The following is a 53,190-nucleotide window of genomic DNA, read 5'->3' on the forward strand; positions in this document are numbered from 1 at the left end:
CCGCTACGACAAGACCGCCGAGTCCTACCAGGCAGCCGTCACCCTCGCATCGCTCCTGATGTGGGCGTGACAATTGAAGACAACTCCTAGGACGCCTCGGGCACGACGGCGGTGGCGGTGATCTCCACCAGCTGGCCGGGGTAGCCGAGCACGGTCACACCGAGGAGCGTCGAGGAGTGCGGGCCGGCGCTCAGCCCGGACGCCTGGACGACCTCCCAGACGGCGGCGAGCACCGCCGGATCGGCGCTCACCACGTACACCTCGGTCGACACCACCAGCGGAAGATCACTGCCGATGGCGGCGAGTTGCTCCCGCAGATTTGCGATGACCTGCTCGGCCTGCCGTACGGGATCCCCCTCACCGACGATGCTGCCCTCCCCGTCCAGAGGGACCGACCCGGCGAGAAAGGCCAGGCGGGCGCCCGCCTCCACGACGGTGGCGTGCGAGTAGCGGGGCGGCGGGAAGAGGGAAGGGACGGTGACACGCTTGAGCAACGGGGGCTCCTGTCGTGGGCGTTCAGGGGAACGCGGGTACGGTTTCAGGCGGGCCGGTGGTCCGGTTCGCGGTTGACCGATGCTCCCCTGGGGAGGGGGGTGTGCGCACGCGAATTTCAGGAGCGGGGGCGGGGCGGGCTCGCATAGGCTGCGGAATCCCGCGTACCGCCCACCTAGGGTGCCGGTTGGGTACCGCCCACCCCGGGTGCCGGTTTGCAGTCCCTGTCGTTGTTCCGACGCACCCCTTTCCCGGGAGCCCTCCATGCCCGCCCCCTCCGATGACGACGACGCCTTTCTCGACCGTACGGCCGACCGGCTCGTGGGCCTGCCCGCCGTCCGGGCCGTGGCCCTGGGCGGCTCCCGGGCCCAGGGCACCCACCGCCCCGACAGCGACTGGGACCTGGCCGTCTACTACCGGGGCCCCTTCGACCCCGCCGACCTGCGCGCGATCGGCTGGGAAGGCGAGGTCTGCGAGATCGGCGCCTGGGGCGGCGGCGTCTTCAACGGCGGAGCCTGGCTGACCATCGACGGCCGCCGGGTGGACGTCCACTACCGCGACCTGGACGCCGTGGACCGCGTCACGGCGGAGGCGGAGACCGGCGACTTCCGGATCGAGCCCCTCCTCTTCCACCTGGCCGGCATCCCGACGTATCTGCTGCTGGCGGAACTGTCGGTCAACCGGGTCCTGCGGGGCACGCTGCCGCGTCCCGGCCCCTATCCGCAGGCACTGCGGCGGGCCGCGCGGGAACGCTGGTCCGGCACGGCCGCCGCGACCCTCGCCTATGCGAAGGCCGGTCATGCCCCGAGGGGCGCGGTCGCCCAGGTGGCCGGGGCGCTGGCGGTCGCGGCGACCCACACCGCCCATGCCGTGCTGGCGGGCCGCGGGGTGTGGGTGACGAACGAGAAGGGGCTGGTCGAACGAGCCGGGCTCGCGCACATCGATGCCGTCGTGGGGAATCTGACGGCCGATCCGGACGCGTTGGTGCGGGCGGTGGCGGAGGCCGAGGATCTCGTCAAGGAGGCGGTCGAGGGGCTTCCGTAGGGGCCGGTCCGTCAGGTCAGGGGCCTTTGTAGGGCCCGCCCCCCGCCCCGACATTTTGTAGGGCCCGCCCCCGCCCCGACATACCGTGACCCCATGACCCCCAGCGCCGATCTGCTGATCACCCCCTGCACCGTGCTCGTTCATGGCGTGGACGAGGAGGTGGGGTTCCGTGAGGACGCGGCGGTCGTGGTGCGGGGCGGGGTCGTCGACGCGGTCGTCGGTGCCGGGGAGGTGGCCGGGCTGGAGGCGCGGGAGGTGATCGACGGGCGGGGGCAGGTCGTGCTGCCGGGGCTGATCAACTGCCATACGCACGCGCCGATGGTCGCCCTGCGCGGGATCGCGGAGGATCTGCCGATCGAGGAGTGGTTCAACGGCGTCGTCTGGCCGGTGGAGGCCAACCTCACGGCGCGGGACGTGGCGCTCGGCGCGCGGCTCGCCTGCGCCGAGATGATCCGGGGCGGGGTGACCTGCTTCGCCGACCACTACTTCGAGATGGACGAGGTCGCCGCCGTGGTCGAGGAGTCCGGGATGCGGGCGCTGCTCGGCCAGGCGTACTTCTCGTCCCAGGGGGAGGAGGGGCGGGCCAGTTCGCTGGACTTCGCGCTCCGCAACCGGGGGCGCGCTGACGGTCGTATCACCACCGCTCTCGCGCCGCACGCCCCCTACACCGTCACCGACGCCGATCTCGCCGCCACCGCCGGACTCGCCCGCGCCCACGGCCTTCCCGTGCATCTGCACGCCGCCGAGAACCGCGAGCAGACCGAGGCGAGCATCGCACGCCATGGCCTCACCCCGGTGGAGGTGCTGGCGCGGGCCGGACTGCTGGACGGGGACGTGGATCTGCTCCTCGCCCATGGGACCGGCATCCTGGACCGGGACCTCCCCGTGCTGCGGCGGGCCGCCGGCCGGGTCGCCGTCGCCAGCGCGCCACGCGGCTATCTGAGGTTCGCCTGGCCCACCACGACCCCGGTCCGTGCCCTGCGCGAGATCGGCGTCCCGGTCGGACTCGCCACCGACGGGGCCGCCTCCAACAACTCCCTCGACGTCTGGGAGGCCATGACCCTCACCGCGCTCATCCAGAAGTCCACGACCGGCGATCCCCGCTGGCTGACCGCCCGTCAGGCACTGCACCACGCCACCGTGCAGAGCGCCCGCGCGGTGGGCCTCGCCGACACCATCGGGCGGATCGCGCCGGGGCGGCGGGCCGATCTCGTCCTGGTCGATCTCACCGGCCCGCACACCCAGCCCGTCCACGACCTCGCCGCCACCCTCGTCCACAGTGCCCGGTCCGCCGACGTGCGCACCACGATCGTGGACGGGAGGGTCCTGATGCGGGATCGGGAACTGATGACGCTTGATGTGCCGGGGGTGGTGCGGGAGTTGCGGGGGCGGCTGCCTGCGCTGCTCGCGGGTGGGGGGCGGCGGCCCATTCAGAGCTATGGGGTGTGAGGGGGCGAGTCCGGTGGGGGAGAGAGGGGAGGGGGAGGGGAGAGAGAGGGGCGGGAGAGGGGGAGGGGCGGGACAGCGCCCGCCTGGTGTCCTATGAAGGTCCGTGGTCCGTGGTCCGTGGTTCCGTCGCAAAAGTTTTGCCGCGCGCGATGAGTTCCGGTGAGTCCCTCAGTCAGCACCCCAACGGGACTGTTGCACAGGAGGACCCATGTCGCTTCCGGATGTCGTGTCGCGCGAAGAGTGGCGCAGGGCACGGCAGGAACTGCTCGCCAAGGAGAAGGCGGCGACCCGCGCGCGGGACGCGCTCAACGCGGAGCGGCGCGCGCTGCCCATGGTCGAGATCGACAAGGAGTATGTGTTCGAGGGCGGCAACGGCAAGGCCACCCTGCTGGACCTCTTTGAGGGCCGCGACCAACTCGTCGTCTACCACTTCATGTTCGCCCCGGAGTGGGAGAACGGCTGCCCCAGTTGCTCGTACTTCCTCGACCAGGTCGGCCACCAGGCCCATCTGCACGCCCGCCGCACCTCGTTCGCGGCTGTGTCCCGGGCGCCGTACACCCGGCTGCTGCCCTTCAAGGCCCGGATGGGCTGGACCTTGCCCTGGTACTCGTCCTGCGACAGTGACTTCAACCTCGACTTCGAGGCGACGCTGGAGCGGGACGGCGAACTGTCCGAGCAGCCCGGCCTCAGCTGCTTCCTGCGCGACCGGGACCGGATCTTCCACACCTACGCGACCCATGACCGCGGGCTCGACGGGCTCGGCCCGGCCACCAGCTTCCTCGACCTCACCGCGCTCGGCCGACAGGAGGCATGGGAGGCGCCTCGGGGCCGTGCCAGCGCGTACGGCCCTCTCGCGGGGAGCGCGCACAGCAAGTACCACGATGAGTATGAGGAGTGAGGGAGAGGGGTGAGGATTGGGGAGTGCCTGGGGTGTTCGGGGGGCTGACAGCGGCCGACGTCGGTTTCGCCTGCGGTCTGTCTGGCGGTCTACCGGTCTACCCATGCAGCCCGTGCAGCCCCCGGGCGGAGCCCTACGCGGTGACCGGGCGCGACCAGCTCGGCGTGGTCCCCGTCAGTCGGCACAGGGCCAGATACAGCGGGATCGGCGGGGTGTACGGCAGCGTGCTGTCGGGCCGGTGGATCAGCCTCGGCGCGTCCGTGACCAGCGCGCCCGCCGTGTACTGGGCCGGGGCCGGCCAGTCGAGGGCGTAGTCCGAGTCGGACGGGACCAGCCACCACCAGTGCGCCTCATCGGCGTAGACGCACCCCACGCGCGGCAGTCGGGGTATGACCAGCGGACCGAAGTCCGCGGGCACCGCCACCGCGTCGCAGCCCATCGGCGCGGTCATCCCGTCCGGTACGGACAGCTTGCGGGTGGTACCCGGCGCCGCCGAGCCCGGGGCCTGTGCCTCGCGACCCAGACGGACCAGCGTGTCCAGGTTGAGCACCTGTCCGCCGCAGGACGCGGTTCTCACGGCGTTCCCCTCTCCCCGTCCCGCTCGCGCGGCATCATGACCGGGCCGCCGTGCAGCGCCTCGGCCTCGTCGTCGCCCGAGCCGCCCTTGAGGGGGCCGGGCTTGGGGCGGGCACCCCAGCCGAGGTCGCCCTGCGGGCCGTCGATCTGCGGGCCATCGACCCATCGGGCGTCGACCCGCCGACCGTCAGCCTGGAGGCCGGAGTCCTGGCGGCCGGTGTCCCGGTGGTCGCCGCTCTGGTGGTCACCGTCCCGGCGGTCGTCGATCTGCCGGCCGTAGCCCTGGTCGTCGTCAACCCGGCGACCATCGCCCTGGAGGCCGCCACCCCGCCGACCGTCACCCTGTCGGCCTACACCCCGCGGTCCGTCGTCCTCCGGGCCCTCGGCCTGTCGCGGCAGTTCCGCCCAGACCAGCAGCCCGGGGCCGTGCTCCTGGGCGCCCCAGGCCCGGCACAGGGCGTCTATGAGGAGCAATCCCCTCCCGTGCTCCTCCTCCGGCCGCTGCGGCGACGGCTGGGGCTCACCCGGCGCGAAACCCTCGTCACGCACCGCTATCCGCACCAGATCCTCGCCGTCGTGCAGCTCGCAGACGACGACATCGCTCGCGGTGTGCACGATCGCGTTGGTGACCAGTTCGGAGACCACCAGGGCCGCCGTGTCGCACGTGTCCTCGCACACCGACCAGCCGGTCAGCCGGGCCCGGGTCAGCCTTCTGGCCTGCGCGGGAGAGCCCGGATGCGCGGCCAGCTCGAAGCGGAACCGGCGCTCGACGGCGGTCTCGGCGGGACCGGCCGGCGTAGCGGCGCCGTCGAGGCCGAAGGGGCCTGCGGCGGCGTCTGCTCCTAAGGGCGGGGACGGAATCACGCTTGCCACTATCGCCCCGCCGTGAACACTTGGCAAGTGTCACTCTGAAAATTGCAGAGTGCCGTATGACTCTCTGCACGGGCGTGGCACACTGCTCGCAACGGCATGTGGAGCGGCGTCATTTCGAAAGACGAAGGTCTGTTCGGACCTTCGAATGCATTTTCGAATGGCGCCGTGAAGCCTGTCAGCGAGCTTGTCAGGGTCTACCGGGCCTGTCTGACCTGCCGGAACCGCCTGCCGCCCGAAGGGGCCAGGTGATCCCGGTGGGCCGGAGCCGGTCCGCGTGGTCCCGAATTCAGTCCCGGTCCCGGTAAGTGCAGCAGTCGTATCAGTCGGTCGAGCCCTTCGAGTCGTCGGAACCGATCGAGTTCGTTGAGTTCTTTGAGTTCTTTGAGTCCAGCGCAGTCAGGCAGTCCAGCAAGGCCCTACGAGTCCGGTCGGTCAAGCCGGTCCGACGAGTTCGGTCGGTCAAGCCGGTCCGGTCGGTCCGGTCGGTCCGGCCAGTAGGTCCCGTCGGTCCCTTGAGCCCCGTGAGTCCTGTCAGTCCCGTCAGTCCCGTCAGTCCATGAGCCCTTCGAGATTCCTGTGTGGAGGTGGAGCGTGAGTGAGCCGCGGTCCGCGCCGACGGTCGGCCAGGTCGTCCTCGGCCGACGCCTGCTGGATCTGCGCGAGGGTGCCGGGATCAAGCGCGAGGAAGCCGCCAAGATCCTGCGCGTCGCGCCCGCCACGGTCCGCCGGATGGAGATGGCCGAGGTCGCGCTCAAGATCCCGTACCTCCAGCTGCTCCTGAAGGCGTACGGCGTCCCGGAGGACGAGGCGGACGCCTTCGTCCAGCTCGCCGAGGAGGCCAACAAGCCCGGCTGGTGGCAGCGGTTCCACGACATCCTGCCCGGCTGGTTCTCGATGTACGTCAGCCTGGAGGGCGCCGCCCGGCTCATCCGCAGCTACGACCCGCACTTCGTCCCCGGCCTGCTCCAGACCGAGGACTACGCGCGCGGGGTGCTCAAGGCGGGTGCCGTCGGCCAGACCCGGCCCGACGACATCGAACGCCATGTCGCCCTGCGCATGCAGCGCCAGAACCTCCTCACCCGCGAGGACGCGCCCCGGCTCTGGGTCGTCATGGACGAGACCGCGCTGCGGCGCTCCGTCGGCGGCCCCGAGGTGATGCGCGCGCAGATCGACCGGCTGCTGGAGGCGACCGAGCTGTCGAATCTGACGCTCCAGGTGATCTCCTTCGCCTCCGGACCGCACCCGGGGACCTACGGACCGTTCGTCCTCTTCCGATTCGCCATGCCCGAACTGCCGGACATGGTCTACAGCGAGTACCTGACCGGCGCCGTCTACCTGGACGCGCGCGCAGAGGTAGCCACCTACCTGGAGGTCATGGACCGCATGGCGGCACAGGCCGCCACTGCACAACGCACGAAGGAGATCCTCCGGGATCTCCGCAAGGAGCTGTGAATGGATGGCATCACGTCCCAGCCGAGGCCGTTGACCCGCACCGCGCGGATCTACAACGGCATGCCCGCGCATGAGCTGGGCAGCGAAGGCTGGCACAAGCCGTGGAGCGGCGGCAACGGGGGCAACTGCCTGGAGGCGATGAAGCTCGCCGACGGCCGGATCGCGGTCCGGCAGTCCACCGACCCCGACGGCCCGGCGCTGATCTACACCACCGATGAGATGACCGCGTTCATCGAGGGCGCGAAGGCGGGTGAGGCCGACTTCCTGGTCCGCTGAACGACGTTGCTGCTTTTCGAGCCACCCCCCAAATGACCACCCTCCACCCCCCCCAACGACCATCCCCATCCCGATCCCCATCCCCATCCCCTTTCCCGTTGACAGCCTCGCCCATTGACCACGTTTCCCATTGACCGCCATTCCCCATTGACCGCCGCTCCCCTCGACCCCCTTCGGCACCGCCCGTGATCGAGCCCCAACGCCCCTGAGAACCAGCGGCACTTGAGCACCTACCACGCTAAGTTGATTGCAGTCCGGCTCCACCCACCCGCACCAGACCGCCCCCCTCCTCCTCTCCTCCTCCCCCCGCACCCGTCCGACACTCACGGAGTGGCTCATGACCGGGCAGGACCCCATCGGCGCCATCGAGATCGACACCAGCAAGCCCCACCCGGCACGCATGTACGACTGGTACCTCGGCGGCAAGGACAACTACCCGGTCGACGAGGCCATGGGCCGTCAGATGCTGGCGCTGGACCCGCGGGTCCCGGTCATGGCGCGGGTGAACCGGGCGTTCATGCACCGCGCCACCCGCTGGCTCGCCCGGCAGGGCGTCCGGCAGTTCCTGGACATCGGCACCGGCATACCGACCGAGCCGAATCTGCACCAGGTCGCCCAGGAGATCGCGCCGGACGCCCGGATCGTCTACTGCGACAACGACCCGATCGTCCTCGCCCACGCCGCCGCGCTGCTGCGCAGCACACCGGAGGGTGTCACCGAGTACGTCCAGGCCGATGTGCGCGACCCGGCGCCCATCGCCGAGTCCGCCGCCAAGGTGCTGGACCTGAGCCGGCCGGTCGCCCTCTCCCTGGTCGCGCTGCTGCACTTCGTCCCCGACGAGGACGGTGCCCATGAACTGGTCGCCCGGCTCCTCGCCGAACTCCCCTCCGGCAGCTATCTGATGATGACCCACGCCTCCGCCGACTTCACCCCGGAAGAGTCCGCCGCCGCGACCGCGAAGCTCAAGGCCGCCGGTATCACCCTTGCCCTGCGCTCACGCACCGAGTTCGCCCGCTTCTTCAGCGGCCTGGAACTGGTCGATCCGGGTGTCGTGGTCGTCAACGAGTGGCGGCGGGAACTGGGTGAGCCGGTGCCCGGGGAGCATGACGGGATCATTCCCGGGTACGGGGCGGTGGCCCGTAAGCCGTAGGCGGCCGAGGCGTGGGCTGCGGGGCGCGGTGCGCCATGCCGGTGTCGGCCGAAGCGCAGTGCGCGCCATGCTGGTCTCGGACGATGGGTAGCGCGCCGAGCCGATGCTGGCCAAGGGGTGGCGCGCCGAGCCGGTGTCGGCCGAGGGGTACCGCGTAAGCCGTAGGCCGCCGAGTTGCAGCCCCACTGCCCCACTGCCCCCCGCCCCGCCCCCGCCCCATCTCACCCCGCCCTACCCCGGCGGCGGCAGCACCCCGCACAGCGCCTCCACCGCCGCCCCATAGGCATGCTCCGGCGGTGTCGCGTAGCCGACGACCAGGCCGTCCCTCGGCGGGGTCCGGGCCGCCGGATGGCGGAACGCGGAGAGGCCGTCCAGGGCCACCCCCTGCCAGACGGCCGCCTTGACCGCCGACGCCTCGGTGCCCGGCGGCAGCCGCAGCACGGCGTGCAGTCCCGCCGCCACGCCGGTCACCCCGATGTGCGGCGCCCGTTCGGCGAGCGCAGCGACCAGGCGGTCCCGCCGCCCCCGGTACCGCTGCCGCATCCGCCGCACATGACGGTCGTACGCGCCGCAGCGCAGGAAGTCCGCCAGGCTCAGCTGGTCCAGGACGCTCGCCCAAGCCTCCCGCTCGCCCTTGGCGGCCAGTACGTCCGCGACCAGCCCCTCCGGCAGCACCATCCAGCCCAGCCGCAGTGCGGGGGACAGGCTCTTGCTGACCGAGCCGATGTGGATCACATGCTCCGGGGCCAGGCCCTGAACCGCGCCGACGGGCTTGCGGTCGTAGCGGAACTCCCCGTCGTAGTCGTCCTCCAGCAGCAGCCCGCCCCGCGCGGAAACCAGGTCGACCACCGCCGCCCGGCGCGAGGCGTGCAGGGGGCCGCCCGTCGGGAACTGGTGGGCGGGCGTCAGCAGGACGGCCCGCTCGCGCCCCAGCTCCGCCACCCGCGCCCCGTCCTCGTCCAGCGGCAGCGGGACGGTCCGTACGCCCGCGGCGGCCAGCAGGTCACGGTGGAAGCCGAGGCCGTACTCCTCCACGGCGAGCGGGCCGCGCAGCACCCCGCTCGCCGCCAGCAGCCGCAGCGCGTGCGCGAACCCGGAGCAGACGACGATCCGCTCCGGCTCCGTCCGCACGCCCCGCGCGCGGGCCAGGTACTCGGTGAGCGCCTCCCGCAGTTCCCGGCGGCCCGCCGGGTCACCCGGCCCGAAGACCTCGTTGGGCGCCTGCTGGAGCGCCCTGCGGTACGACGCTCCCCAGGCCGCCCGGGGGAACGCCGACGCGTCCGGGGTGCCCTGCCTCAGATCGTGCGGCGGACGGAGCGGCCCTCGCGCGCGTGGAGCCCCCTTACGAGGCCCTTGTACGGCGTGTCGGGCGGGCCGTACGGCGTGTCCCCCTGTCCGTCGCGCCGCCCCCTCTCCGGTGCCTCGCGAGGGCTCGGAGAGTCCGAGGGCCACCCTGGTGCCCGATCCCTGCCGGGCGGTGAGCCAGCCCTCCGCGACCAGTTCCGCATACGCGTCCGCGACGGTGTTGCGGGCCACCCCGAGGTCGGCGGCGAGCGAACGGTACGGCGGCAGCCGGGTGCCCGGCGGCAACCGCCCGTCCCGTACGGCCTCGCGCAGCGCCCGGATCAGCGCCGCGCGCCGGCCGCCGGGGCCGGTCAGCTCCAGATGCAGATCGGCACCGATCCGCTCCGCCGAATTGACCCATGATTCCGCCATGAAATTGCACCCTACAGCCGGTCTTTCCAGTCCGTAGATTCATGGTCATGACGACGACGAACACGAACGTGAGCACGGTGAACGGCATGAACGGAACGAATGGAACGAACAGCATGAACGGCACGAGCGCGACCGGAGCCGGAGCCGGAGCCGGTGTCGGTGTCGGCGTCGGAGCCGGGATCGATGGGGCGATCGCCCGCGAACCCCGGATCGACTTCGCCAAGGCCGCCCCGAAGGTCTTCCGGGCGATCATCGGATTCGACGCCGCCGCCCGCGAGGGCCTCGACCCCACCCTGGTCGAGCTGATCCAGATCCGCGCCTCGCACCTCAACCACTGCGCCTACTGCCTGCACATGCACACCAACGACGCCCGCAAGGCCGGTGAGCACGAGGACCGGCTGCACATGGTCGCCGTCTGGCGCGAGGCCCGGCACTTCTTCACCGCCCGCGAGCAGGCCGCGCTCGCCCTGACCGAGGCGATCACCAGGGTCGCCGACGCCGGAGTCCCCGACGAGGTGTACGCGCAGGCCGCGGCCCAGTTCGACGAGACCGAGCTGGCCCATGTCATGGCGCTGATCCTGACCATCAACACCTGGAACCGCGTGGCCCTCGCGACCGGCAAGGTGGCAGGCACGGACGAGCGCCGCTGAGCGCGGGGCGGGCGGAGGGGACCTTGGAGCGACGCCTCCGGATGTCTCCGGACGTCCCCAGGCGTCCCCAGGCGTCCCCAGACGTCTCCGGATGTCTCCAGACGTCTCCGGACGTCACACGGTCATCGGCCGGTCGTACGGCGATATCGGTGCCGGAAGCGCCGAACTGCCCGTCAGCGCCCGGTCGACCGCCGCCGCCACCGCCCGCCCCTCCGCGATGGCCCACACGATCAGCGACTGCCCGCGCGCCGCGTCCCCGGCGGCGTACACCCCGGGGACGTTCGTCGCGAAGTCCCGGTCCCGGGCGATCGTGCCGCGCGGTTCCATGGCCAGCCCCAGCTGCGCCACGACGCCGTCCTCGCGGTCCGGCCCGGAGAAGCCGAGGGCGAGCAGCACCAGGTCGGCCGGCAGGGACCGTCCGGTGCCGGGGCGCGGGCGGCGCCCGGCGTCCACCTCGACCAGGTGCAGCGCCCGCACCCGGCCGGCCGCGTCCCCCGTGAACCGCAGCGTCGACGCGGCGAACAACCGTGCGTCCGCGTGCGCCGCCGGTGCCGTACCGAGCGCCCCGGCCTCCTCGTGCGCCGCCGACAGCCGGTAGATCTTCGGGTACGTCGGCCAGGGCTCGGCGTCCTCGTCGCGCGCGGCGCCGGGCTGGGCGTAGATGTCCAGCTGGGTCACGGACGCGGCCCCTTCCCGCACGGCCGTGCCCAGGCAGTCCGCGCCGGTGTCGCCACCGCCGACGATCACGACATGCTTTCCGGCGGCCGACAGCGGGGAGGTCTCCAGATCGCCCTCGCGGACCCGGTTGGACAGCGGCAGATACTCCATCGCCTGGTGGATGCCGGCCAGTTCGCGTCCCGGGACGTCCAGATCACGCCAGGCCGTGGCACCGGTGGCGAGGACGACGGCGTCGTAACGGGTCCGCAGCTCGTCCGCGCCGATGTCCCGGCCGACCGCCGTCGACGTACGGAACCTGGTCCCCTCGGCCCGCATCTGCGCCAGCCGCCGGTCCAGATGGCGCTTCTCCATCTTGAACTCGGGGATGCCGTAGCGCATCAGCCCGCCCGCCCGGTCGTCCTTCTCGTACACCGCCACCGTGTGCCCGGCCCGGGTGAGCTGCTGCGCGGCGGCCAGCCCGGTCGGGCCCGAGCCGATCACGGCGATCGTCCGGCCCGACAGCCGCTCGGGCGGGCGCGGCGGCGCGAGACCGTCCTCCCAGGCCCGATCCGCGATGGCGCACTCGACGTTCTTGATGGTGACGGCGGGCTGGTTGATCGCCAGCACACACCCCGCCTCGCACGGCGCCGGGCACAACCGGCCGGTGAACTCGGGGAAGTTGTTGGTCGCGTGCAGCCGGTCCGCCGCCGCGCGCCAGTCCTCCCGGGAGACCAGGTCGTTCCACTCGGGGATCAGATTCCCCAGCGGACAGGCGTCGTGGCAGAACGGCACCCCGCAGTCCATGCACCGGTCCGCCTGCTTGCTGACGATCGGCAGCAGCGCGCCCGGGACGTACACCTCGTCCCAGTCCCGCACCCGCTCCTCGACGGGCCGGCGCGGCCACTCCCGCCGGGGGGTGCTCATGAATCCCTTGGGGTCTGCCATGGGCGTCTTCCTTGGGGCGTCCGTCCGCCGGTCGGGTCCGGCCGGGTCCGGTGCGCGGCGCCGTTCCCGCGCGTCCGGTGCCGGGTCCCTCCCGGCCACCATACGACCATCGGCCACCGTGGACGACTCGCCGGTGAACGGGGGTTTCGGGCGGCCGGGGGAGGGGCGGCGACGGGGGAGGCGGCAGGGGCCGCCGGGGCCGCCGGGGCGCCGGGAGGGCGGGGCGATGAAGAGAGGGCGGGATCCGCCGTCGGCGGGCGGAGGTCGGGGGGCGTTGGTGGTCGATACCGGCCCCGGCGGGCGGAGGCGACCGGTACCGGAACGCCCCTCGGCGGGCGGAGGCGACCGGTACCGGTACGCCCTCGGCGGGCGGAGGTGGCCGACGCCGTCCGATGGTGGCCGATCGCGGCTGGCGCTGGTCCACGCCGACCGATGGCGGACGGTTCAGGCAATGGCCAGGACGTACGACACCGCCGCCGCGGCCGAGGCGACCGTCCGTATGTGGTTCCAGACCGTCCACTCCCGCAGATACGTCGACCAGTACGCCGACGCCTCCGCCGTCCCCGCGTCCAGCTTGGCCAGCGCCTCGTTGCGCGGCACGTTCGCCGCGATCGTCACCCCGAACGTGCCGAACAGATACAGCGCGCTGCCCAGCAGCAGTTCCACCGTGCCCTCCTCCGGCCACAGCACGAACGTCACCACCGCGATCACCACGCTCAGCACCGCCGTACCCGCGAACAGACTCATGAACGCCGGCCGCAGCGCCGTCACATTGATCGACTGCATCGCGGCGACCCCCTGCGCGGGCGGCAGCGCTCCCAGACCCCGCATCACAAAGGTCGAGAATCCGCAGAAGACCCCGGCCACCAGTCCCGTGCCGAGCACACCCAGCACGGCCAGCACGAAGTACGGTCCCTCGATCATGTCGACTCCCACATCCGCTCCTCTGCCCCACTGACGTACCGGTGAAGTACCGGGCCGATCGCCCGCCCCGGTGCCTCATCCATGCCCTTCAGTCAACGCCCTCCACGACCCCCGGACCATGGCCGAGCGGCGCGGGCCCATACGCGAGCGTCCACGGCCCCGGCGTGGACCCGGTTCACCGACCTCACCCGCCCGGCCGGGGGCCTCTCCTGGGACCCCGGTTCGCCCCGGCCCTCCGCTCGAAGGCCCCGCTCCGATCTGTCATGCCTCCCTGGTCCCTGGTCGCTGGTCGCTGGTCCCGATCCCTGGCCCCTGGTCCCCGATCCCTGGCCCCTGTTTCCCGGTCCCTGGTTCGGTAGAACCTCCCGGCCCAGCCCGTCACGCCTCCCGTCACGCCTCCCGTAACGCCTCTCGTCACACCTCCCGCCACGCCCTGAGCACCGCCTCCACCGTCGGCCCGATCCGCCGCCGCGCCTCCTGCCGCCCCACCCCGCTCATCAGCAGCCGGTCGTACGCCGTGTCCCCATGCCGGACGGAGGCCACGACCGCCGAGATCACCGCCCCCTCGGTCAGCGCCCGCCCGGCCGCGCTGCGACCGACCCGCCCGCTGCCGCGCACCGACGCATGCCCGGCGATCTCCCGCGCCCGTTCCTCGGAACAGCCCGGGAACAGCTGCCGGATCTCCCGCGCGAAGGCGTCCGCGAACCGCAGATCCTGCGCCGCGCGCCGTGCCGCGTCCCGCACCCGGCGCCGTCTGCGGACCTCCGCGTCGGCCAGACAGCGGGCCTCGGCGCGGGCCAGCGCGGCCTCCTCGACCAGGACGCCCTGCCGCTCGTAGCGCGCCTTGCGCCGGTTGAAGCGGACCACGACCACCGACAGCCCGCTCATCTCCCGCGACCGGCGGGTCAGCGCCGTTTCGCCGCGCGGCAGGAACACCAGATGACCGAGGTCGGCACAGGCCAGACAGCGGGGCGTGCCCTCCTCCAGCACCAGCATCGGCAGGGGCCCGCGCCCACATCTGGAACACCGCTTCCGCCGCAGCGGCTGCACCACGAGAAGCGATCCCCGCCCCACAGCCGCAGCCCCCTGTTCCTTTCCCCTCTCTCCCTCCGCCACTCGACCACCGTCGCCCAACTGACCGATCATGGCCGGGTGCGACTCGAAGCGATCACCTGGGACCGGCTCGGCGACGAACTCGCCGACCGGCTGCTCGACCTGGACCCCGCCGACGGCAGCCCCTGGCCCCGGATCGCCTTCGACGGCGCCCCGGCGGCCCGCCCCGGAGACCTCGCGGAACGGGTCCGGGAGGCCCTGCGGATCCGCGGCCGACCCGCGCTCGCCCTCGGCACCGAGGGCTTCCTGCGCCCCGCCTCGCTGCGTCTGGAGCACGGCCACCGGGATGTCGACGCCTATTACGACGGCTGGTTGGACACCGGCGCCCTGTGGCGCGAGGTGTTCGGCCCGCTCGAACCCGGCGGTGACGGCCGGGTCCTGCCCGATCTGCGCGACCCGGTCACCGACCGCGCCACCCGCAGCGACTACGTCCGGCTCCCGCCCGGCGGACTGCTGCTGCTCCACGGCCCCCTCCTGCTCCGCCACTGGTTCCCCTTCGACCTCACCGTCCACGTCCTGCTCTCCCCGGCCGCCCTGCGCCGCCGCACCCCCGAGGCCGACCACTGGACCCTCCCCGCCTTCGAGCGCTACACCGCCGAGACCGACCCCGCGAGCACCGCCGACGTCCTGATCCGCGCCGACGACCCGCGCCACCCGGCGTGGAACGGCCGGAACACCTGACTCGGCCCCCGCCTCGCACTTCTTGTCTTCCTCACCCCCACCCCCACCCCCCAGCCCCCTTTCCCTTCACCTTCACCTTCATCGAATCCGGCGAAACTCTTTTCAATGCGCATGCATCTACCTAGGCTGGGCCCATGGCCACTTCCACCACGCCCGTCACCTTCGCCGACTCCGTCCGCGCCCTCCTCGACGGCAAGAACTTCGGCGCCGTCGCCACCATCGGCCCCGACGGTGCCCCGCAGAACTCGGTCGTCTGGATCAAACGCGAGGGCGACACCATCCTGTTCTCCTCCCTCGACAACCGCCAGAAGGTCCGCAACCTGCGCCGCGACCCCCGCATCAGCGTCTCCGTCTACGACCTCGCCAACCCCTACGACTCCGTGGAGATCCGTGGCACCGCCGAGATCCTCCCCGACGAGGACAAGTGGCTCCCGCGCGAGCTGTCCCAGAAGTACCTGGGGGCCGCCCCGCCGGCGGAGGAGAACGACGGGGTCCGGGTGATCGTGCGCGTGGTGCCGCACAAGATCATCGGGTTCTCGGTCTGACGAGCCTGGGGGGGGCGGCCCGGTGCCGCGCACCTGTGGCTACGGCCTACGGCCGCCGCCTACGGCCGCTCGCCACGGCCCGAGGGCCCGCGCCCATCGCGCCCGACGGTTCCGGTGAGCCGCCGTCGGGCTCCTGGCGGCAGCCCCCACCACCCTTGGTTCCGAGTGCGTGCGTTCCCTGGTGCGGCGAGAATGAAGGCCCCGGGAGGGCCCGGACGACAGCCCGAACCAGACCAGCCCAGCCCAACCTGAACCAGACCAACCCAACCCAACCCAACCCGAACCAGACCAGTCCAGCCCGGACCAGCCCGGACCACGGCCCAGCCGCCCCGCACCGGGAGGTACCCCCATGACCACCGCCGAAGACATCATGCACCGCGGCGCCCAGTGGATACCCGTGCACGAGACCCTCGACCGCGCCGCCCAGTTGATGCGTGAGCTGAACGTCGGTGCCCTGCCCATCGGCGACCCCGACGACCGACTCTGCGGCATCCTCACCGACCGCGACATCGTCGTCGGCTGCGTGGCCCTGGGGCATGATCCGGCGAAGGTCACCGCCGGGGAGATGGCCCGGGGGACGCCCCGCTGGATCGACGCGGGCGCCGATGTCGGCGAGGTGCTCCACGAGATGCAGGAGCACCAGATCCGCCGGCTCCCCGTCATCGACGGCAAACGGCTCGTCGGCATGATCAGCGAAGCGGACCTGGCCCGGCATCTGACGGACGACCAGATCGCCGGCTGGGCCGAACGCGTCTACGCCCGGAGCGGCGCCACCCGCTGACCGGCCGGTCCCACCGGATCCCGCCCGCCCCCGCACAGCTGACGCGCCCCACCCCACCCCACCACCCGTGATCGAGCCGCCCCTCAGAGCCAGCCGATGCGCCGGAATCGGCGGTACAGCGTCACGCATATGACGGATATGACGCCTATGACCATGCCGTACCCGTACCGCCAGTGCAGCTCCGGCATATGGTCGAAGTTCATCCCGTACATCCCGCAGACCATCGTCGGTACGGCGATGATCGCCGCCCACGCGGTGATCTTCCGCATGTCCTCGTTCTGCGCGACCGTCACCTGCGCGAGATGGGCCTGGAGGATCGAGTTGAGCAGTTCGTCGAACGCGGCGATCTGCTCCGTCGCCCGCTGCTGATGGTCGGAGACATCACGGAAGTACGCCTGTATCTCGGGGTCGACGATCCGCAGGGTGGGGTCCGCCAGCTCCAGCAGCGGCCTGCTCAGCGGCACCACGGCCCGCTTCAGCTCCAGCAGTTCCCGCTTGAGCTGGTAGATACGGCCCGGATCGGCCCGCGCCCCGCTCTCCGCGAAGACATCCGTCTCGACCTCGTCGATGTCCTCCTGCACGGACTCCACGACATTGAGGTACTCGTCCACCACATGGTCCGCCACCGCGTGCAGCACCGCCGACGGGCCCTTGGCGAGATGGTCCGGCGCCGCCTCCAGCTCCTCCCGGAGCGGCCCCAGCGAGCCGTGCCGGCCGTGCCGGACGGTGATCACGAAGTACCGGCCCACGAACACCATGATCTCGCCGGTGTCCACCACCTCGCTGGTCGCGGTGAGTTCCTCGTGCTCCACGTAGCAGACGGTCTTGAACACCGCGAACAGTGAATCCCCGTACTGCTCCACCTTCGGCCGCTGATGGGCCTCGATCGCGTCCTCCACCGCCAGCGGATGCAGAGCGAACAACTCGGCGATCCCGGCGAACTCCCGTGCCGTCGGCTCGTGCAGCCCCAGCCACACGAACCCCTCGCCCGTCTTGCGCACCCGCTCCACCGCGTCCACCAGATCCGGGCACGCGGGCACCCGGCGCCCGTACTCGTACGCCACGCAGTTGACCACCGACGAACCCAGCGGGGAGCGGGCGGGATGGCTCAGATCGACCCGCCGGCGCCTGCGCCGCGCCATCCGCGCCACCCTGCGAAGGCCACCGACCGTGCCGAGGCTCGTGACCTTCCGCAGATTCCCTGCCATGGACATCCTGATCTCCTCGCATGCGTTCCCCCGTGCCGCGTCACCGCCGCCCTGTCGCGCCAGTTTGCCAGGGCTGAGCGAACCGCGTGCAAGCCTGTGGAAAGGGCACATTCCGCTTTGTTCCCGCCTGTGGACAAAGGGAGTTCACAGCCTCCGCGTCCCCTCTCCTCCGGCCCGGCGCCCCACCCCGCCGGGGTCGACCGGGCCGCCTCCACCGCCCCGGACCCGCCCACCGGCTTCCACCTGAGGCCCGTCCGCCTCGCCCCTCGCACCTCTCACCGACCCCCGACCCTCGACCACCAGCCCCCGCCGTCCCCGTCACCGCCCCGCGACCCCGGCCGCCCCGTCACTGCCCCCACCCCCCCGCCATCCCGGTCACCAACCCCCCACCTCCAGCCGTCCCCCCACCCCCGGCACCCCCGGCCGTCCCCCCACCCCCTCCACCGCCGCCGCCCCCGCCCGGCACCCCTGTGCCGCCGCCTCACCGGCCCCGGCTCCCGTGAGCAGCGTCGCCAGGAACGCGCCGGTGAAGGCGTCCCCCGCGCCGGTCGTGTCCCGTGGGGTCGCCGGGATCGCCGCTACGCGCGCGGGCACCGCACCGGCCCGCGCCACCAGCGCGCCCCGCGCCCCGTCCTTGACCACCACCAGCGGCACCCGGCGGCTCAGCGCGGCAGCCGCTTGCGCCACATCGGACAGTCCCGTCAGCAGACTCGCCTCCGCGCCGCTCGGCAGCAGCACATCGAGCCCCGCCACCAGGGACAGGAACCGCTCGACACCCAGCTCCCGCAGAAACCCCGTGGACGCCGGGTCCAGACTCACCGGCACACCCCGCCCGCGCGCCGCCGCCAGCGCCACCCCGGCCAGGGCCCGGCCCGACTCCGAGAACAGCAGATAGCCCGACAGATGCAGCCGTACGACACCGTCCAGCAGCGTGTCCGACCAGTCGCCCGGCCCGATCCGCAGGGACGCCCCGCTGTCGGTGAGGAACGTCCGCTCGGCGGCGGCACCGGTGTCGACGAGGCAGATCACCGTCCCGGTCGGCGCCTCCGGATCGACCACCAGGAGGGGCCGTACCCCGCTCGCCGTGAGTTCCCGCGCGTGCCACCCTGCCGCGTCCGTCCCGACCCGCCCGAGCAGCCGTACGTCACCGGCGCCCCAACGCGCCGCCCAGCAGGCCACATTGGCGCCCGCGCCGCCCGGCACGGTCCGGATCGCCGCCCCCGTGTCCGTACCGGCCGCGAGTGCCCCGTGGTGCCGGGCCACCACATCGGTGATGACGTCCCCGACCACCAGCAGGGCACCGCGCGGTGCCGCTCTTCCGGGCCCGGTCCCGCTCACGCTCACGCCACCCGGGCCCAGGCCCCGGCGATGGCCGCCGCCAGCCGTACGTTCCCGCGCACCGCCGCCAGATTGGCCTCCAGGGAGGCGCCGTCGGTGTGCCGTACCAGATGGTCGAGCAGGAACGGCGTCACGCCCTGGCCGCTGACGCCCGCCGCCTCGCACGCCTGGAGCGCGTCGGCCAGCACGCGCGCGTGCAGCGCCGGATCCAGTTGCTCCGCCTCCGGCACCGGGTTGGCGACGATCAGCGCAGAGGCGGGCCCGTCCAGCGCGTCCTGGGCGCTCATCACGTCCGCCACCCGCTCGGGCGTGTCGAGCCGCCAGTCCACCGGGTGCCCGGAGTCGGAGAGATAGAAGCCGGGGAACCGGTCGGTGCGGTACCCGGCGACCGCCACGCCGAGCGTCTCCAGCCGCTGGAGCGTCGCCGGGACGTCCAGGATCGACTTGACGCCCGCGCACACCACCGTGATCCGGGTCCGCGCCAGCAGCCCCAGGTCCGCCGACTCGTCCTGCGTCACGGTCCATTCCCGGTGCACCCCGCCGAGCCCGCCCGTCGCGAACACCCGCACCCCGGCCCGCGCGGCCAGCAGCGCCGTCGCCGACACCGTCGTGGCACCGCTCGCCCCGGATGCCACGGCCAGCGGCAGATCCCGGTGCCCCAGCTTGCGGATCCCGTCCTCGGTCGCGATCCGCTCCAACTGCTCCTTGCCGAGGCCGACATACGGCCGCCCGTCCAGCACGGCGATCGTCGCCGGTACGCCGCCCTCCCGCCGGACGACCGCCTCCAACTCCTCCGCCACCTTCAGATTGCGGGGGCGGGGCAGCCCGTGCGCGATGATCGTCGACTCCAGGGCCACCACGGGGCGCCGCGCCGCGAGCGCCTCCCTTACCTCCTCGGACACCACCAGCGTCACATCTGCCTCCTGTCGGTCGTCCTGCCTCATCCCTGGCGGGCGGCAGCGGCCGTCAAACCCTTTGCGGGCTACCCGGCGGCATACGAGGCTGGAGGCATGACGGACAATCTGACACGACTCGACCATGTGGTCCTCTGGGTGCGGGACCCGATCGCGGCGGCCGGTTTCTACGAGCGGACGGTGGGCCTGGAGCCGGTGCGGCTCGCGGAGTTCGCCGCGGGAAAGGCGCCCTTCCCCTCCGTACGGCTCAACGAGGAGTCCATCGTCGACCTGATGCCCCTCACCATGGCCGGGCGCCTGAAGATGCTGCCCGGGGCCGCCGAGAGCGCGGGGCATCCCGTCAACCATGTCTGCGTCGCCCTCCCGCGCACCGCCTTCGACGCCCTCCGCACCCGCCTGCGCGAAGCCTCCATCCCCCTCTCGGAGATCTCCCACGACTCCTACGGCGCCCGCGGCCCCGCCCGCCGCAGCTTCTACTTCCGCGACCCGGACGGCAATGTCTTCGAGGCCCGGCACTACGACTGAGCCCCCGGCGGCCCGTCCCGAGTGCGGCACGGGTGCCCCGATGCGCGCCGGTCCTGCCGGCCCTCGCCGGACGGGCCCGGGGCGCCCCGCCCACCGCCGAACCGCCCGGAACCACCGAAGAGGCAACCGCCGCACAATCACCTGCAATCACCGGAGACGGAGCCGCCGCACGCTCACCCGGAATCACCGCAGACGCAGTCGTCGCACAGTCACCCCGGTATCACCGGAGAGGGCCGCCGTACGGCCCCCGGATCCACCGGAGAGGCGGCTGTACGGACCCCACCCCGGAACCACCCAGAAACCAGAACCACAGGGGAACCCCCGGACCCCCGCAAACCCTCACACCGGCCGTACGCCCTCCAGCGCCCCATGCGGATCGAACACGTACTTGCGGCTCGCGCCCTGGTCGAACTCGGCGTAGCCGCGCGGTGCGTCCTCCAGGCCGATCACGGTCGCGTTGACGGCCTTGGCGATGTGCACGCGCCCGTGCAGGATGGCCTGCATCAGGCCCCGGTGTAATGCATCACCGGGCACTGACCGGTGCTGAAACGATGACTCTTGGCCCAGCCGAGGCCCAGCCGTACCTTCAGCGTCCCGGACTTGGCGTCCGCGTCGACCCCACCGGGATCGTCGGTCACATACAGCCCCGGAATGCCCAGGGCGCCACCCGCGCGCGTGAGGCCCATCAGCGAGTTCAGGACCGTGGCGGGCGCCTCGGGCGCGTCCTTGCCGTGGGCGCGCGCCTCGAAGCCGACCGCGTCGACCGCCGCGTCGACCTCCGGTTCCCCGGTGATCCGGGCGATCCGCTCACCGATGTCGCCCTGCGACACATCGACCGTCTCGCAGCCGAAGCTGCGTGCCTGCGCGAGCCGCTCCGGGTTGAGATCCCCGACGATGACGACCGCCGCGCCCAGCAACTGCGCCGAGGCCGCCGCGGCCAGGCCCACCGGGCCCGCCCCGGCCACGTACACCGTCGATCCCACACCCGCGCCCGCCGTGACCGCGCCGTGGAAGCCGGTCGGGAAGATGTCCGAGAGCATCGTGAGATCGAGGAGCTTCTCCCGCGCCTCGGCCGGGTCGGGGAACCGCAGCACGTTGAAGTCCGCGTACGGGACCATCGCATACTCCGCCTGACCGCCGACCCAGCCGCCCATGTCGACATAGCCGTACGCCGCGCCCGGTCGCGCCGGGTTCACATTCAGGCAGATCCCGGTGTTGCCCTCCTTGCAGTTGCGGCACCGTCCGCACGCGATGTTGAACGGTACGGAGACCACGTCCCCGACGTCGATGAACTCCACATCGGGTCCGCGCTCCACCACCTCCCCGGTGATCTCGTGCCCCAGGACCAGCCCTTCCGGCGCGGTCGTCCGCCCACGCACCATGTGCTGGTCGCTGCCGCAGATATTGGTGGCGAGGACCTTGAGGATCACCCCGTGCCGGCACTTGCGGCCGACGTTCTCGGGGGCCACCCCTGGTCCGTCGCGGAGTTCGAGCCCCGGGTAGTCGATGGTCCTGACCTCGACCGTGCCCGGCTTCAGATACGCCACTGCCCTGTTTCCGCTCATGCCCGATCGCCGCCCCTTCGGCTCCGTCCCTACGGCTCCGTGCCTTCCCGGAGCCCGTCGGATGCCAGCGGCTGTGCGCACCACCGAGTCTGCTACCGGCGCGCGGGTCCGGCCACCGCGCGCGAGCCCGTGCCCGCCCGGGAGCCCCGCACAGGGCGCTCCGGCCGGAGGACGGCCGGAGCGCGCGCCCGCGCCCGCCTGCGCCCGCCCGGGAACCCGGTCCGTCCGGGCTCAGAACAGCGGCTCGGGGAGCACCCCTTCCAGGGCGAGGAGCTTCCGCTTGGTCTCCAGCCCGCCCCCGAACCCGCCGATCCCGCCGTCGCTCTCCACCACCCGGTGACACGGCACCACCACCGGCAGCGGATTGGATCCCATCGCCACACCGACCGCCTGGGCGGCGCCGCGCTGACCGACCCGGTCGGCCAGATCGCCATAGCCGACGACCGCTCCGAAGGGCACCCCGGCGGCCAGTTCGCGCAGCACCTGCCGGTTGAACCCGGAGATCAGCGACCAGTCCAGGGGCAGGTCGAAGTCCTTGCGCCCACCCGCGAAATACGCCGTGAGCTGGCGTATCGGCTCGGCCAGCAGCGGCGAGCCGGGCTCCTCGACCGGTGCGGTGCCCAGCCGGGACGCGAGCCGCTCCAGTGCCCGCTCGCGCACCGGGCCGGTGGCGTGGAAGACGACGTTGACCAGGCCCTCGGGAGTGGCGGCCAGCAGCAGCGGACCGATGCCACTGCCGATCACGGCCCATACGACCCGCTGCCCGGGACGCCCATCACTGTTCATGCGCCCACGGTACGACCCGCCACTGACATAGGGCCCGGCCTACCCGAAGCGCCCGCCCCGGGCCCTGGGCGCCGGTGACCGCGCGGGGCCGGGATCACCGGCCGCCCGTCGCCTCCCGCACCACGTCCGGCCTGTTGGTGATGATCCCGTCCACGCCGAGACCCGCCACCGCGCGGGCACGGTCCGCGTCGTCCACGGTCCAGGTGAAGACCTCCAGCGGCCTGCCGCGCGGACCGGTCTCGGCGTGCACCGCCGCCACGTACTGCGCCGACACCGTGGTGTGCGAGGGGTTGATCTGGTCGGTGAAGCGGGCGTACTCGGCGAGCCGGTCGGCCGGTGGCGTCCCCAGGAACCCGGTCTTCACCGTGGGTTCCCTCTCGTGCACGGTCCGGACACTGTCGGCGCTGAAGCTCTGGACGATGAGCCGGTCCCGGACATGTCCGCGGTCCAGCCAGCCCTCGTTGGCGAGCACCTTCAGCGTGTCGCCCTCGATGCCCGGGTACAGGTGCGGGTTCTTGATCTCCAGCAGCAGCTTCTGGCCGTACCGGTCGACACGCCGCAGAAACTGCTGGAGCGTAGGCACGCGCGCGCCCGCGTGGGCGGCGCCGAACCAGCTCCCGGCGTCCAGCCGCCGGATCTCAGCCGTGGTGAAGTCGGCGACCTTCCAGGGCGCCCGGCCGGGGAAGACCTCCTCGACGTCCGTGGTGCGGGCGAGACTGTCGTCGTGCACCACCACCAGTTGCCCGTCCCTGGTGCGCTGCACGTCGTTCTCGACCCAGTCGATGCCCAGCCGGGCCGCCCTGTCGACGGCGGCGAGGGTGTTCTCCGGCGCGTAGGCGGAGGCTCCCCGGTGCGCGATCACGGTGGGCCGCCCTGCCGCCTCCCCGGCCTGGGCCGGAGCGGCGGCTCCCAGGAGCGCGACGACCCCCAGAAGCGCGGTGGCGGTGCGCATGTGCATACGTACTCCCTCCCTGAGGCGAACGGCGGCGAGGCGAACGGCGGCCAGGCGAATGACGGCGCCGTCACTGTGGCAGCCGCCCACCCGCGGGAGAAGGGCCCGGAGCGGACCCCTATGGAATGAACACGGATGAAAGGAATCCGCGCAGGGCCCTCACACCGGGTGCGCACAAGTGGGGTAAGGACGTGTCTCTTTGCAGGAAAGTCGTTCGGGGGTTCCGCGCGGGGTCATACTCTCTGCGTCAACCCAGACCGACGGGGCGGTCGTGGGAGGGGGCACAGGGCACGGACTCGCGGGACGCACAGGGCGGAAGGGCAGCCGCGCATGCACGGCACGGTCGACGGATTCAGCTACGGCCTGGTCACACCGCTGGTGGCCTATCTCATGGCCTGCCTGGGCGGGGCCCTCGGACTGCGCTGCACCTCCAGATCCCTGCTCGTCACCCGCACCTGGCGCCCCGGCTGGCTCGCCCTGGGCTCGGCCGCGATCGGCTCCGGCATCTGGACCATGCACTTCATCGCGATGATGGGGTTCACGGTGAAGGAGGCGCCGATCCACTACGACAAGCCCCTGACCTACGCGAGCCTCGCCGTCGCCGTCGTCATGGTCGGGGTGGGGATCTTCATCGTCGGCTACCGGGGCGCCCGGGGAGCCGCGCTGTTCACCGGCGGCACCCTCACCGGTCTCGGGATCGCCACCATGCACTACCTCGGCATGGCCGGCATGCACCTGGAGGGGACGTTCCAGTACAACACCCTGCTCGTCGCCGCCTCGGTCGTCATAGCGATGGCCGCCGCGACCGCCGCCCTGTGGGCCGCGGGGCAGGTGCGCGGTTTCCTGTGGAGCGTGGGCGCCGGACTGGTCATGGGCCTCGCAGTGACCGGCATGCACTACACGGGCATGGCCGCCCTCAGCGTCCAGCTGCACGGCACCGCGGCCCCGGACGCCGGTGAGTCGCCCGCCGCGCTGCTGGCCCCCATGCTGATCGGCCCCCTGGCCTTCCTCTGCCTGGCCGCCGCGGTCGTGATCTTCGACCCGCTGCTGGTGCTGGGCAAGCCCGCCCCGCCCCGAGCCGAGCCCCGGCCCGGCGTCCCCGCCCACCACCCCGTACCGCCCCGCCCCTCCCGCCGCCTCGCCCTGCGCCCCCGCCGCACCCGAGAACCGGAACCCGGCCACTCCCGCATCGCCCAGCGCCGCTGACCACGCCCCCCGAACCCCCAGCGCCCCTGCCCCGCTCCTCCTCTCTCTCCCCCCCCCCCGCGAAACCCCAGGTCGGAGGACCCGACCGCGCCGGAGCCGGACGGTTGTCAGTGGCGGGTCGTACGGTGGAACCCATGCGGCCCGTTTCCCAGATCGAACGCTCGGTGGCGCCTTTCGAGGTCGTCAGCTCCTACCAGCCCAACGGCGACCAGCCGAAGGCCATCGCCGACCTCGCCCGGCGCATCCAGGCCGGCGAGAAGGATGTGGTCCTGCTCGGCGCCACCGGCACCGGCAAGTCCGCCACCACGGCGTGGATGATCGAGCAGCTCCAGCGCCCCACGCTCGTCATGGCGCCGAACAAGACGCTGGCCGCCCAGCTGGCGAACGAGTTCCGCGAACTGCTGCCGAACAACGCGGTCGAATACTTCGTCTCGTACTACGACTACTACCAGCCCGAGGCGTACGTCCCGCAGTCGGACACCTACATCGAGAAGGACTCCTCGATCAACGAGGAGGTCGAGCGGCTGCGCCACTCGGCGACCAACTCGCTGCTCACCCGCCGTGATGTCGTGGTGGTCGCCTCCGTCTCCTGCATCTACGGCCTGGGCACCCCGCAGGAGTACGTGGACCGCATGGTCGCGCTGAAGGTCGGCGAGGAGATCGACCGCGACCAGCTGCTGCGCCGCTTCGTCGACATCCAGTACACCCGCAACGACACGGCCTTCACCCGCGGCACCTTCCGGGTCCGCGGCGACACCATCGAGATCTTCCCGGTCTACGAGGAGCTGGCCGTCCGCATCGAGATGTTCGGCGACGAGATCGAGGCGCTCTCCACCCTGCACCCCCTCACCGGCGAGATCATCAGCGACGACGAGCAGCTGTACGTCTTCCCCGCCTCCCACTACGTCGCCGGACCCGAGCGCATGGAGCGGGCCGTCAACGACATCGAGAAGGAGCTGGGGGAGCGCCTCGGCGAGCTGGAGAAGCAGGGCAGGCTCCTGGAGGCCCAGCGGCTGCGCATGCGCACCACGTACGACATCGAGATGCTCCGCCAGATCGGCACCTGCTCCGGCGTGGAGAACTACTCGATGCACTTCGACGGCCGCGAGCCCGGCTCCCCGCCGAACACCCTGCTCGACTACTTCCCGGACGACTTCCTCCTGGTCATCGACGAGTCGCATGTCACGGTCCCGCAGATCGGCGCCATGTACGAGGGCGACGCCTCCCGCAAGCGCACCCTGGTCGACCACGGCTTCCGGCTGCCGTCCGCGCTGGACAACCGCCCGCTGAAGTGGGAGGAGTTCACGGAGCGCATCGGGCAGACCGTCTATCTGTCGGCGACCCCCGGCCAGTACGAGCTGTCCCGCTCCGACGGCGTGGTGGAGCAGATCATCCGCCCGACCGGTCTGGTCGACCCCGAGGTCGTCGTCAAGCCGACCGAGGGCCAGATCGACGACCTGGTGCACGAGATCCGCACCCGTGTCGAGAAGGACGAGCGGGTCCTCGTCACCACGCTCACCAAGAAGATGGCCGAGGATCTCACCGACTACTTCCTGGAGCTGGGCATCCAGGTCCGCTATCTGCACAGCGACGTCGACACCCTGCGCCGGGTCGAGCTGCTGCGCGAGCTGCGGGCCGGCGAGTTCGACGTCCTGGTGGGCATCAACCTGCTCCGGGAGGGCCTGGACCTGCCCGAGGTGTCCCTCGTGGCGATCCTCGACGCCGACAAGGAGGGCTTCCTGCGCTCCGGCACCTCCCTGATCCAGACCATCGGCCGCGCGGCGCGCAATGTCTCCGGCCAGGTCCATATGTACGCCGACAGGATCACCCCGTCGATGGAACGGGCCATCGACGAGACCAACCGCCGCCGGGAGAAGCAGGTCGCCTTCAACCGGGCCAACGGCATCGACCCGCAGCCGCTGCGCAAGAAGATCAACGACATCGTCGCCCAGATCGCCCGCGAGGACGTCGACACCGAACAGCTGCTCGGCTCCGGCTACCGCAGAGCCGCCAAGGACGGCCGGGGCACCAAGGCCCCCGTCCCCTCCCTCGGCCGCGCCGACTCCGGCGCCAAGGCCGCCAGGAAGGGCGCCGCGGCCAAGGGCGGGGCGAAGGAGACCGTTCCGACGGACCGGCCCGCCGCCGACCTCACCGAGCAGATCGAGGAGCTGACCGCCCGGATGCGCGCGGCTGCCGCCGATCTCCAGTTCGAGATCGCCGCCAGATTGCGCGACGAGGTGTCCGAGATGAAGAAGGAGTTGCGCCAGATGAAAGAGGCGGGCCTGAGCTGAGACCCGCCCAGGGTGCCGGCCCACACCCCGCGGCCGGCACCCGCGCGGACCCTCCCACCAGGCGTCCGACGCGCTGTGTTGCAAGAGCGACACAAAGTCCGGACCGGGGTACGTCACTGTCAGTGCCCCTGCGTAGGGTTCGTGCAACCGCGGCTTCGCGGGAACAGGGGACAGCTCAACAAGAGGGGAATCAGCGCGTGACCGTCAATATGACCAAGGGTCAGGCCATCAGCCTTCAGAAGGACGACGGCGGCAGCCTGACCGCGGTCCGCATGGGTCTCGGCTGGCAGGCGGCCCCCCGTCGCGGCCTGTTCGGCTCGCGTACCCGGGAGATCGACCTGGACGCCTCCGCGGTGCTGTTCGCGGACAAGCAGCCGGTCGACGTCGTCTTCTTCCGCCACCTGGTGAGCGACGACGGCTCGGTGCGGCACACCGGTGACAACCTGGTCGGCGGTGTCGGCCAGGGCGGCGACGACGAGGCGATCCTCGTCGACCTGTCCCGCGTGCCGGTCCACATCGACCAGATCGTCTTCACCGTGAACTCGTTCACCGGCCAGACGTTCCAGGAGGTGCAGAACGCGTTCTGCCGCATCGTGGACGAGACCAACGGTCAGGAACTGGCCCGCTACACCCTGGCCGGCGGCGGCTCCTACACCGCCCAGATCATGGCCAAGGTGCACCGCACGGGCAGCAACTGGACGATGACGGCCCTCGGCACGCCCGCCAACGGCCGCACCTTCCAGGACCTGATGCCGGCGATCCTGCCGCACCTGTAGATCCACCGGGACCCACCCGCCGCGGGCGAGCGGCGCACCGACACCGAGAAGCGACACAGGGGGACTGACGCGATGACGGCCGAGCTGGTGCGGGGGCAGAACCACCCGCTCTCCCAGGCCCGTCTGGAGATCCGGGTATCGGCCGGCAAGCCGATCGTGGCCGGGGTCACGATCGGCGACGCGGACGGCACCGTGCGGGGCGTCGAACGGGTGGCCCATCCGGGCGCGCCCACGCTGCCCGGCCTGGAGGTCTCCCGGCAGGCGGCGGCGGACCACCGGCTCGCGGTGGACCTGGACGCCCTCCCGGACGACGCGCACCGGCTCTGTGTGCTGCTCGCCCTGCCGGTCGGGGTCGGCGGACCGCTCTCGTTCGGCGCGGTCGCCGCCCCGTTCGTCGCCGTCACCGGCCTCGACGGCACGGAGGTCGCCAGCTACACGCTCACCGGCCTGGACGCCGAGTCCGCCGTCGTCGCCCTGGAGCTGTACCGGCGCCAGGGCGCCTGGAAGGTGCGCGCGGTCGGCCAGGGCTACGCGGGCGGTCTGGCCGAGCTGCTCACCGACCAGGGCCTGCCCGAGGCCCGTCAGCTCGCGAGCAGCATCAACGACGCGGTGGCCTCGGGGGTGGCCCGCTCGGTGGCCGCCCCGCCGCCCCGCGCCCAGGACGCCGACCGCACCCGCCAGACGGCCGCCCCCGCGCCCCGCCCGGACCCGTCCGGGTCGCCCTACGGCACCTCGCCGGGCACCTCCGCGGGCACCTCGCCCACCGTCCCCGGCGGCTACCCCGGGTCCCCGCCGCCCGCCGACCCGTCGGCCGTCACCCAGCCCTCGGCGCCCACCGGCGGCCCCGTCGACTACAGCCACCCGGGCCGGCGCAACGCCGCCCCGCCGCCGCCCCCGCCCACCGCGCCGCCCGCCACGCCCGGCCGCCCCGCCCAGCCCGTCGCGGGCGACGCCACCGGTTGGTCCATGGAGGAGCGGCTCTACAACCAGGTGTGGGGCATGTTCGAGGACCTCGCGCGCACGGTGGCCTCCTACCGCAGCGCCGTCGACTTCGCCGAGTCCCGGATGGACAAGGAGCTGGACCAGGTCCTGTCCGACCCGCGCAGCCGCATGGGGGGCCAGGGCGACGCCGCGCGCGAGGCCGCCCGCGCCAAGCACGACCAGCTCGTCGACCAGGCCCGCCAGTCTCTCGACCGGGACGTGGCCCAGCTCGCCTCCGAGGCCGGGGTCGTCGAGCCCGCCCTGCCTGCCGCCTACGCCCGCTGGGACAACCCCGTCTGGCATGCCTACCGCGTGCCGATGGAGATGCCCATGGCGATGCGGCTGGGGGACCTCCATCTGCCCGAGAGCGAGCAGCTGACCATCCCGCTGCTGGCCCGGCTGCCCCTGGAGCGGGGCATCTGGGTGGACGCGGGCCGGTCCGGACCGGCGGACGCCTCGTTCACCGACGCCCACGATCTGCGCCGGCTGGCCATGGAGACGGCGGTCTCGCACACGGCCCGGCTGCTCGCGGTGCACCCGCCGGGCGAGTTCACCGTCCATGTCATCGACCCGGCGGGCTCCGCCGCCCAGGCGCTTGCCCCGCTGGTGCTGACGGGGGTGCTGGCCGCCCCGCCCGCCCAGGGCGCCGCCGGGGTCGCGGAGGCTCTCGGCCGGCTCACCCAGCGGGTGGACCTGGTGCAGATGGCGGTCCGCGGCGGAGCCTCCGACGCCCTCCCGCCAGGCTTCGACACCGCCCAGCAGCTCCTGGTGGTCAACGACTTCCCGCACGGCTTCGACGACCGGGCCGTGACCCAGCTGCGCTATCTCGCGGACGAGGGCCCCGCCGTCGGCGTCCATCTGATGATGGTCGCCGACCGTGAGGACGCCTCGGCCTACGGACCGTTGCTCGACCCGCTGTGGCGTTCGCTCCTGCGACTGACACCGGTGCCCGACGACCATCTGGCCGACCCCTGGGTGGGTCACGCGTGGACCTATGAGCCGCCGCTCCCACCCCCCGGCAGCCAGGTGCTGACCGAGGTGCTGCGGCAGGTCGCCGAGACCCGCCGCGCCTGGGACCGCTGAGCCTTTGGCGTCTCCGCCATGGTGCGCATCCCCTGCGCGGGGGTGCGCACCGCTTTGTTCAAGGCGTGGTAAAAGTAGCCTGAACAGGCGACTTTATAGTTACTTTACCTAAGGCTTTACCTTTCCTTGGGTATGAGGGTATGGTTGTACGCACGGAGGGGAGTACTCCCTGCCTACTGCGGCGTACCCGTCAATACGGATCAGGCCAGATCCCGGGGCGTCGGCCCGTGGCTTCATGCGCGTCCCGCGTACAGAAGACCCGGGTGGAAGAGACCTCCGGCAGCGACGACGCTGACTGACTGTTTGCCGTTACGTACTGCCGGAGGCGCAGTGGATGTTTCCGTGACCCTATGGGTCGTGACTGTCGTGGGCCTTGCGGCCCTCATTGCCGTGGACTTCTTCATCGGGCGCAAGCCCCATGAGGTGTCCATCAAGGAAGCCGGAATCTGGACCATCGTCTGGATCGTGCTGGCCGCGCTGTTCGGCGTCGGCCTGCTCATCTTCGGGGGCGGCCAGGCCGGCGGCGAGTTCTTCGCCGGATACATCACCGAGAAATCGCTGAGTGTCGACAACCTGTTCGTGTTCGTACTGATCATGGCGAAGTTCGCCGTGCCACCCCAGTACCAGCAGCGGGTTCTGCTCATCGGTGTGCTGATCGCCCTGGTGCTGCGCACGATCTTCATCGCCGCCGGCGCCGCGATCATCGCCAACTTCTCGTGGGTCTTCTACATCTTCGGCGCCTTCCTCATCTGGACCGCCTGGAAGCTCATCCAGGAGGCCCGCGCAGGCGAGGACGACGAGGACTTCGAGGAGAACAAGCTCCTGAAGGCCGCCGAGCGCCGCTTCGGCGTCGCCGACCGGTACCACGGCACCAAGCTGTGGATCCAGGAGAACGGCAAGCGGGTGATGACCCCGATGCTGGTCGTCATGCTCGCCATCGGCACCACCGATGTGCTGTTCGCCCTCGACTCCATCCCGGCGATCTTCGGCCTGACCCAGGACCCGTACATCGTCTTCACCGCCAACGCCTTCGCCCTCATGGGTCTGCGGCAGCTGTACTTCCTCATCGGCGGACTGCTCAAGAAGCTGGTCCACCTGAGCTACGGCCTGTCGGTCATCCTGGGCTTCATCGGCGTCAAGCTGGTGCTGCACGCGCTGCACGAGTCCGGGGTGCATGTCCCCGAGATCAGCATCCCGGTCTCCCTGGGCGTCATCTGCGGCGTACTGATCATCACCACGATCACCAGCCTCCGTGCCTCCAAGAAGCAGGCGGCGGCCGAGGCGGAGCAGGGCGGCGGGGAGGGCACCTCCAAGAACAGCATCGACGCCTGACCGCGTCGCCACCGAAGACGCCCCGGCCGCCCGTCGCCCGGCCGGCCGGGGACGTCGCGACACACCAGGCACCAAGCAGCAAAAACCGAAACACAGCACAACCACACCGGGACGGCGATCGGCACCCAGCCGACCGCCGCCCCGGCACGTGAACCGCTACATCCGCAACCGCTACATCCACATCAGTTTCGAGCGCAGGAGGAGATGAGGGGCCGGCCCCGCAAGGCCGGTTGGGGTCCCGGATGCCAGCCGTCCACCGGACCCGGTGACGGCCGAGCCCACGCGCGACCGCCCGATCGCTTCCTCTCGCCGTTCGGGACGCAGGGGAGGCTATGTGCAGCAGCGACCGCAGGACAGACCCGACACCCGCACGGACGACCCGAAGACCTCCCGGACCCCCGGGAAATCGGAGCACGAAGGCCAGACGCACCGGAGTGCGAAGCCCGAAACCCTCTGGGACGATCGCAGCATGATCGCTCGGCTCAGGAGGCTCTCGACGCAGTGGACGTTCGTGGTGCCGGTGCTCGCGATCGTGCTGCTGATCCTCACCTGGGGCCGCGATCTGCCCGGCGCGGTCGTCGCGGTCGTCACCCTCGTCCTCGCCGGATCCGTACTGGCCGCCGTGCACCACGCCGAGGTGGTCGCCCACCGGGTCGGTGAACCCTTCGGCTCCCTCGTCCTGGCCGTGGCGGTCACGATCATCGAGGTCGCGCTGATCGTGACCCTGATGATCGACGGCGGCGACAAGAGCTCCACCCTGGCCCGCGACACCGTCTTCGCCGCCGTGATGATCACCTGCAACGGCATCGTCGGCCTGTGTCTGCTGGTGGGCTCGCTGCGCCATGGCACGGCCGTCTTCAACCCCGAGGGCACCGGCGCCGCCCTCGCCACCGTCGCCACCCTGGCCACCCTCTGCCTGGTGGTGCCGACCTTCACCACCAGCAAGCCCGGACCCGAGTTCTCCGGCGTCCAACTGGCCTTCGCGGCGGTGTCGTCCCTGGTGCTCTACGGCTTGTTCGTGGCGACCCAGACCGTCCGGCACCGCGACTACTTCCTGCCCATAACCCAGGACGGCAAGGTCATAGACGCCGACGACCACGCCGACGCCCCGTCCGCCCGCACCGCCTACATCAGCCTCGGCCTGCTGGGCCTCGCGCTGGTCGGGGTGGTCGGACTGGCCAAGGGCGTGTCGCCGACCATCGAGTCGGGTGTCGAGGGCGCCGGGCTGCCGCCTGCCGTCGTCGGTGTGGTCATCGCGCTGCTGGTGCTGCTCCCCGAGACCATCGCCGCGGTGCGCTCCGCGCGGCGGAACCGGGTGCAGACCAGCATGAACCTCGCCCTCGGCTCCGCCATGGCCAGCATCGGCCTCACCATCCCGGCCGTCGCCCTCGCCTCGATCTGGCTCTCCGGCCCGCTGGTCCTCGGCCTCAGCTCGACCCATATGGTGCTGCTCGCCCTGACACTCGTGGTCAGTTCCCTGACCGTGGTGCCAGGCCGGGCCACACCACTCCAGGGCGGCGTCCATCTGGTGATCTTCGCTGCGTATCTGGAACTGGCCATGAATCCCTGACGACCGCCGTCGATGCCGGTCTCTGGCCCCGGCACCCGGGCTCCGGTCCTACGCCGGACGAGGCCCTGCGGCGGACGACGGCCCGACGGCGAAGGGGGTGCCCCGCAATCTGCGGCACCCCCTTCGCACCTCTTCAAGCCCCTCCGCGCCCGTTTACACCACACCCCCATGGGCCACATAGGCTCCAGTCGAAGCTCAGCCCGAGACCGGCTGGGCCGCCCGGACCGGCACCGGGCGGGTCTCCGGCAGCAGCGCGAAACAGCCGAGGCTCAGCAGCGCGATCCCGGTCAGATACGCGGCCACCCCCCACGGCACCCGGCCCCCCTGCTCGGCGAGCGCGGTCGCGGCGATCGGGGTGAGCGCGCCGCCGATCACCCCGCCCAGGTTGTAGCCCACGGCCGCACCCGTGCACCGCACCCGGGGCTCGTACAGCTCCGGCAGATACGCGGCGATCACCGCGAACATCGTGATGAACGCGAGCATCGCGCCCAGGAACCCCAGGAACATCAGCAGCGGCGCGGCCGTCGCCAGCAGCGCGACCATCGGGAACATCCACAGCGCCGCCGCCGTGCACCCGATCAGGCACAAGGGGCGGCGCCCGTAGCGGTCACCGAGGATGGCCACCAGCGGCGTCAACGCCCCCTTGACCACCACCGCGGCCATGATGCAGGTCAGCATCACGGTACGGCTCACGCCCAGCCGTTCGGTCGCGTAGGCGAGCGACCAGGTGGTGACCGCGTAGAAGATCGCGTACCCGACGGCGAGCGCTCCGGCGGTCAGCAGGACGAGCCGCCAGTGGTCGCGCGCCACCTCGGCCAGCGGTACGCGCGCGGGCTCGTCCATGTCGAGGAACTGCGGGCTCTCGGTGAGCGACGAGCGCAGCCACAGCCCGGCCAACGCCAGCACCCCGGCTCCCCAGAACGGAATGCGCCAGCCCCAGGACGAGAACTGGGCGTCGGTCAGCGTCGCCGAGAGGGCCAGCATCACCCCGTTCGCCAGGAGGAACCCGACCGGGGGACCGACCTGCGGAAAGCTCGACCACAGCCCACGCCGCTCCGGTGGGGCGTGCTCGGCGGTCAGCAGCACGGCACCGCCCCACTCACCGCCCAGCCCCAGCCCCTGCACGAACCGCAGCACCAGCAGCAGCACCGGCGCCGCCACCCCGATCGAGCCGTAGGTCGGCAGACAGCCGACGGCGACGGTCGACGCGCCGGTCACCAGCAGCGAGATCACCAGGACCGGCCGCCGCCCGTGCCGGTCCCCGATGTGCCCGAACAGCACCGAACCCAGCGGCCGGGCGACAAACCCCACGGCGAACGTCCCGAACGCCGCCAGCGTCCCCGCCAGCGGCGAGAACGTCGGGAAGAACAGCGGCCCCAGAACCAGCGCCGCGGCGGTCCCGTAGACGAAGAAGTCGTAGAACTCGATGGCCGTCCCGGCGAGGGAGGCCATCGCAAGCCGCAACATGCCGGGTTTCCGTACGGTGTGTACATCGTGCATGCCGCGTCAACTACCCACGGTGACCATGGGTTACGGGGGCGTGCGGAGGTGCCCGCAGCGCGCGACCCGGGGGCGTGGTGCGCGGCGCGCCCGGTACGGGGCGGGGTGCGCGCGGGGTCGGGTGGGATGCCCCGGCACGCGGAGCCCTGACCGGCTCGGGGAGGTATCAGGGGAGGTGATCCCCCGTCGGGGATACGAGGGCCGCCCGTCCGCCGCGGCGTGATAGACCGGGGGCGAGCGGCGGTCCCGGCGGACCGCACCCCGTCGACGGACCGGAGGAACCGTGCCCCGCACCCTGGCCAACGCCCCGATCATGATCCTCAACGGCCCCAATCTGAACCTCCTCGGCCAGCGGCAGCCGGAGATCTACGGCTCCGACACCCTGGCCGACGTCGAGGCACTGTGCGCGAAGGCGGCCGAGGCGCACGGCGGCACGGTCGACCTCCGCCAGTCCAACCACGAGGGCCAGCTCGTCGACTGGATCCACGAGGCCCGGCTCCACCACTGCGGGATCGTGATCAATCCCGCCGCCTACTCGCACACATCCGTCGCGATCCTGGATGCCCTCAACACCTGTGACGGGCTTCCGGTGGTGGAGGTGCACATCTCCAACATCCATCAGCGGGAGGCGTTCCGGCACCACTCGTATGTGTCGCAGCGCGCGGACGGTGTCATCGCCGGGTGCGGGGTGCAGGGGTATGTGTTCGGGGTGGAGCGGGTGGCGGCGCTGGTGAAGGCGGCTGCGGAACAACGCCCCTAGCGCAACACGCCCCTTGCGCAACAACGCCCCCAGGGGCGGCGGTAAACGCCCTCTGCCCGGCGTGTCGGCGTGCCGGGGCCGCCGGTCGAGGGCGGGGATTCGATGGACCGGCGGCCCTTACCGCGCCGGAGCCGTCATCCCGCGCGGGGCTGCCCCCAGTTGACCGGGCGGCGATGGGTACCGGGAGCGTCTGTACGACTCCGGTGCGTGCGTGTCATTCACACGGGGCGCGCGACGATGTCACCGCGCGCCCTCTCGGCTGATCACCACCCGCGCGCGTGCCACTCCGGCAGATGCGGGCGCTCCGTGCCCAGGGTCGTGTCATTGCCATGGCCCGGATAGACCCAGGTCTCGTCCGGGAGGGCGTCGAAGATCTTCGTCTCCACGTCGTGGAGGAGGCTGGCGAACGCCGCCGGGTCCTTGCGGGTGTTGCCGACACCGCCCGGGAAGAGACAGTCGCCGGTGAACACATGGGGATGGCCGTGCGGGTCGTCGTAGACCAGGGCGATCGAGCCGGGGGTGTGGCCGACGAGATGGCGGGCGGTGAGGGTCACCCGGCCCACGGTGATCGTGTCGCCGTCGTCCACCAGGACGTCCGTGGGGACCGGGATGCCCTCGGCGTCGGCACGGCCGGCATGGGTGCGGGCACCGGTGGCGGCCACGACGTCCGCCAGGGCCTGCCAGTGGTCGCCGTGCTGGTGGGTGGTGACGACGGAGACGATGCCGTCGGCGCCGATCGTGCCGAGGAGGGTGTCCGCGTCGTTCGCCGCGTCGATGAGCAACTGTTCGTCGGTGGCCCGGCAGCGCAGCAGATAGGCGTTGTTGTCCATCGGGCCGACCGCGATCTTGGTGATCATCAGGTCCTTCAGCTCGTGCACATCCGCCGGGCCGCCGACCGTCACCTGTCCGCTGTACGTCATGACGGCCAGTCTAGGGCGCCGGTTTCGGGGAGGCGGGGGGAACGCCTAGAGCGGCGGAAGCGCGGGAAGGGCGCCGCCCGTGACCGCCAGCGCGGCGCCCTCGCGGCGCCCGGCGAGCCAGCCGACCAGATCGGCGCGGGTGCCGGTCACCGTCAGCTCGGGCTCGTCGGCCCGGCGCCCCGTGTGCCACGCGCGCGTACCGTCGGTCAGCCGGGTCGGGGCCACCGAGGCGTTGCCCGAGAAGCGGTCGGCGAGGAAGTCGATCTCGCGCTCGGTGAACTCCTCCGGCATGTCCTCCAGCTCGTAGCCGATACCGAGGTCCACATGGTGCAGCTCGATCTCGGCCCAGCGCCGGAACGGCACCCGGGACGCGGAGTCGGTGACACCGTTGCGCAGCTCCACCGTGCGGGACCAGTCGGCGGGCGCGTCGGCGACGTCCTGGAAGCGGGCGGCGGTGTCGCGCACATCGGCGAGCTGGACGTCCAGCGGGCGCGGCGCGTCCCGCTCGATGTCGGTGTCCCGGGCCTCGCCCGAGATGTACATGGGCCGTGACTCCCAGACATTCACCAGGGCGTCCGCGTTGCGGGCGAGGTGGGCGAGGACATGGCCGCGGGTCCAGCCCGGCAGCCGTGACGGTTCGGCGACGGAGGCGTTGTCCAGCTTGGCGACCGCGCTGAGCAGCCGTTCCGTCGCGTCCTGTACGGACGCCAGGTCACGCGTGTGATCAATCATGGGGCCGACCCTAGCCGCGCCACTCCTTCGGGTGAAGGTGGCTGCCCGAGGCCATAAATCGAATGCACGTGCTATAGGGTCGGCGGTGGCGTCGGGCATGCTGGACAGCCCGGGATTGTTATGCGAACCAGAATCCGACCGGCGTTGTCAGTGGCTCCCCCTAGGCTGAGAAAGCACGGGGGCCTCGCCCCTGTCACTTCTCTCAAGAAAGGTGCGGACCGGCGTGGCCGACCGTCTCATCGTCCGTGGCGCGCGCGAGCACAACCTGAAGAACGTCTCGCTCGACCTGCCTCGTGACTCGCTCATCGTCTTCACGGGCCTGTCCGGGTCGGGCAAGTCCTCCCTGGCCTTCGACACCATCTTCGCCGAGGGTCAGCGCCGCTATGTGGAGTCGCTCTCCTCGTACGCCCGCCAGTTCCTCGGACAGATGGACAAGCCCGATGTCGACTTCATCGAGGGCCTGTCCCCGGCGGTCTCCATCGACCAGAAGTCGACCTCGCGCAACCCGCGCTCGACGGTCGGCACGATCACCGAGGTCTACGACTATCTGCGGCTGCTCTTCGCGCGCATCGGCAAGCCCCACTGCCCGCAGTGCGGCCGGCCCATCTCCCGCCAGTCGCCGCAGGCCATCGTGGACAAGGTGCTGGAGCTGCCCGAGGGGAGCCGGTTCCAGGTGCTCTCGCCGCTGGTGCGCGAGCGCAAGGGCGAGTTCGTGGACCTCTTCGCCGACCTCCAGACCAAGGGCTACTCCCGCGCGCGGGTGGACGGCGAGACCATCCAGCTCTCCGAGCCGCCCACGCTGAAGAAGCAGGAGAAGCACACCATCGAGGTGGTCGTCGACCGGCTCACGGTGAAGGAGTCCGCCAAGCGACGCCTCACCGACTCGGTGGAGACCGCCCTCGGCCTGTCCGGCGGCATGGTCGTGCTCGACTTCGTCGACCTCCCCGAGGACGACCCCGAGCGCGAGCGGATGTACTCCGAGCACCTGTACTGCCCGTACGACGACCTGTCCTTCGAGGAGCTGGAGCCCCGCTCCTTCTCCTTCAACTCGCCCTTCGGCGCCTGCCCCGACTGCACGGGCATCGGCACCCGCATGGAGGTCGACCCCGAGCTGATCGTCCCCGACGAGGACAAGAGCCTCGACGAGGGCGCCATCCACCCCTGGTCGCACGGGCACACCAAGGACTACTTCGGCCGCCTGATCGACGCCCTCGCCGACGCCCTCGGATTCCGTACGGACATCCCCTTCGCGGGCCTCCCGCAGCGCGCCCGCAAGGCCCTGCTGCACGGCCACAAGACCCAGATCGAGGTCCGCTACCGCAACCGGTACGGGCGCGAGCGGGTCTACACCACGCCCTTCGAGGGCGCGGTCCCCTTCGTCAAGCGGCGGCACAGCGAGGCCGAGTCCGACGCCAGCCGGGAGCGCTTCGAGGGCTATATGCGCGAGGTGCCCTGTCCCACCTGCCAGGGCACCCGCCTCAAGCCGATCGTCCTCGCGGTCACGGTCATGGAGAAGTCCATCGCCGAGGTCTCCGCGATGTCGATCAGCGACTGCGCGGAGTTCCTGGGCGAGCTGAAGCTCAACGCCCGGGACAAGAAGATCGCCGAGCGGGTGCTGAAGGAGGTCAACGAACGGCTGCGCTTCCTGGTCGACGTCGGCCTCGACTATCTGTCGCTGAACCGCGCGGCGGGCACCCTCTCCGGCGGCGAGGCCCAGCGCATCCGCCTGGCCACCCAGATCGGCTCCGGCCTGGTCGGCGTGCTGTACGTGCTGGACGAGCCCTCCATCGGTCTGCACCAGCGTGACAACCACCGGCTGATCGAGACCCTGGTCCGGCTGCGCGACATGGGCAACACCCTGATCGTCGTGGAGCACGACGAGGACACCATCAAGGTCGCCGACTGGGTGGTCGACATCGGCCCCGGCGCGGGGGAGCACGGCGGGAAGGTCGTGCACAGCGGCTCCCTGAAGGAGCTGCTCGCCAACGAGGAGTCGCAGACCGGGCTGTACCTGGCGGGCAAGAAGGCCATCCCACTGCCCGACATCCGCCGCCCGCGCGACCCGTCCCGTCAGCTCACGGTGTTCGGCGCCCGGGAGAACAACCTCCAGGACATCGACGTCTCCTTCCCGCTGGGCGTCTTCACCGCGGTCACGGGCGTGTCCGGCTCCGGCAAGTCGACGCTGGTCAACGACATCCTCTACACCCATCTGGCGCGCGAGCTGAACGGCGCCAAGAGCGTCCCCGGCCGTCACACGCGGGTGGAGGGCGACGACCTGGTCGACAAGGTCGTCCATGTCGACCAGTCGCCCATCGGCCGCACCCCGCGCTCCAACCCGGCGACGTACACCGGTGTCTTCGACCACGTCCGCAGACTGTTCGCAGAGACGACGGAGGCGAAGGTGCGCGGCTATCTGCCGGGGCGCTTCTCCTTCAACGTCAAGGGCGGTCGCTGCGAGAACTGCGCGGGCGACGGCACGATCAAGATCGAGATGAACTTCCTGCCGGACGTCTACGTCCCGTGCGAGGTCTGTCACGGGGCCCGGTACAACCGGGAGACGCTGGACGTCCACTACAAGGGCAAGTCCATCGCCGAGGTCCTGAACATGCCGATCGAGGAGGCCCTCGACTTCTTCGAGGCCGTCCCCGCGATCGCCCGCCACCTCCGGACCCTGCACGACGTCGGGCTGGGCTATGTCCGTCTCGGCCAGTCGGCCACGACCCTGTCCGGCGGTGAGGCCCAGCGCGTCAAGCTGGCCAGCGAACTGCAGAAGCGGTCCACCGGGCGCACGGTCTACGTCCTGGACGAGCCGACCACCGGTCTGCACTTCGAGGACATCAGCAAGCTGCTGACGGTACTGGCCGGCCTGGTCGACAAGGGCAACACGGTCATCGTCATCGAGCACAACCTCGATGTGATCAAGACCGCCGACTGGGTCGTCGACATGGGCCCCGAGGGCGGGGCCGGCGGTGGTGTCGTGGTCGCCGAGGGGCCGCCCGAGCTGGTCGCCGGGGTCTCCACCAGCCACACCGGCAAGTTCCTGCGGGAGATCCTCGACCCGGACCGGATCAGCGACGCCGCCCCGGTGAAGGCTCCGCGCCGGACTGCCGCCAAGAAGACCGTCGCGGCGAAGACCCCCGCGAAGACGACGGCCACGGCCAGGACGACGGCCACCGCGAAGAAGACGGCGACGACGAAGAAGGCGGCCACCGCCGGGACGGCGGCCACGGCCAGGACGACCGGGACCGCGAACAACACCGCGTCGACGAAGGCGGCGGGCGCCACCAAGGCGGCGGGCGCCACCAAGGCGGCGGGCGCCACCAAGAAGACGACACCTGCGAAGAAGACGACCCGGGCGCGGAAGGCGTGAGACACGACACCCCGGGCCGACACCTGGGGACGAGGTGAGCCGCGCCACCAGGCCCCTGGGCCGGACGGCGCGTGCTCGCGCGAGGGTTCGTCACTCGAACGAGTGATCGTGGCCGCGGGCGGTGTCCGGGGGAACTCCCCCCGAGGCGCCGCCCGTTGTCATATCAGTTCGGCCGCGAAGCCCGGACGGATGGTCCGGGGCGCAGTTCAGGCGCTCTGGTCCTGCGGCTCGACAAAGCGCATGTCCAACCGCACCTTGACAACAGAACCAATGATTCCCGGCGCGAAACCCAGCCCGAAGTCACCGCGCCGGATCTCCCCGGTCGCCGTGAAGGCCGCCCGCTTGCGCTGATCCACGGAGGACGGCGACACCCCGCCGAAGGTCACGGCGAACGACACCGGGCGGGTCACCTCCCCGATGGTCATGTCCCCGGCCATCGTCCAGTCCTCACCCTGGCCGGACACTTCCGTGGCGCGGAACGACAGGGTCGGCCGCTTCTCCACATCCAGCATGTCCCCGGAGCGGACATGCGTGTCCCGCTTGGCATTGCCGGTGTCGAACGAGGCGAGGGCGATCTCCGCGTCCACCCGGGTCGCCTCGGCCCGCTCCCCGATGTGCAGATCCGCCCGCACCTCGGTGAACCGTCCGCCCACCTTGATGATCCCCACCTTGCGGACGGTGAAGGTGACGGCCGAGGCATCCGGATCGAGCGTCCAGTGTCCGGACGACAGGGGCAGAACGGCGGCTGCGGCGGTGGCGGTCGGCGACCCCGAGCGGTCTTCGTCAGTCATGGCACCACCCTCGGGCCACCCGGCCGCCGGAGGGAGACCGGGCCGAGGGTGGTAGTGGCAGGGCCACCCTCCGCGGCGGACAGCGCGGTACGTTCGACACGTGAGCGACAATCCGCTGGGCACCTTTCTGCGCACCCGTCGTGAGGGCGTCACCCCCGCCGAGGTGGGACTGCCCACGGGCGCCCGCCGCCGCACCCCGGGCCTGCGGCGGGCCGAGCTGGCGACACTCGCCGACATCAGCGTCGAGTACCTCATCCGGCTCGAACAGGGGCGTGACCGCAACCCCTCGCCCCAGGTGCTCGGCGCCCTCGGAGACGCGCTGCTGCTGAGCGGCCCCGACCGGTTCCTCATGTTCCGGCTCGCCAAGGAGTCCGGCGACGCCAAGAACCTCTGCACCGCGGTCACCCCGCCCGCGCTGACGGTACGGCCCACCGTCCGGGCACTCCTGGACCGCCTGGAACCCACCCCCGCCGTACTGATCAACTGGGTCGGCGACATCATCGCCCACACCCACGGCTATGAGCGGTTCGCCCGCCCGCTCGGCCTGCTCGACCCGGCCGACGACCGGCGGCCCAACATGGTCCGCTGGGTGTTCACCGACGCCCGCGCCCGCTCCGCGTACCCCGGCTGGGAGCGGCTCGCCGATGATCAGATCGCCCATCTGCGCAACGAGGCGTCCATCCAGGACCCCCATGTGGCCGCGCTGGCGAACGAGCTGACGGTCACCGCCGGTGCCGCGTTCGCCGAGCGGCTCACCGCCCTCCCGGCCCTGCCCGCCCGCACCGGCATCGACCTCGTCGAACACCCCGACGTGGGCCGCCTGCGCCTCTCCTTCGAGACGCTCTCCCTGCCGGGCGACGGCCAGCGCCTGCTGGTGCACCTCCCGGCCGACGAGGCCACGGCCACGGCCCTGGACCGCCTCAACGGACGGACACCGGGAGCACTGCGCGCCGTGAGCGGCTGACGGCTGCGCGATGGGGGACGGCTCGACTAGAGCTGCCCCACCTCGGACGCGTACGGCGGTTCCGCGCCCGCCCGGGAGCAGGTGATCGCCGCGGCGCGGGCGGCGAAACGCAGCAGGCGCCCCCAGCCGTCCTGGCCGAGGGCGGCGAGGGCGGGGGCGGACAGGGCCTGCTGCTGGGCGAGGCCGTGCAGCAGGGCGGCGTTGACGGTGTCGCCGGCGCCGATGGTGTCCACGACGTCGACCTTCTCGCCGGGGACGGAGTACTCCGCGTACTCCCTGCCGTGCCCATCGCCGCCGTCGCCCCGGGTGTACACCGTCAGTCCGTCGCCGCCCCGGGTGATCACCACCGCCGTGGGGCCCTCGGCCAGCCATTCCCGCGGGGTGCCGCCCAGCCAGCGGGCGTCGTCCTCGGAGAGCTTGAGCAGGGTGACGGAGGGCAGCCAGCTGCGGAACCGGGCGCGGTAGGCGTCGGGGTCGTCGATCAGGACGGCGCGGATGTTCGGGTCGAGGGTGGTGAAGACGCCCCGGGCGGCGGCGGTCCGGAGCAGTTCCTCGTAGGCGGTCGCGCCCGGTTCGAGGACCAGGGAGCAGGTGCCGAAGGAGAGGGCGCGGACGCCGGCGGGCAGGTCGGCGGGGGTGGTGAAGAGACGGTCGGCGGTGCCCTCGACATAGAAGGCGTAGGCGGCCGAACCGGTGGCGTCGAGGGTGGCGACCGCGAGGGTGGTGGGTTCGGGGCCGCGCTGGACGGTGGAGACCTCCACGCCGGAGCGGCGCAGCCCGTCGAGCAGGGCCTCACCGAAGGCGTCTCGTGAGGTGCGGGAGCAGAAGGCGGTGGGGGAGCCGAGGCGGCCGAGGGCCACGGCGGTGTTGTAGGGGCCGCCGCCGAGCGCGGGCTGGAGGGTGGCGAGGGCGCCCGTGCCCTGCGGTACCAGGTCGATCAGGGCTTCACCGGCGACGACGATCACGGGGCGGTTCCTCTCTCGGACTCCGGAAAGTGGGGCGGGGTCGGTGGCTGCTCGGGGCGTGGGGCGGACCGGCTTGCGGGGCGTTCGTCGGGGCATCCGCAGGAGCTGCGGTGGACGAAGGCGCAGGGCAGGCGCACGGTGCGGCTGGGGCGGTCCGGGTCGGCGAGCCGCTCCAGCAGGACGCGGACCGCCTCCGCGCCGATCTCCCGGCTGGGCTGGGCGATGGCGGTGAGGCGGGGTGTGAAGAGATCGGCCCAGGTGAAGTCGTCGAAGCAGCACAGGGCGAGATCGCCGGGCACCGAGAGGCCGTGGTCGCGCAGGGCGCGCAGGGCGCCGATGGTCATCGCGTTGTTGGCGGTGACCAGGGCGGTCGGCGGGGCGGGCAGGGCCAGCAGGGCGGCGGTGGCCCGTTCGGCGGCCTCGGCGGTGGAGTCGCCGTGGACGACGAGGCGCCCGTCGTGGGGGAGTCCGGCGGCGGTGAGGCCCTGGCGGTGGCCGGCGATGCGTTCGGTGGTGGTGCTGAGTCCGGGCAGCCCCGCGACCAGTGCGATCCGGCGATGGCCGAGACCGGCGAGGTGGGTGACGAGCCGGGCGACGGGCGCGGTGTTCTCGGCGCAGACCTGGTCGAAGCGGAGCCGGACGTCCGCGGGGAGGGCAGCGGGGCCGGGGGAGTGCGGGAGCCCGACCGGACCGGCGTCCGGTGGGGTCTCGCCCGTGGCGTCGCCGTCCCGTGGGGAGTCGATCAGCCGGTCCAGGAAGACCGTGGGCACGGAGTGGCGGTGGAGGTAGGTGAGGAGGGCGTGGGGAGTGGCGGAGGGGGTGATGATCAGGCCATCCACGCGGCGCTCGTGCAGCAGTTGGACGACCTTGCGCTCATGGGCGGGGTCGTCGTGGGGGTCGGCGATCAGCAGGCTGTAGCCGTGTTCCAGGGCGGCGGCCTCGACACCCTGGAGGATCTCGGTGAAGTACGGGTTGGTGATCGCCGACACGGCGAGCCCGATGGAGCGGGTGCGGGAGGTGACCAGGGAGCGGGCCAGGGTGTTCGGGGTGTAGCCGAGGTCGTCGACGGCGTCCAGGACGGCCTGGCGGGTCGGGGGGAGGACGGGGCGGGTGCCGTTCAGGACATGGGAGACGGTCGCCACGGAGACACCGGCCCGGCGTGCCACGTCCGCCATCGTCGCCACGGTGGGATTCCCTTCCCGTCGGTTGCCCGGTTGCCTGCCCTGCGGCGAGTCACCCGCCCTGTTTCGGCCAGTCACCCGCCTCTCGCTGATCGGGAACGTATCCCATCTCCCGGCCCCGCGTAAACGCTTGCGCAAGCGTTTACGTGCGGTGGGCCGACCTGCCCGGTCCGTCGTCGGGAGCGTCGGTTATGGTCACCGGGCATCCGCCAAGCGCACCGTATGTGGAGTCCTCATGCCCGGCACCAGGCCGTCAGCGAACCGTCGTACCGTTCTGCGGGGAGCGGCTGCCGTGCCGGTGGCGGGGCTGGGGCTGGCCGCCTGCTCGCCGGGGGACAGTACCCGGGCCGCCACGCCGGCCGGGCCGGTCGACGTGGGGGCGGAGAGCGAGGTCGGCAAGGGCGCGGCGGCGCTCTACCGGGATCACAACGTGGTCGTGAGCCGGGCCGAGGACGGGGCGGTGACGGCGTACGGGTCGGTGTGCACGCATGCCGGGTGTGCGATCAACAAGCTGGAGGGGACGACGCTGATCTGCCCCTGTCACGGCAGCGAGTTCGACGCGCGGACCGGCGAGGTGCTCCAGGGGCCGGCCACGGTGGCACTGCCGGAGCTGTCGGTGCGGACCGAGAACGGGCGGCTGGTGGTCGCGCCGGAGGTGTAGGGCCGCCGGCGCCCTTCCGGGGGCGGTGCCCTGCCGGGCTCCTGGGGGTGGCTCTACTCCCAGTCCCAGCCGATGCCGACGATGCCGGAGCGGATCCGGGGTTCCACCAGGTGGACCGAGTGGTGGTCGGTGAGCGGCAGCTCCTGGCGACCGCTGCGCGGGGCGGCGGCCGAGTGCTGGGTGAAGCGGTGGCAGCGCACGGGCAGGCTGTGCTCGTGGAAGCGCACCTGGAGGGCGTACTGCCCGCCGGCCGGGCCGAAGCCGCGGAGGTACTCGCGGGAGGGGCCCGCGGTGCCGTCCTCCACGGTGTAGCGGAAGAGATAGGTGTCGCCGGCCCGGAGCCGGGCGCCGAAGTGCAGCTCGGCCACCAGGACACCGGTGTCGCGGTGCAGCCGGACGCGGCCGGTGCGGCAGTTCTCCAGGGCGTGCACGGCCATCCGGTCGGGGGCGCAGCCGGGGTCGCCGTGGTGGACGGCGACGAAGCGGTCGACGCCGTCGCGGTGGGCGCGCACGATGTGGTGGGACTCGCGGCCGAGCAGTTCGCGGTGCGGGCCGATGTCCACGCGCTCATGGTGGCCGAGCATGTGCAGACCGCCGTCGAGGGGGACGTCCAGCTCCCCGAGCAGCTTCTCCAGGACGCCGGACGCCTCGACGAGGGAGCGGTAGGAGCGGGTGGCGGCCCGGGTGCCGGTGCGCTGGTCGTCGACGTCGGCGAGCAGCCGTATGAGGGACTCCTCGGGCAGCTGGAGGATCTCCTCCAGCGCGCGGACGGCCCGCAGGGACTCGGGGCGCTGGGGGCGGCGGGCGCCCTGCTGCCAGTAACTCAGGCTGGTGACGCCGACTTTCACACCGTAGCGGGTCAGATGGTGCTGGACGCGTTGCAGCGGCAGTCCGCGGGCGGCGATGGCGGCGCGCAGGGCGACATGGAAGGGCCCGCCGCGCAGGGCCGTGTCCAGTTCCGCGGTGACGAGGTCGTGGTGCTCCACGGGCTGAGTGGCGTGCGGCATGCAGGGGCCTTTCTCTCACGGTTCACAACGGCTGGTCAGGCCGTTGTCGCTGGTCGTGGGGCCACCCCCGTCGGCGCCGGGCCTGTTCCGCTCCGTGCGCCGCCGTTCCCCGCCCCGAGTTCCCCCGCATTGAAGCGTGTTGACCAATTCCCGACAACACCTGTTGCCCAACCGAGGCGTACTTGCGCGGGGCGGACCGGGGGTGGTCACGCACAGTGACGCGCGGGGTGGTCGACAGGCTACTCGGAGTGTCAGTGGCCGCCAGTAGGGTTGGAGACATGGCCGATCCTTCCAGCTACCGCCCCAGGCCGGGTGAGATCCCGGACTCCCCGGGGGTGTACCGATTCCGCGACGAGCACCGCCGGGTGATCTACGTCGGGAAGGCGAAGAGCCTGCGTCAGCGCCTGGCGAACTACTTCCAGGACCTGTCCGGACTCCACCCGCGCACCCGCACGATGGTCACCACGGCCGCGTCCGTGGAGTGGACGGTGGTGTCCACGGAGGTGGAGGCCCTCCAGCTGGAGTACTCCTGGATCAAGGAGTACGACCCCCGGTTCAACGTCAAGTACCGCGACGACAAGAGCTACCCGTATCTCGCGGTGACGATGAACGAGGAGTTCCCGCGGGTGCAGGTGATGCGTGGCCAGAAGCGCAAGGGTGTGCGCTACTTCGGGCCGTACGGGCATGCCTGGGCGATCCGCGACACCGTGGATCTGCTGCTGCGGGTGTTCCCGGTGCGCACCTGCTCGGCCGGGGTCTTCAAGAACGCCGCCCGCACCGGCCGCCCCTGTCTGCTCGGCTACATCGGCAAGTGCTCCGCCCCCTGCGTCGGCCGGGTCACCCCGGAGGAACACCGTGAACTGGCGGAGGAGTTCTGCGACTTCATGGCCGGGCGCACGGGCGCCTATCTGCGCCGCCTGGAGCAGCAGATGGCCGGGGCGGCCGAGGAGATGGAGTACGAGCGGGCGGCCCGGCTGCGCGACGACATCGGGGCCCTGAAGAAGGCCATGGAGAAGAACGCGGTGGTGCTCGCCGACGCGACCGACGCCGATCTGATCGCGGTCGCCGAGGACGAGCTGGAGGCGGCCGTCCAGATCTTCCACGTCCGGGGCGGCCGGGTCCGGGGCCAGCGCGGCTGGGTCACCGACAAGGTCGAGGAGATCACCACCGCCGCCCTGGTCGAACACGCGCTCCAGCAGCTCTACGGTGAGGAGACGGGCGACGCGGTGCCCAAGGAGGTGCTGGTCCCGGCGCTGCCCGACCCGGTGGAGCCGGTGCAGGAGTGGCTCGCCGCGCGGCGCGGCTCCCAGGTCTCCCTGCGCATCCCGCAGCGCGGCGACAAGAAGGCCCTGATGGAGACGGTGGAGCGCAACGCGCAGCAGGCACTCGTGCTGCACAAGACCAAGCGCGCCTCCGACCTCACCACCCGCTCCCGCGCGCTGGAGGAGATCGCCGAGGCCCTCGACCTGGACAGCGCTCCGCTGCGGATCGAGTGCTACGACATCTCACACCTCCAGGGCGACGACGTGGTGGCGTCGATGGTGGTCTTCGAGGACGGCCTCCAGCGCAAGAGCGAGTACCGCCGCTTCCAGATCAAGGGCTTCGAGGGGCAGGACGACGTCCGCTCCATGCACGAGGTGATCACCCGCCGCTTCCGCCGCTACCTCGCGGAGAAGGAGCGCACGGGGGAGTGGGTGGACGACGGCCACGTCAACGGCACGGCGCCGGCACCGGCGGACGACGGGACGGAGGCGGGCCCCGGGACGGGCATCGGTGTCGGTGTCGGCGCGGTGCCGGACGCCACGTCGGCCTCCGGCATCGGCGCCGGGCCAGGCGCCGCCCCGGCCTCCGGCGTCGTCAGCAACGGCACGGACCCCGTCCCTGGCAGCAACCGCACAGCCCCCGGAACCGCCGCCGACGGCAACGGCAGCGGCCCCGGCACGGGTAGCGTCGGGATCATGGACGCCCGGGGCAATCCCCTCACCGACGCCGGGCCCAAGGACGACGACGGTCGTCCCCGGAAGTTCGCCTACCCGCCCCAGCTCGTGGTGGTGGACGGCGGACGCCCCCAGGTCCTCGCGGCCCGGCGCGCGCTGGACGAACTGGGGATCGACGACATCGCGGTGTGCGGTCTGGCCAAGCGGCTGGAGGAGGTCTGGCTGCCGGACGACGAGGACCCGGTGGTACTGCCGCGCACCAGCGAGGGCCTCTATCTGCTCCAACGGGTCCGCGACGAGGCGCACCGCTTCGCGATCACCTATCAGCGCACCAAGCGGGCGAAGCGGTTCCGCTCCTCCCCGCTGGACGAGGTGCCCGGTCTCGGCGAGACCAGAAAACAGGCACTGATCAAGCACTTCGGTTCGGTGAAGAAGCTCCGGTCCGCGACAATCGACCAGATCTGTGAGGTCCCGGGCATAGGCCGCAAGACGGCCGAGACGGTGGCCGCGGCGCTCGCCGGCGCGGCCCCGGCCGCACCCGCCGTGAACACGGCGACCGGCGAGATCATGGAAGACATGGAGGACGAGGCACCCGGGACGACGGCGGGTACCTCAGGGGAGCCCGTGACAGCGAGCGCCCCGGACGAGAGACGGGGGCAGGAGACATGAGCGAGCAGGACAAGCAGCAGACATCCCAGGGAACGGGCGCCTCGGTACCGGACACCCCGGAAACCGCCGCCGCCCCGGACACGACCACAGGGGCCACGGACACCGGCACACCCGAAGCGGCCCCCGGCGCCATCCGCCCCCCGGCCGCCCCCTCGGCCCAGGCCGACGCAGCACACGGGGCGGCCCAGGCACCCGGCTCGCCCGGCTCGCCCGGCGCGGAAGGCGACTCGGAGCGCGGCGCGGAAGGCGACGGCGAGCACGACGGAGAACAGGTGAGTACGGACGCAGCGGCGCCGGGGATCCCCGACACCGCCATCCCCGAGCTGGTGATCATCTCCGGTATGTCCGGAGCCGGCCGCTCCACCGCGGCGAAGTGTCTGGAGGACCTCGGCTGGTTCGTGGTCGACAACCTCCCGCCCGCCCTGATCCCCACCATGGTCGAGCTGGGCGCCCGCTCCCAGGGCAATGTGGCGCGGATCGCGGTCGTGGTCGATGTCCGCGGACGGCGGTTCTTCGACAATCTCCGCGAGTCGCTCGCCGACCTGGAGTCCAAGCACGTCACCCGGCGGATCGTCTTCCTGGAGTCCTCGGACGACGCCCTCGTACGCCGTTTCGAATCGGTGCGGCGTCCGCATCCGCTCCAGGGCGACGGACGGATCGTCGACGGCATCGCCGCCGAGCGCGAACTGCTGCGCGAGCTGCGCGGTGACGCCGATCTGGTGATCGACACCTCCAGCCTCAATGTGCACGAGCTGCGGGCCAAGATGGACGCCCAGTTCGCCGGCGAGGAGGAGCCCGAGCTGCGGGCCACGGTGATGTCGTTCGGCTTCAAGTACGGCCTGCCGGTGGACGCCGATCTGGTCGCCGACATGCGGTTCCTGCCCAACCCGCACTGGGTGCCGGAGCTAAGGCCGTTCAGCGGGCTCAACGAGGAGGTCGCCGCGTATGTCTTCAACCAGCCCGGCGCCAAGGAGTTCCTCGACCGCTACGCCGAACTGCTCCGGCTGATCGCCGCCGGGTACCGGCGCGAGGGCAAACGCTATGTGACCATCGCCATCGGCTGCACGGGCGGCAAGCACCGCTCGGTGGCCATGTCGGAGAAGCTCGCCGCCCGCCTCGCGGCCGAGGGCGTGGAGACGGTGGTCGTGCACCGGGACATGGGCCGCGAATGACCGACCGTTCTCCGCGGCTGGCCCGGCTGCGCCGGATGACCCTCGACGGCCGCGCCACCCCCGAGGGCCGCCCGGCCCCCGCCGGGCGCGGCGCGCGGGGGCGCCGGCGCGGCACCCAGCCCAAGGTCGTCGCCCTCGGTGGCGGCATGGGCCTGTCCGCGTCGCTGGCCGCGCTGCGCCGGATCACCGGCGATCTCACCGCCGTCGTCACCGTGGCCGACGACGGCGGCTCCAGCGGGCGGCTGCGCGACGAGATGGGGGTGCTGCCGCCCGGCGATCTGCGCAAGGCGCTGGCCGCGCTGTGCGGGGACGACGACTGGGGCCAGACCTGGGCCCGGGTCATCCAGCACCGCTTCCAGTCCGAGGGCGAGATGCACGGCCACGCGGTCGGCAATCTGCTGATCGTCGCCCTGTGGGAACAGCTCGGCGATCATGTGCAGGCGCTCGACCTGGTGGGCCGGCTGCTCGGCGCGCACGGCCGGGTGCTGCCCATGTCAGCGGTGCCGCTGGAACTCCAGGCGCTGGTCAGGGGCCACGACCCGGCCCGCGCCGACGAGGTGGACACGATCCGGGGCCAGGCCAATGTGGCGCTCACCCCGGGCGAGGTGCAGTCCGTCCATCTGGTGCCGAACGATCCGCCGGCCGTCCCGGAGGCGGTCGCCGCGGTCCTGGACGCCGACTGGGTGGTGCTCGGCCCCGGCTCGTGGTTCTCCTCGGTCATCCCGCACCTGCTTGTCCCGGAACTGCTGGACGCGCTGACCGAGACCAAGGCCCGCCGGGTACTCTCGCTGAACCTCGCCCCGCAGCCCGGAGAAACCGACGGCTTCTCCCCGCAGCGTCATTTGGAGGTTTTGGGACGACACGCCCCTAAACTCGCCCTGGACGTGGTGCTGGCCGACGAGGCCGCCGTACCCGACCGCGACTCGCTGACCGAGGCCGCCCAGCGCTTCGGAGCAGCGGTGGAGCTGGCGACGGTGGCCCGTACGGACGGCACGCCCCGGCACGACCCGGAGCTGCTGGCCGCCGCGTACGACCGTATTTTTCGGATGCATGGAAGGATCGGCCCATGGCGATGACGGCAGCGGTGAAGGATGAGATCTCCCGGCTTCCCGTCACCCGGACCTGCTGCCGGAAGGCGGAGGTTTCCGCCATTCTGCGGTTCGCCGGCGGGCTGCACCTGGTGAGCGGACGCATCGTGATCGAGGCGGAGCTGGACACGGCGATGGCGGCCCGCCGCCTCAAGCGGGACATCCTGGAGATCTTCGGACACAGTTCCGAACTGATCGTGATGGCCCCCGGCGGACTGCGCCGCGGTTCGCGCTACGTCGTCCGGGTGGTGGCCGGCGGCGATCAGCTGGCCCGGCAGACCGGTCTGGTCGACGGCCGGGGCCGCCCCATCCGGGGGCTGCCCCCGCAGGTGGTCTCGGGGGCCACCTGCGACGCGGAGGCCGCCTGGCGCGGGGCGTTCCTGGCGCACGGCTCGCTCACCGAGCCCGGCCGGTCCTCCTCCCTGGAGGTGACCTGCCCCGGCCCCGAGGCCGCGCTCGCCCTGGTCGGCGCGGCGCGCAGGCTCTCCATCGCCGCGAAGGCCCGCGAGGTGCGGGGCGTGGACCGAGTGGTGGTCCGTGACGGTGACGCGATCGGCGCGCTGCTCACCCGCCTCGGCGCGCACGAGTCGGTGCTGGCCTGGGAGGAGCGCCGGATGCGCCGCGAGGTCCGCGCCACGGCGAACCGGCTGGCCAACTTCGACGACGCCAATCTGCGCCGCTCGGCCCGCGCGGCGGTCGCCGCGGGCGCCCGGGTCCAGCGGGCCCTGGAGATCCTCGCGGACGAGGTCCCCGAGCACCTCGCCGCGGCCGGGCGGCTGCGGATGGAGCACAAGCAGGCGTCGCTGGAGGAACTGGGCGCGCTCGCCGACCCCCCGCTGACCAAGGACGCCGTGGCCGGCCGGATCCGCCGACTGCTCGCCATGGCCGACAAGCGCGCCTCCGACCTGGGCATCCCGGGCACGGAGGCCAACCTCTCGGAGGACCTGGTCGACAACGTCGCCGGCTGACCCCCGAGACGCCCCGACCGGACCCATACCGGGCGCCCTCCGGCGTTTTTGCGGGACCGGCCGCCCGGTGCCGTGGCGTTTGCGCCGGGCTGGCCACCGTACGTCCGCCCCGGCCGACCCACCGGACCTGCGCGGTGTCCTTGCCGGACCGGTCACTCGGCGCCCTGGCCTCCCACGGGACCGGTCACCGTACGTCCCGCCGCGGCCAGCCCACCGGACCGGCGGTGTCCTTGCCGGACCGGTAACTCGGCGCCCTGGCCTCCCACGGGACCGGTCACCGTACGTCCAACCCGGGCCGCCCACCGGACCGGCCCCGAACACCGCCGACGTCCTCGCCGGACCAGTCACTCGGTGCGCCGGTATTCCAGCGGGCCCGGTCACCCGGTGCCCGGCGTCCACGTCGGATCGGTTACTGAGTGTGCGACTCGGTTGGCTCGCCGGACCTGCGCTGCGCCGGATGCGGTCGGCATCCCTGCGGGACCGGTCGCCCGGTGTTCTGGCGTTTCCGCCGGACCGGTCACTGAGCGTTCGACCCCGGTTGGCCCGCCGGACCCGGTCCACCACCCGCCCCGGACGCCGCCAGCACCCTTACCGGACCGCCCCCGCTCCCCTGACGTTCCCGCCGGACCGGTCACCGTATGTCTCACACGGGCGGCCTGCCGGACCCTCACGGCATACCGCCGCCGACGCCCCATCCCGGCAGGATCAGCAACCGCGTGCCGCAGGGTGCCCCACCTGGCTGCCGCGTCCACCCGTCCTCGAATGGCGTCCGGCACCCCAGCCGGACCAGTCGCCGACGGCCCCCGCGGGCCCGCCCATCGGATCCCTTGCCGGGCGGCGCCCCCCGCCCGCGCCCGCTGGATCGCCCTCCGGGCACCCACGCCCGCCCCCGCCGGATCCACGGAACCCACCGTCCGACCCGGCGGACGGATCCAGGCACCCCCCGCCCGCGCCCGCTGGATCGCCCTCCGGGCACCCACGCCCGCCCCCGCCGGATCCACGGAACCCACCGCCCGACCCGGCGGACGGATCCAGGCGGCCCCCACCGCGTCCCCCCGGCGGACGGATCCCCGCCGCACAACCCCCACCACGAACCCACGTCGCTTCCCACCTGACCTGAGGCGAAGCCGACCCACTCGCCGACCTGCCACGCATGCCCGGCGCCGAACAAGCGGCCCACGAATGGACCGACGCCCACCCCGCCACCGACCAGCCCGGAGACAGCCACCGCCCTGAGGCGGACGCCCCCTGCACTCCCGTCCGACACGTCCCCGACACGTCCCGGCACGTCCCCGGACCGCGAAAGAAGCCGACAGCCGTGGCACACGACCACTCCACCGCCATGTGCCCGCCCCTGTGCCGACTGCGGACGGCTGTTCCTGTACGCCCCGGAGCATGTGCTGTCGTTCCTCGTCGCCCCCGAGACCCGCCGGCACCCCGAGCCCGGCCCACGGCATCACACGGTCCTGGTACCGGCCTCCCCTTTCCCCGTCAGGAAGTGCCGCGCCGCGCCCCCCGGACCCGCCTCCCCCGGACCCGCCTCCCCCCCGGACCCGCCTCCCCCCGGACAACGCACCGGAAAGCCGCGCGGCCCCACCCATGAGCCCGCCTCACCCCCCCACCCCCTCCCAGCTCCACCCCCACTCCCACCCCCCCCCACTCCCCATTACCTTCTTGGTGGCCCCGCAATGGGGCGCCCGGCCTCCGGAGTTGGCATGACTCTCTCCCCCTGTCGAGTTGATGGCTTGGGGGGTGG

The 53,190-nt window shown here is 72.0% G+C and carries 43 protein-coding genes and 2 pseudogenes; 25 read left to right on the top strand and 20 right to left on the bottom strand.

The window, feature by feature from the left end:
• Positions 1-86: 86 nt before the first annotated feature.
• Positions 87-494: a RidA family protein gene (locus ABZX40_RS37615; RefSeq protein ID WP_355749358.1), complete on the bottom strand. Its 408-nt coding sequence runs from the start codon at positions 492-494 to the stop codon at positions 87-89.
• Positions 495-756: 262 nt separating this feature from the next.
• Between ABZX40_RS37615 and ABZX40_RS37620 the strand changes: the two genes are divergently transcribed.
• The 3 genes from ABZX40_RS37620 (at position 757) to ABZX40_RS37630 (ending at position 3,883) form a co-directional block, all read left to right on the top strand.
• A complete protein-coding gene (locus ABZX40_RS37620; protein ID WP_355749361.1) occupies positions 757-1,536 on the top strand; it encodes a nucleotidyltransferase domain-containing protein in 780 nt (259 codons plus the stop codon).
• Positions 1,537-1,629: 93 nt separating this feature from the next.
• Positions 1,630-2,985: an amidohydrolase gene (locus ABZX40_RS37625; protein ID WP_355749364.1), complete on the top strand. Its 1,356-nt coding sequence runs from the start codon at positions 1,630-1,632 to the stop codon at positions 2,983-2,985.
• A 208-nt stretch (positions 2,986-3,193) separates the two neighbouring features.
• Positions 3,194-3,883 carry a DUF899 domain-containing protein gene (locus tag ABZX40_RS37630; RefSeq protein WP_355749367.1) on the top strand — a complete coding sequence of 230 codons (690 nt, stop codon included), beginning with the start codon at positions 3,194-3,196 and terminating at the stop codon, positions 3,881-3,883.
• 133 nt (positions 3,884-4,016) lie between these two features.
• Here the strand turns inward: ABZX40_RS37630 and ABZX40_RS37635 are convergent, their stop codons facing one another.
• Positions 4,017-4,460: a hypothetical protein gene (locus ABZX40_RS37635; RefSeq protein ID WP_355749370.1), complete on the bottom strand. Its 444-nt coding sequence runs from the start codon at positions 4,458-4,460 to the stop codon at positions 4,017-4,019.
• A gap of 380 nt (positions 4,461-4,840) precedes the next feature.
• Positions 4,841-5,332, bottom strand: a pseudogene (locus ABZX40_RS37640) (ATP-binding protein); the annotation flags it as partial.
• A 591-nt stretch (positions 5,333-5,923) separates the two neighbouring features.
• Here ABZX40_RS37640 and ABZX40_RS37645 point away from each other — a divergent pair.
• The 3 genes from ABZX40_RS37645 (at position 5,924) to ABZX40_RS37655 (ending at position 8,210) form a co-directional block, all read left to right on the top strand.
• Positions 5,924-6,784, top strand: a complete 861-nt coding sequence (locus ABZX40_RS37645; RefSeq protein WP_355749373.1) for a helix-turn-helix transcriptional regulator — start codon at positions 5,924-5,926, stop codon at positions 6,782-6,784.
• Positions 6,785-7,060 (top strand): DUF397 domain-containing protein, encoded by a 276-nt coding sequence (locus tag ABZX40_RS37650; protein ID WP_355749376.1) that lies wholly within the window; start codon positions 6,785-6,787, stop codon positions 7,058-7,060.
• Between the two features lie 337 nt (positions 7,061-7,397).
• A complete protein-coding gene (locus ABZX40_RS37655) occupies positions 7,398-8,210 on the top strand; it encodes an SAM-dependent methyltransferase (protein WP_355749379.1) in 813 nt (270 codons plus the stop codon).
• A 231-nt stretch (positions 8,211-8,441) separates the two neighbouring features.
• On the opposite strand, the gene ABZX40_RS37660 is transcribed toward ABZX40_RS37655, so the two are convergent.
• Positions 8,442-9,926 (bottom strand): PLP-dependent aminotransferase family protein, encoded by a 1,485-nt coding sequence (locus ABZX40_RS37660; RefSeq protein ID WP_355749382.1) that lies wholly within the window; start codon positions 9,924-9,926, stop codon positions 8,442-8,444.
• 47 nt (positions 9,927-9,973) lie between these two features.
• Between ABZX40_RS37660 and ABZX40_RS37665 the strand changes: the two genes are divergently transcribed.
• Entirely contained in the window at positions 9,974-10,576 is a 603-nt protein-coding gene (locus tag ABZX40_RS37665; RefSeq protein WP_355749385.1) for a carboxymuconolactone decarboxylase family protein, read from the top strand.
• A gap of 114 nt (positions 10,577-10,690) precedes the next feature.
• Here the strand turns inward: ABZX40_RS37665 and ABZX40_RS37670 are convergent, their stop codons facing one another.
• The 3 genes from ABZX40_RS37670 to ABZX40_RS37680 all read right to left on the bottom strand — a co-directional run bounded on the left by ABZX40_RS37670 (position 10,691) and on the right by ABZX40_RS37680 (position 14,176).
• On the bottom strand, positions 10,691-12,178 hold the full coding sequence (locus ABZX40_RS37670) for a glutamate synthase subunit beta (protein WP_355749388.1): 1,488 nt from the start codon (positions 12,176-12,178) through the stop codon (positions 10,691-10,693).
• 444 nt (positions 12,179-12,622) lie between these two features.
• The gene (locus ABZX40_RS37675) at positions 12,623-13,102 is read right to left on the bottom strand and encodes an anthrone oxygenase family protein (protein WP_355749474.1); all 480 of its coding nucleotides are present in this window, start codon (positions 13,100-13,102) and stop codon (positions 12,623-12,625) included.
• Between the two features lie 414 nt (positions 13,103-13,516).
• Complete coding sequence (locus ABZX40_RS37680) at positions 13,517-14,176, bottom strand: DUF2293 domain-containing protein (protein ID WP_355749390.1); 660 nt, start codon at positions 14,174-14,176, stop codon at positions 13,517-13,519.
• A 78-nt stretch (positions 14,177-14,254) separates the two neighbouring features.
• Here ABZX40_RS37680 and ABZX40_RS37685 point away from each other — a divergent pair, with 78 nt between their 5' ends.
• From ABZX40_RS37685 to ABZX40_RS37695, 3 genes are all read left to right on the top strand, one after another.
• Positions 14,255-14,896 carry a uridine kinase gene (locus ABZX40_RS37685; protein WP_355749393.1) on the top strand — a complete coding sequence of 214 codons (642 nt, stop codon included), beginning with the start codon at positions 14,255-14,257 and terminating at the stop codon, positions 14,894-14,896.
• Between the two features lie 134 nt (positions 14,897-15,030).
• Entirely contained in the window at positions 15,031-15,441 is a 411-nt protein-coding gene (locus ABZX40_RS37690) for a PPOX class F420-dependent oxidoreductase (RefSeq protein ID WP_355749396.1), read from the top strand.
• Between the two features lie 349 nt (positions 15,442-15,790).
• Entirely contained in the window at positions 15,791-16,222 is a 432-nt protein-coding gene (locus ABZX40_RS37695; RefSeq protein ID WP_355749399.1) for a CBS domain-containing protein, read from the top strand.
• An 83-nt stretch (positions 16,223-16,305) separates the two neighbouring features.
• Here ABZX40_RS37695 and ABZX40_RS37700 read toward each other — a convergent pair whose 3' ends face one another.
• The 3 genes from ABZX40_RS37700 to ABZX40_RS37710 all read right to left on the bottom strand — a co-directional run bounded on the left by ABZX40_RS37700 (position 16,306) and on the right by ABZX40_RS37710 (position 19,682).
• A complete protein-coding gene (locus tag ABZX40_RS37700) occupies positions 16,306-17,436 on the bottom strand; it encodes a magnesium and cobalt transport protein CorA (protein ID WP_355749401.1) in 1,131 nt (376 codons plus the stop codon).
• Between the two features lie 369 nt (positions 17,437-17,805).
• Positions 17,806-18,768, bottom strand: coding sequence for a PfkB family carbohydrate kinase (locus ABZX40_RS37705; RefSeq protein ID WP_355749404.1), 963 nt, complete (start codon positions 18,766-18,768; stop codon positions 17,806-17,808).
• Positions 18,769-18,770: 2 nt separating this feature from the next.
• Positions 18,771-19,682 carry a pseudouridine-5'-phosphate glycosidase gene (locus tag ABZX40_RS37710; protein WP_355749407.1) on the bottom strand — a complete coding sequence of 304 codons (912 nt, stop codon included), beginning with the start codon at positions 19,680-19,682 and terminating at the stop codon, positions 18,771-18,773.
• Between the two features lie 96 nt (positions 19,683-19,778).
• Between ABZX40_RS37710 and ABZX40_RS37715 the strand changes: the two genes are divergently transcribed.
• Positions 19,779-20,207: a VOC family protein gene (locus ABZX40_RS37715; protein WP_355749410.1), complete on the top strand. Its 429-nt coding sequence runs from the start codon at positions 19,779-19,781 to the stop codon at positions 20,205-20,207.
• A gap of 339 nt (positions 20,208-20,546) precedes the next feature.
• Here ABZX40_RS37715 and fdhA read toward each other — a convergent pair.
• From fdhA to ABZX40_RS37730, 3 genes and pseudogenes are all read right to left on the bottom strand, one after another.
• A pseudogene (fdhA, locus tag ABZX40_RS37720) lies at positions 20,547-21,772 on the bottom strand (formaldehyde dehydrogenase, glutathione-independent).
• A gap of 231 nt (positions 21,773-22,003) precedes the next feature.
• The gene (locus ABZX40_RS37725) at positions 22,004-22,558 is read right to left on the bottom strand and encodes a methylated-DNA--[protein]-cysteine S-methyltransferase (RefSeq protein WP_355749413.1); all 555 of its coding nucleotides are present in this window, start codon (positions 22,556-22,558) and stop codon (positions 22,004-22,006) included.
• A gap of 94 nt (positions 22,559-22,652) precedes the next feature.
• Positions 22,653-23,516, bottom strand: coding sequence for a glycerophosphodiester phosphodiesterase family protein (locus ABZX40_RS37730; protein ID WP_355749416.1), 864 nt, complete (start codon positions 23,514-23,516; stop codon positions 22,653-22,655).
• 324 nt (positions 23,517-23,840) lie between these two features.
• On the opposite strand from ABZX40_RS37730, the gene ABZX40_RS37735 reads away from it, so the two are divergent.
• The 6 genes from ABZX40_RS37735 to ABZX40_RS37760 all read left to right on the top strand — a co-directional run bounded on the left by ABZX40_RS37735 (position 23,841) and on the right by ABZX40_RS37760 (position 32,749).
• Positions 23,841-24,716: an MHYT domain-containing protein gene (locus ABZX40_RS37735; protein ID WP_355749419.1), complete on the top strand. Its 876-nt coding sequence runs from the start codon at positions 23,841-23,843 to the stop codon at positions 24,714-24,716.
• A 134-nt stretch (positions 24,717-24,850) separates the two neighbouring features.
• On the top strand, positions 24,851-27,007 hold the full coding sequence (gene uvrB / locus ABZX40_RS37740) for an excinuclease ABC subunit UvrB (RefSeq protein ID WP_355749421.1): 2,157 nt from the start codon (positions 24,851-24,853) through the stop codon (positions 27,005-27,007).
• 197 nt (positions 27,008-27,204) lie between these two features.
• Positions 27,205-27,783, top strand: a complete 579-nt coding sequence (locus tag ABZX40_RS37745) for a TerD family protein (protein WP_355749424.1) — start codon at positions 27,205-27,207, stop codon at positions 27,781-27,783.
• 72 nt (positions 27,784-27,855) lie between these two features.
• Positions 27,856-29,847, top strand: coding sequence for a TerD family protein (locus tag ABZX40_RS37750; RefSeq protein ID WP_355749427.1), 1,992 nt, complete (start codon positions 27,856-27,858; stop codon positions 29,845-29,847).
• A 330-nt stretch (positions 29,848-30,177) separates the two neighbouring features.
• The gene (locus ABZX40_RS37755) at positions 30,178-31,179 is read left to right on the top strand and encodes a TerC family protein (protein WP_355749430.1); all 1,002 of its coding nucleotides are present in this window, start codon (positions 30,178-30,180) and stop codon (positions 31,177-31,179) included.
• A 469-nt stretch (positions 31,180-31,648) separates the two neighbouring features.
• Entirely contained in the window at positions 31,649-32,749 is a 1,101-nt protein-coding gene (locus ABZX40_RS37760) for an ionic transporter y4hA (RefSeq protein WP_355749433.1), read from the top strand.
• A 195-nt stretch (positions 32,750-32,944) separates the two neighbouring features.
• On the opposite strand, the gene ABZX40_RS37765 is transcribed toward ABZX40_RS37760, so the two are convergent.
• Positions 32,945-34,216, bottom strand: a complete 1,272-nt coding sequence (locus ABZX40_RS37765) for an MFS transporter (RefSeq protein ID WP_355749436.1) — start codon at positions 34,214-34,216, stop codon at positions 32,945-32,947.
• 316 nt (positions 34,217-34,532) lie between these two features.
• On the opposite strand from ABZX40_RS37765, the gene aroQ reads away from it, so the two are divergent.
• On the top strand, positions 34,533-35,009 hold the full coding sequence (gene aroQ, locus ABZX40_RS37770) for a type II 3-dehydroquinate dehydratase (RefSeq protein ID WP_355749439.1): 477 nt from the start codon (positions 34,533-34,535) through the stop codon (positions 35,007-35,009).
• 263 nt (positions 35,010-35,272) lie between these two features.
• Here aroQ and ABZX40_RS37775 read toward each other — a convergent pair whose 3' ends face one another.
• Together ABZX40_RS37775 and ABZX40_RS37780 are read right to left on the bottom strand one after the other, a co-directional pair.
• Entirely contained in the window at positions 35,273-35,929 is a 657-nt protein-coding gene (locus ABZX40_RS37775) for an MBL fold metallo-hydrolase (protein ID WP_355749441.1), read from the bottom strand.
• 45 nt (positions 35,930-35,974) lie between these two features.
• The gene (locus ABZX40_RS37780) at positions 35,975-36,661 is read right to left on the bottom strand and encodes a maleylpyruvate isomerase family mycothiol-dependent enzyme (RefSeq protein WP_355749444.1); all 687 of its coding nucleotides are present in this window, start codon (positions 36,659-36,661) and stop codon (positions 35,975-35,977) included.
• A gap of 223 nt (positions 36,662-36,884) precedes the next feature.
• On the opposite strand from ABZX40_RS37780, the gene uvrA reads away from it, so the two are divergent.
• Positions 36,885-40,031, top strand: a complete 3,147-nt coding sequence (gene uvrA / locus ABZX40_RS37785; RefSeq protein WP_355749447.1) for an excinuclease ABC subunit UvrA — start codon at positions 36,885-36,887, stop codon at positions 40,029-40,031.
• A gap of 206 nt (positions 40,032-40,237) precedes the next feature.
• Here the strand turns inward: uvrA and ABZX40_RS37790 are convergent, their stop codons facing one another.
• The gene (locus ABZX40_RS37790) at positions 40,238-40,822 is read right to left on the bottom strand and encodes a YceI family protein (RefSeq protein ID WP_355749450.1); all 585 of its coding nucleotides are present in this window, start codon (positions 40,820-40,822) and stop codon (positions 40,238-40,240) included.
• 100 nt (positions 40,823-40,922) lie between these two features.
• Here ABZX40_RS37790 and ABZX40_RS37795 point away from each other — a divergent pair, with 100 nt between their 5' ends.
• A complete protein-coding gene (locus ABZX40_RS37795) occupies positions 40,923-41,786 on the top strand; it encodes a helix-turn-helix domain-containing protein (protein ID WP_355749452.1) in 864 nt (287 codons plus the stop codon).
• 26 nt (positions 41,787-41,812) lie between these two features.
• Here ABZX40_RS37795 and ABZX40_RS37800 read toward each other — a convergent pair whose 3' ends face one another.
• Together ABZX40_RS37800 and ABZX40_RS37805 are read right to left on the bottom strand one after the other, a co-directional pair.
• On the bottom strand, positions 41,813-42,751 hold the full coding sequence (locus ABZX40_RS37800) for a carbohydrate kinase (protein ID WP_355749453.1): 939 nt from the start codon (positions 42,749-42,751) through the stop codon (positions 41,813-41,815).
• On the bottom strand, positions 42,748-43,935 hold the full coding sequence (locus ABZX40_RS37805; RefSeq protein WP_355749455.1) for a LacI family DNA-binding transcriptional regulator: 1,188 nt from the start codon (positions 43,933-43,935) through the stop codon (positions 42,748-42,750). Before ABZX40_RS37805 ends, ABZX40_RS37800 begins: the two co-directional genes overlap by 4 nt.
• A 232-nt stretch (positions 43,936-44,167) precedes the next feature.
• Between ABZX40_RS37805 and ABZX40_RS37810 the strand changes: the two genes are divergently transcribed.
• Positions 44,168-44,593: a Rieske (2Fe-2S) protein gene (locus ABZX40_RS37810; protein WP_355749457.1), complete on the top strand. Its 426-nt coding sequence runs from the start codon at positions 44,168-44,170 to the stop codon at positions 44,591-44,593.
• Positions 44,594-44,646: 53 nt separating this feature from the next.
• Here ABZX40_RS37810 and ABZX40_RS37815 read toward each other — a convergent pair whose 3' ends face one another.
• Positions 44,647-45,600 (bottom strand): hypothetical protein, encoded by a 954-nt coding sequence (locus tag ABZX40_RS37815; RefSeq protein ID WP_355749460.1) that lies wholly within the window; start codon positions 45,598-45,600, stop codon positions 44,647-44,649.
• A gap of 248 nt (positions 45,601-45,848) precedes the next feature.
• Between ABZX40_RS37815 and uvrC the strand changes: the two genes are divergently transcribed.
• From uvrC to whiA, 4 genes are read left to right on the top strand one after another with little or no spacing between them, the layout of a single operon-like run.
• A complete protein-coding gene (gene uvrC, locus ABZX40_RS37820; RefSeq protein WP_355749462.1) occupies positions 45,849-48,206 on the top strand; it encodes an excinuclease ABC subunit UvrC in 2,358 nt (785 codons plus the stop codon).
• Positions 48,203-49,378, top strand: coding sequence for an RNase adapter RapZ (gene rapZ / locus ABZX40_RS37825; RefSeq protein WP_355749465.1), 1,176 nt, complete (start codon positions 48,203-48,205; stop codon positions 49,376-49,378). Before uvrC ends, rapZ begins: the two co-directional genes overlap by 4 nt.
• The gene (yvcK, locus tag ABZX40_RS37830) at positions 49,375-50,454 is read left to right on the top strand and encodes a uridine diphosphate-N-acetylglucosamine-binding protein YvcK (RefSeq protein ID WP_355749468.1); all 1,080 of its coding nucleotides are present in this window, start codon (positions 49,375-49,377) and stop codon (positions 50,452-50,454) included. Before rapZ ends, yvcK begins: the two co-directional genes overlap by 4 nt.
• Positions 50,445-51,434, top strand: coding sequence for a DNA-binding protein WhiA (gene whiA, locus ABZX40_RS37835; protein WP_355749471.1), 990 nt, complete (start codon positions 50,445-50,447; stop codon positions 51,432-51,434). Before yvcK ends, whiA begins: the two co-directional genes overlap by 10 nt.
• Positions 51,435-53,190: the final 1,756 nt, after the last annotated feature.

It is taken from the genome of Streptomyces sp. NPDC004610 (genome assembly GCF_040609715.1).
Classification (GTDB): domain Bacteria; phylum Actinomycetota; class Actinomycetes; order Streptomycetales; family Streptomycetaceae; genus Streptomyces.

Bases quoted from the DNA above. Each gene is read 5' to 3' on its own strand.
- ABZX40_RS37810 (WP_355749457.1), top strand. From the start codon at position 44,168: ATGCCCGGCACCAGGCCGTCAGCGAACCGTCGTACCGTTCTGCGGGGA.
- ABZX40_RS37700 (WP_355749401.1), bottom strand. From the start codon at position 17,436: ATGTCCATGGCAGGGAATCTGCGGAAGGTCACGAGCCTCGGCACGGTC.
- ABZX40_RS37630 (WP_355749367.1), top strand. From the start codon at position 3,194: ATGTCGCTTCCGGATGTCGTGTCGCGCGAAGAGTGGCGCAGGGCACGG.
- ABZX40_RS37750 (WP_355749427.1), top strand. From the start codon at position 27,856: ATGACGGCCGAGCTGGTGCGGGGGCAGAACCACCCGCTCTCCCAGGCC.
- ABZX40_RS37670 (WP_355749388.1), bottom strand. From the start codon at position 12,178: ATGGCAGACCCCAAGGGATTCATGAGCACCCCCCGGCGGGAGTGGCCG.
- whiA (WP_355749471.1), top strand. From the start codon at position 50,445: ATGGCGATGACGGCAGCGGTGAAGGATGAGATCTCCCGGCTTCCCGTC.
- ABZX40_RS37675 (WP_355749474.1), bottom strand. From the start codon at position 13,102: ATGATCGAGGGACCGTACTTCGTGCTGGCCGTGCTGGGTGTGCTCGGC.
- ABZX40_RS37625 (WP_355749364.1), top strand. From the start codon at position 1,630: ATGACCCCCAGCGCCGATCTGCTGATCACCCCCTGCACCGTGCTCGTT.
- yvcK (WP_355749468.1), top strand. From the start codon at position 49,375: ATGACCGACCGTTCTCCGCGGCTGGCCCGGCTGCGCCGGATGACCCTC.
- uvrB (WP_355749421.1), top strand. From the start codon at position 24,851: ATGCGGCCCGTTTCCCAGATCGAACGCTCGGTGGCGCCTTTCGAGGTC.
- ABZX40_RS37765 (WP_355749436.1), bottom strand. From the start codon at position 34,216: ATGTTGCGGCTTGCGATGGCCTCCCTCGCCGGGACGGCCATCGAGTTC.
- ABZX40_RS37690 (WP_355749396.1), top strand. From the start codon at position 15,031: ATGGCCACTTCCACCACGCCCGTCACCTTCGCCGACTCCGTCCGCGCC.
- ABZX40_RS37790 (WP_355749450.1), bottom strand. From the start codon at position 40,822: ATGACTGACGAAGACCGCTCGGGGTCGCCGACCGCCACCGCCGCAGCC.
- ABZX40_RS37760 (WP_355749433.1), top strand. From the start codon at position 31,649: ATGATCGCTCGGCTCAGGAGGCTCTCGACGCAGTGGACGTTCGTGGTG.
- ABZX40_RS37620 (WP_355749361.1), top strand. From the start codon at position 757: ATGCCCGCCCCCTCCGATGACGACGACGCCTTTCTCGACCGTACGGCC.
- ABZX40_RS37815 (WP_355749460.1), bottom strand. From the start codon at position 45,600: ATGCCGCACGCCACTCAGCCCGTGGAGCACCACGACCTCGTCACCGCG.
- ABZX40_RS37725 (WP_355749413.1), bottom strand. From the start codon at position 22,558: ATGAACAGTGATGGGCGTCCCGGGCAGCGGGTCGTATGGGCCGTGATC.
- ABZX40_RS37775 (WP_355749441.1), bottom strand. From the start codon at position 35,929: ATGACGTACAGCGGACAGGTGACGGTCGGCGGCCCGGCGGATGTGCAC.
- ABZX40_RS37730 (WP_355749416.1), bottom strand. From the start codon at position 23,516: ATGCACATGCGCACCGCCACCGCGCTTCTGGGGGTCGTCGCGCTCCTG.
- ABZX40_RS37655 (WP_355749379.1), top strand. From the start codon at position 7,398: ATGACCGGGCAGGACCCCATCGGCGCCATCGAGATCGACACCAGCAAG.
- ABZX40_RS37735 (WP_355749419.1), top strand. From the start codon at position 23,841: ATGCACGGCACGGTCGACGGATTCAGCTACGGCCTGGTCACACCGCTG.
- ABZX40_RS37660 (WP_355749382.1), bottom strand. From the start codon at position 9,926: ATGGCGGAATCATGGGTCAATTCGGCGGAGCGGATCGGTGCCGATCTG.
- ABZX40_RS37780 (WP_355749444.1), bottom strand. From the start codon at position 36,661: ATGATTGATCACACGCGTGACCTGGCGTCCGTACAGGACGCGACGGAA.
- ABZX40_RS37695 (WP_355749399.1), top strand. From the start codon at position 15,791: ATGACCACCGCCGAAGACATCATGCACCGCGGCGCCCAGTGGATACCC.
- ABZX40_RS37665 (WP_355749385.1), top strand. From the start codon at position 9,974: ATGACGACGACGAACACGAACGTGAGCACGGTGAACGGCATGAACGGA.
- ABZX40_RS37650 (WP_355749376.1), top strand. From the start codon at position 6,785: ATGGATGGCATCACGTCCCAGCCGAGGCCGTTGACCCGCACCGCGCGG.
- ABZX40_RS37715 (WP_355749410.1), top strand. From the start codon at position 19,779: ATGACGGACAATCTGACACGACTCGACCATGTGGTCCTCTGGGTGCGG.
- rapZ (WP_355749465.1), top strand. From the start codon at position 48,203: ATGAGCGAGCAGGACAAGCAGCAGACATCCCAGGGAACGGGCGCCTCG.